The sequence below is a fragment of the Micromonospora sp. WMMD1082 genome (assembly GCF_029626175.1).
Taxonomy (GTDB): Bacteria; Actinomycetota; Actinomycetes; order Mycobacteriales; family Micromonosporaceae; genus Micromonospora.
The window spans coordinates 2060607-2116786 of record NZ_JARUBM010000002.1 but is presented as its reverse complement, the minus strand read 5'-3'; the positions used below and the strand labels follow the sequence as shown (position 1 = coordinate 2116786).

The 56180-nt window shown below is 72.0% G+C and carries 55 protein-coding genes and 1 pseudogene (2 of these 56 cut by a window edge); 27 read left to right on the top strand and 29 right to left on the bottom strand.

What is annotated here, in order from left to right; genetic code table 11:
- The 4 genes from O7615_RS10000 to O7615_RS09990 all read left to right on the top strand — a co-directional run.
- On the top strand, positions 1-728 hold the 3' portion of the coding sequence (locus O7615_RS10000) for a DUF2993 domain-containing protein (RefSeq protein WP_278177125.1). 64 nt of this gene lie to the left of the window's left edge; 728 of the gene's 792 nt are visible here — the last part of the coding sequence; the start codon falls outside the window, past its left edge; the stop codon is at positions 726-728.
- A 71-nt stretch (positions 729-799) separates the two neighbouring features.
- The gene (locus O7615_RS34325; RefSeq protein WP_311202345.1) at positions 800-877 is read left to right on the top strand and encodes an Ms5788A family Cys-rich leader peptide; all 78 of its coding nucleotides are present in this window, start codon (positions 800-802) and stop codon (positions 875-877) included.
- A 210-nt stretch (positions 878-1087) separates the two neighbouring features.
- The gene (locus O7615_RS09995; RefSeq protein ID WP_278177124.1) at positions 1088-1936 is read left to right on the top strand and encodes a sulfurtransferase; all 849 of its coding nucleotides are present in this window, start codon (positions 1088-1090) and stop codon (positions 1934-1936) included.
- A 1-nt stretch (position 1937) separates the two neighbouring features.
- Complete coding sequence (locus O7615_RS09990) at positions 1938-2261, top strand: DUF1416 domain-containing protein (protein WP_278177123.1); 324 nt, start codon at positions 1938-1940, stop codon at positions 2259-2261.
- A 140-nt stretch (positions 2262-2401) separates the two neighbouring features.
- Here the strand turns inward: O7615_RS09990 and O7615_RS09985 are convergent, their stop codons facing one another.
- Positions 2402-6736 (bottom strand): S8 family serine peptidase, encoded by a 4335-nt coding sequence (locus O7615_RS09985; protein WP_278177122.1) that lies wholly within the window; start codon positions 6734-6736, stop codon positions 2402-2404.
- A gap of 331 nt (positions 6737-7067) precedes the next feature.
- Here O7615_RS09985 and O7615_RS09980 point away from each other — a divergent pair, with 331 nt between their 5' ends.
- Positions 7068-7628 (top strand): winged helix-turn-helix domain-containing protein, encoded by a 561-nt coding sequence (locus O7615_RS09980; RefSeq protein ID WP_278177121.1) that lies wholly within the window; start codon positions 7068-7070, stop codon positions 7626-7628.
- Positions 7629-7632: 4 nt separating this feature from the next.
- Positions 7633-8496 (top strand): hypothetical protein, encoded by an 864-nt coding sequence (locus O7615_RS09975; protein WP_278177120.1) that lies wholly within the window; start codon positions 7633-7635, stop codon positions 8494-8496.
- 58 nt (positions 8497-8554) lie between these two features.
- Here O7615_RS09975 and O7615_RS09970 read toward each other — a convergent pair whose 3' ends face one another.
- The 3 genes from O7615_RS09970 to O7615_RS09960 form a co-directional block, all read right to left on the bottom strand.
- Positions 8555-10591, bottom strand: a complete 2037-nt coding sequence (locus tag O7615_RS09970; protein ID WP_278177119.1) for a glycogen debranching N-terminal domain-containing protein — start codon at positions 10589-10591, stop codon at positions 8555-8557.
- On the bottom strand, positions 10588-10968 hold the full coding sequence (locus tag O7615_RS09965; protein ID WP_278177117.1) for a hypothetical protein: 381 nt from the start codon (positions 10966-10968) through the stop codon (positions 10588-10590). Before O7615_RS09965 ends, O7615_RS09970 begins: the two co-directional genes overlap by 4 nt.
- Before the next feature lie 94 nt (positions 10969-11062).
- Positions 11063-11437 carry a DsrE family protein gene (locus O7615_RS09960; RefSeq protein WP_278177115.1) on the bottom strand — a complete coding sequence of 125 codons (375 nt, stop codon included), beginning with the start codon at positions 11435-11437 and terminating at the stop codon, positions 11063-11065.
- A gap of 12 nt (positions 11438-11449) precedes the next feature.
- On the opposite strand from O7615_RS09960, the gene mtfM reads away from it, so the two are divergent.
- Both mtfM and O7615_RS09950 read left to right on the top strand, forming a co-directional pair.
- The gene (gene mtfM / locus O7615_RS09955) at positions 11450-11554 is read left to right on the top strand and encodes a small membrane protein MtfM (RefSeq protein ID WP_278177113.1); all 105 of its coding nucleotides are present in this window, start codon (positions 11450-11452) and stop codon (positions 11552-11554) included.
- Positions 11555-11573: 19 nt separating this feature from the next.
- The gene (locus O7615_RS09950) at positions 11574-12167 is read left to right on the top strand and encodes an FABP family protein (RefSeq protein ID WP_278177111.1); all 594 of its coding nucleotides are present in this window, start codon (positions 11574-11576) and stop codon (positions 12165-12167) included.
- Between the two features lie 67 nt (positions 12168-12234).
- Here O7615_RS09950 and O7615_RS09945 read toward each other — a convergent pair whose 3' ends face one another.
- The gene (locus tag O7615_RS09945) at positions 12235-13083 is read right to left on the bottom strand and encodes an aminotransferase class IV (RefSeq protein WP_278177109.1); all 849 of its coding nucleotides are present in this window, start codon (positions 13081-13083) and stop codon (positions 12235-12237) included.
- 69 nt (positions 13084-13152) lie between these two features.
- On the opposite strand from O7615_RS09945, the gene O7615_RS09940 reads away from it, so the two are divergent.
- From O7615_RS09940 to O7615_RS09925, 4 genes are all read left to right on the top strand, one after another.
- On the top strand, positions 13153-13581 hold the full coding sequence (locus tag O7615_RS09940) for a Fur family transcriptional regulator (protein ID WP_278177107.1): 429 nt from the start codon (positions 13153-13155) through the stop codon (positions 13579-13581).
- Positions 13578-14690, top strand: a complete 1113-nt coding sequence (locus O7615_RS09935; protein ID WP_278177105.1) for a folate-binding protein — start codon at positions 13578-13580, stop codon at positions 14688-14690. The genes O7615_RS09940 and O7615_RS09935 overlap by 4 nt, the downstream gene beginning before the upstream one ends.
- Before the next feature lie 11 nt (positions 14691-14701).
- A complete protein-coding gene (locus tag O7615_RS09930) occupies positions 14702-15529 on the top strand; it encodes a 3-keto-5-aminohexanoate cleavage protein (RefSeq protein ID WP_278177104.1) in 828 nt (275 codons plus the stop codon).
- Positions 15530-15622: 93 nt separating this feature from the next.
- Positions 15623-16582 (top strand): asparaginase, encoded by a 960-nt coding sequence (locus O7615_RS09925; RefSeq protein WP_278177103.1) that lies wholly within the window; start codon positions 15623-15625, stop codon positions 16580-16582.
- A gap of 130 nt (positions 16583-16712) precedes the next feature.
- Here the strand turns inward: O7615_RS09925 and O7615_RS09920 are convergent, their stop codons facing one another.
- Positions 16713-17510, bottom strand: coding sequence for an alpha/beta hydrolase (locus O7615_RS09920; protein ID WP_278177101.1), 798 nt, complete (start codon positions 17508-17510; stop codon positions 16713-16715).
- Between the two features lie 112 nt (positions 17511-17622).
- Between O7615_RS09920 and O7615_RS09915 the strand changes: the two genes are divergently transcribed.
- The 6 genes and pseudogenes from O7615_RS09915 (at position 17623) to O7615_RS09890 (ending at position 22115) form a co-directional block, all read left to right on the top strand.
- Positions 17623-18255, top strand: a complete 633-nt coding sequence (locus O7615_RS09915) for a helix-turn-helix transcriptional regulator (protein WP_278177100.1) — start codon at positions 17623-17625, stop codon at positions 18253-18255.
- Positions 18252-19070, top strand: a complete 819-nt coding sequence (locus O7615_RS09910) for a hypothetical protein (RefSeq protein ID WP_278177098.1) — start codon at positions 18252-18254, stop codon at positions 19068-19070. Before O7615_RS09915 ends, O7615_RS09910 begins: the two co-directional genes overlap by 4 nt.
- A gap of 71 nt (positions 19071-19141) precedes the next feature.
- The gene (locus O7615_RS09905) at positions 19142-19456 is read left to right on the top strand and encodes a DUF2516 family protein (protein ID WP_278177097.1); all 315 of its coding nucleotides are present in this window, start codon (positions 19142-19144) and stop codon (positions 19454-19456) included.
- The gene (locus tag O7615_RS09900) at positions 19453-20340 is read left to right on the top strand and encodes an alpha/beta hydrolase (protein WP_278182039.1); all 888 of its coding nucleotides are present in this window, start codon (positions 19453-19455) and stop codon (positions 20338-20340) included. Before O7615_RS09905 ends, O7615_RS09900 begins: the two co-directional genes overlap by 4 nt.
- Before the next feature lie 11 nt (positions 20341-20351).
- Positions 20352-21087, top strand: a pseudogene (locus O7615_RS34320) (alanyl-tRNA editing protein).
- Positions 21088-21200: 113 nt separating this feature from the next.
- Positions 21201-22115 carry an SDR family oxidoreductase gene (locus tag O7615_RS09890; protein ID WP_278177094.1) on the top strand — a complete coding sequence of 305 codons (915 nt, stop codon included), beginning with the start codon at positions 21201-21203 and terminating at the stop codon, positions 22113-22115.
- A 99-nt stretch (positions 22116-22214) separates the two neighbouring features.
- Here the strand turns inward: O7615_RS09890 and O7615_RS09885 are convergent, their stop codons facing one another.
- From O7615_RS09885 to O7615_RS09860, 6 genes are all read right to left on the bottom strand, one after another.
- Positions 22215-24605 (bottom strand): glycosyl hydrolase family 8, encoded by a 2391-nt coding sequence (locus O7615_RS09885; RefSeq protein WP_278177092.1) that lies wholly within the window; start codon positions 24603-24605, stop codon positions 22215-22217.
- A 129-nt stretch (positions 24606-24734) separates the two neighbouring features.
- Positions 24735-25751: a YafY family protein gene (locus O7615_RS09880; RefSeq protein ID WP_278177091.1), complete on the bottom strand. Its 1017-nt coding sequence runs from the start codon at positions 25749-25751 to the stop codon at positions 24735-24737.
- 3 nt (positions 25752-25754) lie between these two features.
- Entirely contained in the window at positions 25755-26405 is a 651-nt protein-coding gene (locus O7615_RS09875; RefSeq protein ID WP_278177090.1) for a response regulator transcription factor, read from the bottom strand.
- Positions 26402-27802 carry a histidine kinase gene (locus O7615_RS09870; protein ID WP_278177088.1) on the bottom strand — a complete coding sequence of 467 codons (1401 nt, stop codon included), beginning with the start codon at positions 27800-27802 and terminating at the stop codon, positions 26402-26404. Before O7615_RS09870 ends, O7615_RS09875 begins: the two co-directional genes overlap by 4 nt.
- A 5-nt stretch (positions 27803-27807) precedes the next feature.
- The gene (locus O7615_RS09865) at positions 27808-28542 is read right to left on the bottom strand and encodes an ABC transporter permease (RefSeq protein WP_278177086.1); all 735 of its coding nucleotides are present in this window, start codon (positions 28540-28542) and stop codon (positions 27808-27810) included.
- Positions 28543-28554: 12 nt separating this feature from the next.
- Positions 28555-29463, bottom strand: coding sequence for an ABC transporter ATP-binding protein (locus tag O7615_RS09860; protein WP_278177085.1), 909 nt, complete (start codon positions 29461-29463; stop codon positions 28555-28557).
- A gap of 148 nt (positions 29464-29611) precedes the next feature.
- On the opposite strand from O7615_RS09860, the gene O7615_RS09855 reads away from it, so the two are divergent.
- Positions 29612-30403, top strand: a complete 792-nt coding sequence (locus tag O7615_RS09855; RefSeq protein ID WP_278177084.1) for an EI24 domain-containing protein — start codon at positions 29612-29614, stop codon at positions 30401-30403.
- On the opposite strand, the gene O7615_RS09850 is transcribed toward O7615_RS09855, so the two are convergent.
- The 8 genes from O7615_RS09850 to O7615_RS09815 all read right to left on the bottom strand — a co-directional run bounded on the left by O7615_RS09850 (position 30390) and on the right by O7615_RS09815 (position 39272).
- The gene (locus O7615_RS09850; RefSeq protein ID WP_278177083.1) at positions 30390-31328 is read right to left on the bottom strand and encodes a GNAT family N-acetyltransferase; all 939 of its coding nucleotides are present in this window, start codon (positions 31326-31328) and stop codon (positions 30390-30392) included. The genes O7615_RS09855 and O7615_RS09850 overlap by 14 nt on opposite strands.
- 155 nt (positions 31329-31483) lie before the next feature.
- Entirely contained in the window at positions 31484-32431 is a 948-nt protein-coding gene (locus O7615_RS09845; protein WP_278182038.1) for a hypothetical protein, read from the bottom strand.
- 94 nt (positions 32432-32525) lie between these two features.
- Complete coding sequence (locus tag O7615_RS09840; protein WP_278177082.1) at positions 32526-33533, bottom strand: LacI family DNA-binding transcriptional regulator; 1008 nt, start codon at positions 33531-33533, stop codon at positions 32526-32528.
- Positions 33534-33552: 19 nt separating this feature from the next.
- Entirely contained in the window at positions 33553-34923 is a 1371-nt protein-coding gene (locus O7615_RS09835) for a GH1 family beta-glucosidase (RefSeq protein WP_278177081.1), read from the bottom strand.
- The gene (locus O7615_RS09830) at positions 34920-35753 is read right to left on the bottom strand and encodes a carbohydrate ABC transporter permease (RefSeq protein ID WP_278177079.1); all 834 of its coding nucleotides are present in this window, start codon (positions 35751-35753) and stop codon (positions 34920-34922) included. Before O7615_RS09830 ends, O7615_RS09835 begins: the two co-directional genes overlap by 4 nt.
- Before the next feature lie 76 nt (positions 35754-35829).
- Positions 35830-36837: a sugar ABC transporter permease gene (locus O7615_RS09825; protein ID WP_278177078.1), complete on the bottom strand. Its 1008-nt coding sequence runs from the start codon at positions 36835-36837 to the stop codon at positions 35830-35832.
- Positions 36838-36957: 120 nt separating this feature from the next.
- Positions 36958-38262 (bottom strand): extracellular solute-binding protein, encoded by a 1305-nt coding sequence (locus tag O7615_RS09820; protein ID WP_278177077.1) that lies wholly within the window; start codon positions 38260-38262, stop codon positions 36958-36960.
- Between the two features lie 245 nt (positions 38263-38507).
- Positions 38508-39272: a maleylpyruvate isomerase family mycothiol-dependent enzyme gene (locus O7615_RS09815; RefSeq protein ID WP_278177076.1), complete on the bottom strand. Its 765-nt coding sequence runs from the start codon at positions 39270-39272 to the stop codon at positions 38508-38510.
- A 70-nt stretch (positions 39273-39342) separates the two neighbouring features.
- Between O7615_RS09815 and O7615_RS09810 the strand changes: the two genes are divergently transcribed.
- Positions 39343-40425, top strand: a complete 1083-nt coding sequence (locus tag O7615_RS09810) for a UDP-N-acetylmuramate dehydrogenase (protein WP_278177075.1) — start codon at positions 39343-39345, stop codon at positions 40423-40425.
- A 102-nt stretch (positions 40426-40527) separates the two neighbouring features.
- Here the strand turns inward: O7615_RS09810 and O7615_RS09805 are convergent, their stop codons facing one another.
- Positions 40528-41325, bottom strand: coding sequence for a class I SAM-dependent methyltransferase (locus O7615_RS09805; protein ID WP_278177074.1), 798 nt, complete (start codon positions 41323-41325; stop codon positions 40528-40530).
- The gene (locus tag O7615_RS09800; protein ID WP_278177073.1) at positions 41325-42089 is read right to left on the bottom strand and encodes an SDR family oxidoreductase; all 765 of its coding nucleotides are present in this window, start codon (positions 42087-42089) and stop codon (positions 41325-41327) included. Before O7615_RS09800 ends, O7615_RS09805 begins: the two co-directional genes overlap by 1 nt.
- Positions 42090-42271: 182 nt before the next feature.
- On the opposite strand from O7615_RS09800, the gene mshA reads away from it, so the two are divergent.
- The 3 genes from mshA to O7615_RS09785 all read left to right on the top strand — a co-directional run bounded on the left by mshA (position 42272) and on the right by O7615_RS09785 (position 45305).
- A complete protein-coding gene (gene mshA, locus O7615_RS09795; RefSeq protein ID WP_278177072.1) occupies positions 42272-43615 on the top strand; it encodes a D-inositol-3-phosphate glycosyltransferase in 1344 nt (447 codons plus the stop codon).
- A gap of 44 nt (positions 43616-43659) precedes the next feature.
- Entirely contained in the window at positions 43660-44193 is a 534-nt protein-coding gene (locus O7615_RS09790) for a YbjN domain-containing protein (RefSeq protein WP_278177071.1), read from the top strand.
- A 188-nt stretch (positions 44194-44381) separates the two neighbouring features.
- Positions 44382-45305: a hypothetical protein gene (locus O7615_RS09785; protein ID WP_278182037.1), complete on the top strand. Its 924-nt coding sequence runs from the start codon at positions 44382-44384 to the stop codon at positions 45303-45305.
- A 373-nt stretch (positions 45306-45678) separates the two neighbouring features.
- Here the strand turns inward: O7615_RS09785 and O7615_RS09780 are convergent, their stop codons facing one another.
- Together O7615_RS09780 and O7615_RS09775 are read right to left on the bottom strand one after the other, a co-directional pair.
- Positions 45679-47094 (bottom strand): MFS transporter, encoded by a 1416-nt coding sequence (locus O7615_RS09780; protein ID WP_278177070.1) that lies wholly within the window; start codon positions 47092-47094, stop codon positions 45679-45681.
- A gap of 51 nt (positions 47095-47145) precedes the next feature.
- On the bottom strand, positions 47146-48453 hold the full coding sequence (locus tag O7615_RS09775; protein WP_278177069.1) for an MFS transporter: 1308 nt from the start codon (positions 48451-48453) through the stop codon (positions 47146-47148).
- A gap of 151 nt (positions 48454-48604) precedes the next feature.
- Between O7615_RS09775 and O7615_RS09770 the strand changes: the two genes are divergently transcribed.
- The gene (locus O7615_RS09770) at positions 48605-49372 is read left to right on the top strand and encodes a phosphoglyceromutase (RefSeq protein ID WP_278177068.1); all 768 of its coding nucleotides are present in this window, start codon (positions 48605-48607) and stop codon (positions 49370-49372) included.
- Positions 49373-49440: 68 nt separating this feature from the next.
- On the opposite strand, the gene phoU is transcribed toward O7615_RS09770, so the two are convergent.
- Positions 49441-50091: a phosphate signaling complex protein PhoU gene (gene phoU, locus O7615_RS09765; RefSeq protein ID WP_278182036.1), complete on the bottom strand. Its 651-nt coding sequence runs from the start codon at positions 50089-50091 to the stop codon at positions 49441-49443.
- Between the two features lie 278 nt (positions 50092-50369).
- On the opposite strand from phoU, the gene O7615_RS09760 reads away from it, so the two are divergent.
- Both O7615_RS09760 and O7615_RS09755 read left to right on the top strand, forming a co-directional pair.
- Positions 50370-51581 (top strand): ATP-binding protein, encoded by a 1212-nt coding sequence (locus tag O7615_RS09760; protein WP_278182035.1) that lies wholly within the window; start codon positions 50370-50372, stop codon positions 51579-51581.
- Between the two features lie 59 nt (positions 51582-51640).
- Positions 51641-52324, top strand: a complete 684-nt coding sequence (locus tag O7615_RS09755) for a response regulator transcription factor (protein ID WP_093403456.1) — start codon at positions 51641-51643, stop codon at positions 52322-52324.
- Positions 52325-52343: 19 nt separating this feature from the next.
- On the opposite strand, the gene O7615_RS09750 is transcribed toward O7615_RS09755, so the two are convergent.
- The 4 genes from O7615_RS09750 to O7615_RS09735 all read right to left on the bottom strand — a co-directional run bounded on the left by O7615_RS09750 (position 52344) and on the right by O7615_RS09735 (position 55019).
- The gene (locus O7615_RS09750; RefSeq protein WP_278177067.1) at positions 52344-52727 is read right to left on the bottom strand and encodes a Fic family protein; all 384 of its coding nucleotides are present in this window, start codon (positions 52725-52727) and stop codon (positions 52344-52346) included.
- A complete protein-coding gene (locus O7615_RS09745) occupies positions 52727-52927 on the bottom strand; it encodes a hypothetical protein (protein ID WP_278177066.1) in 201 nt (66 codons plus the stop codon). The genes O7615_RS09750 and O7615_RS09745 overlap by 1 nt, the downstream gene beginning before the upstream one ends.
- A 41-nt stretch (positions 52928-52968) precedes the next feature.
- Positions 52969-53778: a hypothetical protein gene (locus O7615_RS09740; RefSeq protein ID WP_278177064.1), complete on the bottom strand. Its 810-nt coding sequence runs from the start codon at positions 53776-53778 to the stop codon at positions 52969-52971.
- Between the two features lie 95 nt (positions 53779-53873).
- Positions 53874-55019 carry a helix-turn-helix domain-containing protein gene (locus O7615_RS09735; RefSeq protein ID WP_278177063.1) on the bottom strand — a complete coding sequence of 382 codons (1146 nt, stop codon included), beginning with the start codon at positions 55017-55019 and terminating at the stop codon, positions 53874-53876.
- Between the two features lie 232 nt (positions 55020-55251).
- On the opposite strand from O7615_RS09735, the gene O7615_RS09730 reads away from it, so the two are divergent.
- On the top strand, positions 55252-56180 hold the 5' portion of the coding sequence (locus O7615_RS09730; RefSeq protein WP_278177061.1) for a Tat pathway signal protein. It continues 523 nt past the right edge of the window; the window shows 929 of its 1452 coding nt (coding positions 1-929); its start codon is at positions 55252-55254; its stop codon lies beyond the right edge, outside the window.

Here is a 56180-nt window from a genome sequence, read left to right as displayed (position 1 = left end):
TCGGGTTCGTCGTCCTGCTGCTCGTCCTCGTCGGACTCCTCGCCATCGCCGACCGGGTCGCGGCCAGCGTGGCCGAGCGCCGCATCGCCGACGAGGTGCGCCAGCAGGTGGCCGAGCAGGGCGCGCAGTCCTCGCCGCCGGAGGTCGAGATCGGCGGGTTCCCGTTCCTCACCCAGGTGGTCGACGGCCGGTACGAGCGCATCTCGATCCGGCTGCGGGAGGTGCAGGGCTCGGTGCAGGGTGAGGCGGTCACGCTGCCCAGCCTGGACGTGGACGCCCGCAACGTGCGGGCCTCGTTGGACACCCTGCGTACCGGCCAGGGCGAGGTCGTGGCCGACACGGTCAACGGCACCGGCACCATCAGCTACCAGAGCCTGGCCGCGCTGCTCGATCGGGAGGGGCTGACCCTCGGCGAGCGGGACGGGCAACTCGCCGTCACCGCCCCGGTGGACATCCTCGGCCAGCGGTTGACGGTCACCGGCACCGCCAACATCGTCGTGGGCGACCAGGGGCAGATCGCGCTGCAGTTCGAGGACCTGAACGCCGACGGGCTGCCCAACGTGCCGCTGGCCCGCACCCTGGTGAACAACTTCGCCCGCAGCATCTCGATCGACGTACCCCTGCCGGAACTGCCGTTCCAGCTCACCGTCCGCGAGGTCCGGCCGCAGCCGCAGGGGCTGACGGTGACCGCCGATGCACGGGACGTACCGATCAGCTCGGCCGGCTGACCGCCGAGCCGCGTCCCGGATGCTGGTCGGCCCGATGGAGATATCTGGGATCGCTGGTAGGCTCCCTGCTCATGGGGACGCTCCTCACCAAACGGCGCGCGGTCGACCTGTGCCGCGTGGCCACCTGCCTGTGTCGCCCCGTCATCTGACGGCGGGGCTGTCTCGGGCCGCCTAGCGGCCATCGGCACTCGGGGTATGCGTACCCAATCCCGGTGCACCCCACCGGACGCCCGGCAGCGGCGCCGTCGCACAAACCCGTGATCCGTTCCTAGCTATGGGTCCCGCGCGTGGTGCGACACAGCTACATCCATCGACATCGCGCGCTGGCTCACCATCCATCCTCACCAGGGAGTGATCTGATGAGTCGCGACACCGCACTCGTCTCGGCCGACTGGGCCGAGAAGAACCTCGACGCCCCGGGCGTCGTTTTCGTCGAGGTCGACGAGGACACCTCGGCGTACGACGCCGGCCACATCGCCGGCGCCATCAAGCTCGACTGGAAGAACGACCTGCAGGACCCGGTCCGGCGGGACTTCGTCAACAAGACCCAGTTCGAGGCGCTGCTCTCCGAGCGGGGCATCAGCAACGACGACACCGTCATCCTCTACGGCGGCAACAACAACTGGTTCGCCGCGTACGCGTACTGGTACTTCAAGCTCTACGGCCACGGCGACGTCAAGCTGCTCGACGGTGGTCGCAAGAAGTGGGAGCTGGACGCCCGCCCGCTGGTCACCGACAGCGTGACCCGCCCGGCCACCCAGTACGTCGCGAGCGAGCCGGACAACAGCATCCGTGCCTTCCGGGACGAGGTGGTCGCCGCGATCGGCAGCAAGAACCTGGTCGATGTGCGCAGCCCCGACGAGTACGCTGGCCGCCTGCTCGCCCCCGCCCACCTGCCGCAGGAGCAGGCGCAGCGCGGCGGGCACATCCCGACCGCGATCAGCGTGCCGTGGTCGAAGGCGGCCAACGAGGACGGCACCTTCAAGTCCGACGACGACCTGCGCGAGATCTACGGCGAGGCCGGGCTGGACGACGGCAAGGAGACCATCGCGTACTGCCGGATCGGCGAGCGCTCGTCGCACACCTGGTTCGTGCTCCAGGAGCTGCTCGGCCACACCAGCGTGAAGAACTACGACGGATCCTGGACCGAGTACGGCTCGCTGGTCGGCGTGCCCGTGACGCTCGGCGATGAGCCGGGGGAGGCCTGAGATGACCGCACCCACCGCCGCCGGTTGCGCGGCCCCGGACCAGGCCGCGCCGCTGCCCGCCAGCATCGACCTGGAGAAGGAGACCGTCATCACCGGTGTCGTCCGCGCCGCGGAGGGCGAGGCGGTGCCGGGCGCGTACGTCCGTCTGCTCGACTCGACCGGTGAGTTCACCGCCGAGGTGGTGACGTCACCGGCCGGGCAGTTCCGCTTCTTCGCCGCGCCGGGCACCTGGACCCTGCGGGCGCTCTCCCGGCACGGCAACGGCGACATCGCGGTGACCGTCGGCCGGGGCATCACCGAGGTGGCCGTGACGGTCACCGACTGACCCACGCTCTGATCGGCCTCGTGGCCCGGCTCTCACACCCGAGGGCCCGGGCCACGATCCGTCTCCGGGTCGGACGGTGCGGAAACGGGCGGTGGCCGCCGGTCCAGCTCGGACCGGCGGCCACCGTGGTGCGGGCGGGATCAGATGCCGGTTGCCCGGGTGCAGGTGGAGGCCGGGTCCAGGGCCACGTCGAGCGTGCCGACGATGCCCGCCTCGACCTGGTGGCGCTGCACCTGCGGCACCCAGCCGTCCTTGGCTACGATCACCTCGTAGCGGCCTCTCGGCAGCCACCAGGCGTAGCGACCGTTGGCGTCGGCCGTCAGCGTGGTGCCGGTGCCGGCCGATATCAGGTTCACCCGGACGGTCGCCGGTATGCCGACCGTCACGCCGCCGCAGGTGGTGCCGGTGACGGTGCCCTGGATCTTGCCCCAGTTGGCGGGCGGGGACACGTTCATCTCCACCGATACCGGAGCGATCGGATAGGGGGTGTCCGAGGCGAAGGCGAGTTCGCCCGCGTACCGGCCCGGTTGGGCGACCCCCGCGTCGGCCGTGGCGGTGAGCGTGACCGTCACCGTCCGCGACGCGCCCGGGGCGAGGGTGAAGGTGGTCGGGGAACCCTCCAGCCAGGGCAGGTCCGCCTCGGCCGCGCAGAGTTCCAGACCACCGAGCCGCTCGCTGTCCGCGCTGCCCACGAAGGAACTGGGCGAGCCACCGATCTTGTACGCGCCGCAGGCGGCGCCGCCCCGGTACCGGCCGAACCGGACGTTGGGCAGGTCACGCCACTCAAGGGCGACCGGGTCGAACCCGACGGTACGGTTGGTGACCGTCGTCGATCCGGCGGTCACGCCCCCGGCCAGCACGAGCAGCCCACCGGCCGCCGCGTACTGCGAGCCCCACAGGTCCAGCGGCAGCGCCGGCAGTGGACTCCAGCTGTCGGCCGCCGGGTCGTAGCGGTACGCATCGGTGTATTCGGTGCTGCCCACGCCGCCGGCGCAGTAGACCGCCGCACCGATCCCGCCGCAGGCCAGCCACGACACCGGGTGCGGGTAGGCGGCCCCGGTGCTGAATGCGCCCGTTGCCGGGTCGAACACCACGAGCCGGTCGGTGTCGGTGCAGGAGGTGTCGGCGCAGCCGCCCACCAGGTAGACCTTCCCGCCGAGCACGGCTGTGCCGGCCGCCGCGGCCGGTGCCGGGTTGGTCGCTCCGGGCAGGGTGCTCCAGGTGCCGACGGCCGGGTCGAAGACGTCGACCGTGTTGTTGGTGCCGCTGCTTCCCCAGCCGCCGATCACGTAGAGCTTGCCGCCGATCGCCGCCGCGGCCGGCTTGGCACGCACCGTCGGCAGGTCGGGCAGGGCCGTCCAGGCGTCGGTGTCCGGGTCGTACACCCATGCCCGACGCTCGGTGCCGGTGTTGCCGCCACCGCCGACCGAGTAGATCTTCCCGTCCAGCCAGGCGGCGGCGTTGTCGTAGATCGCGGCCGGCAGCCGGGCGATCTCGCTCCATGCCTCGTCGGCGGCGGGCGTGAACGGTGCCCCGCCTGCCGCCCCGCCGTACGCGGTGCCGGTGTGCTCCTTGCTGATCCCCTTCATCTTCTGCTCGTGCAGCGGTGCGCCGCCCTGCTTGAGGAGGTCGAACTGGCCGGAGCGCTCCAGCAGGTCCACGGTGGCCGGCGCGGTGCCGGTGTTGCGTACCGTCACGCGGGTGGTGCGGGTGCTGCCGTACGGCTGGTGCGACTCGATCGTCGTCGGGCTGACGGTCAGCCGGCCGGCGCCGAGGGCGAAGTTGGCCCGCTTGACCCGGTCGGCGGTCACCGCGACGTTCTTCGTGACCGGCTGGTAGGGCGCCCGGCTGGCGGTGAACGGGTGGGTGCCGATGAGCCCGGAGAAGAGCCAGTAGAAGCCGTCCGGCTCGGCCGGGTCCTCCGGGGTGGCCGCCGACACCGCCCGGTCCTCGGGCCGGTCGTCGCTGACCACCGTCACCCCGTTGAGCGGGGCGCCGGTGTTGCGGTCGGTGGTGGTGCCGACCACCAGTCCGCCGGGCAGCGGCGAGCACTCGCGGTTGACCACCTCCACGTCGTCCACCTGCCACCACCAGGCGAAGGTGCCCTTGAAGCGGAAGCGGACCAGCGCGGACGCGGCCTCCGCCGCCGGGGTCAGCGGCACCTCCTCGACCCGGGGGCCGCGCCGGCTGGACGTCTGGTGCCAGACGTTCGTCCAGGTGGCGCCGGCGTCGGTGGAGACGTCGATGTCGGCGGTGTCGGTGACCCCGACCGCCCGCCAGTCGCTGCGGAAGCGCAGCACCGGCGCGGTCACGCCGGTCAGGTCCACCGGCGGGGCGGTCAGGTCGGTGTCCTGCGTGTTGCCGGAGCCGAGGGCGTCGCTGTCGATGATGGCGAACCCGCCGGTGCCGCCGGTGAGGTTGCCCCGGGAGCGGGGGTCGTTGAAGACCCAGCCGCCGGAGTCGGTGCGGTTGGTCACCGTCCAGCCCGCCGGCGCGCTCGTTCCGTCGAAGCTCTCGGTCAGCAACGGCGTGCCGAGCCGGCCGCTGTAGCCGGGGGCACCGCAGGCCTGGTCGACGGGTACGGCCACGTTGACCGTGATGGCATCGCCGCCCACCGGCACGTCCCGGGTGACGGTGCGGTAGCCCGGATACCGGGCGGTGACGGTCAGCCGGTACGAGGTGCCGCCGGCCACGGTGAAGGAGTACCGGCCGGTGACCGGGTCGGTGAAGACCGGGTCACCGGGCCGGCCCGCCACCTCGATCTTGGCGTACAACGGCCAGCCGTGGCCGGAGCCGTCGGTGACCTTCCCGCTCACCGTGACCGTCGACGTGGCCACCAGGGCGAAGTCCCGGGTGACGGCACCACCTTCGGGCACCGTGACGGTCGCCGACTGGCCGGTGTAGCCGTAGGCGCTCGCCGTCAGGGTGGTCTCGCCGGCCGGTACGCTCAGCGAGTACCGCCCGTCGGCGCCGGTGGTGGTGCTGCGCGTCCCGTCGGTGACGGTCGCACCGGCCACCGGGTCGTCGTCACCGGAGTCGGTGACCACGCCGGTGACCCGGCCCACCGGGCCCCGGGGAGCGTCCCGCACCGCCGCGTACGCGTCGAGCCGGCCCTCGCCGAAGACGTTGTTGTCGGCCGGGGTGCCGCCGCAGGTGGTGGCGTCGACGTCGCGGGCCGTGCGGTCCAGCAACTCCTCGGTGGCGGCCACGTCCCCGCGCAGGCCCGGCGCCGCCGCCCACACCAGCGCCACGGTGCCGGCCACGTGCGGGGCGGCCATCGAGGTGCCGCTGAACGAGGCGTACCCACCGTTGCGGACACTGGAGCGGACGCTGCTGCCGGGCGCGGCGATGTTCGGCTTCAGCCGGTCGGTGCCGGAGCCGCGGCCGGAGAAGCTGGCGATGTTGTTGTTCACGTCGTACGCGCCGACCGCGTACGCGTTGGCGTAGTCGCCCGGCGAGCCGGCGCTGCCGCAGGCCGGGCCGTCGTTGCCGGCCGAGAAGACCGGGAACATGCCGGCGGCCCGCCACGCGGTGACGGTCTGCTGGTACCAGGGGTCGCCACCGTCGCCGCCCCAGGAGTTGTTGACGATGTCGGGTCGCAGCTCCGGCCGGGGGTTCTGACCGTTGGCGTCGGTGGGGGCGAGCACCCACTGGCCGGCGGCGAGCAGGGAGGCGTCGGAGCAGGTGTTCGACTCGCAGCCCTTGGCGGCGATCCACTTCGCCCCCGGTGCGACGCCGATCTGGTTGCCGGCGCCGTCGTCGCCGACCATCGTGCCCATGGTGTGGGTGCCGTGGTCGTTGTTGTCGCAGGGGGCGGTGCCGGTGCAGACACCGGCCGGGTCGAACCAGTTGTACGCGTGGTCGAAGCCCTCACCGAGGTTGCCCCGGTAGGAGGCGACCAGGGCCGGGTGGTCGTACCGCACGCCGCTGTCGATGTTGGCCACCACGACGCCCTCGCCGCGGTCGCCGAACTCGTCCCACACCTGGGGTGCGCCGATGTTGCTGAGTCCCCATTCGACGGCGGCGGTGCGGGCCCGCGCGGTGTCGGTCTCGGTGGGCCGGATCAGGGGGTAGCTGCGGCTCGGCGCGATCCGGGCCACCTCGGGCCGGCTGGCGATCTCGTCGAGCAGCGCCCGGTCGCCCTCGACCCGCACCGCGTTGGCGATCCAGTACGCGGTGTGTGGCACCTTCCGCTCGTCGAGCAGCGTGCGCAGGGCCTGCTGGGTGCGCTCGGCGGTGCCGGTGAGCAGGCGGTGCACCTCCTGGGTCCGGGCGCCGGGGTCGCGCAGCTTGCTGGCCTGCGCCAGCGGCGCGGTCTCGGTCAGGTAGACCAGGAACGGCGCGGTCGACGTGGTGCCGAGCCGGTCGAGCAGCACCGGGTCGACGGCGGCCCGGTGCGATGCCCGCTGTTGGGCCGGCGCGGCGAGCGCGGGTTGACCGGTGACGAGTAGGACGCCGGCGGTCAGCACCGCCACCGCCCGCCATCGTGCCGACCGGGTGGATGGTCGTGTGAACAATGTTCCTCCCCCACGTCGTCGGTCCCGATCCGTTCGGGGCCCGCAGTCCGCGCGCCGGCACGCGGCGTCGCGGAGCGGTCGGGGCGATGTGGGTGGCCGGTGGTGGTGCCTCCGCCCGCTGAGAGTCATGCTCTTGCCCCGGCAGTCGGTGATCAATGAGCGCCGTCGGTCAGTACTCGGTCAGTGACGAGGCGCGATCCTGACCGTTAGGCTGAGGCCGGGCGTCATCGGTGACTGTCACTGGCGATGGATGGAACGTCGCAGGTCAGTGTGCGCTCGGGGAGGCATCGTGTCCGGTGGAGAGATCCCGATCCTGGTCTGCGTCAGCTCCGATGCCCGGGTCCGGCAGCGGGTGGTGCAGCGGCTCGACGGTGTCGGGCCGGTGGTGATCTGCACCGACCTCGCCCAGCTGCGGGCGATGTTCCCGGCCCCGCCGGCAGAGGCCGGTGTCCCGGACGGTGGTGCCGACGAGGAGCGGTCGGAGCGCCCGGCCGGCCGACCGGCCGGTTGGCGGGATCTGGTGGTGGACCGGGCCGAGCACCTGGTCACCTGGCGGGGCACGCCGCTGGGGTTGACGCGTACCGAGCGGGAGCTGCTCGCCCGGTTGGCCAGTCCGCCGATCACGCTGTGGAGCTACGAGCGGCTGTTCGCCTCCGTCTGGGGCGGTGCCTACCTCGGCGACACGGCGATCCTGCACTCGGCGGTCAAGCGGCTACGCCGCAAGCTGCGGGCACTGGCCGACGGCCCGCAGGTGCAGACCGTACGCGGCGTCGGCTACCGCCTGACCGCGCCACCGGAGGCGGACGACGGGCGCCCCGGCGGGGGCGTCGCACCAGTCGTGACACCATGACCGGGTGAGCAGCGCGGTCCACACCGGGTACCCCCCGCCCACAGATCCCCGACCACCGGTCTCCGGCTCCCGGTGGCCGCGCTGGTTGATCGCGGCGACGGTGGTCTGGGCGGTGCTGCTCGCCGGCCTCACCTGGGTCTCGTCGCGGCAGGACCCGCCGACCGTCCGCGAGCAACGCACCCTGACGCAGGCCGGGCCGGTGGTGGACGGCGCGGTCGGCGAACTGGTCGCGGCGGCCGGTGGCGGCGTGCCGGCGCTGGCCCCGCCCGAGGTCGACCGGGGCTGCCGGATCAGCCCGCTCGCCCACGGGGCGACCCTGCGGCGCGCGGTCGAGCTGGCCGCGCCGGTGGGCGAGGAACGCGCCCTGCTGGAGCAGATCTCCGACCGGCTGCCCGCACGGTGGCGGGCCGGCGTGCGGCTCACCCCCGACGGTCCACGGCTGCGCGCCGACGCGGGCGAGTTCGTCATCGTGATCGGACGGCCGGTCGCGGACGGCCGGCTCCGGTTCACCGTCGACACCGGGTGCCGCCCGCTCGGCGACGGCTATGCCGGTGCCGGTGCCGGCGCCGTTGCCGCCGGTCCGGAGGCCGACCGGCTGGCCGAGGCGTTGCGCGCCCTGGGCAGCCCCGCCGGTGAGCCCGAGGCGCTGGTGACCGCACCCTGCCCCGGCGGTGGCGTGGCCCGGACCATCCGGTCCGCCACCGGCCAGGTGGGCACGTCGCCGCCGGCCGCGCTCGCGCCGCTGGCGGGCGCGCAGGTGGTGGAGACCCCCGAGGTGTACGCCTACTGGCGCGACGGCGTGGCGGTGCTGGCCGATCTCCAACCGGACCGGATCGTGCTCTCCGTGACCACCGGCTGCCCCGGCTGAGCTGCCCGCGTCGCTCCTGCCCGCGCTCGTTCCTGCCCGCGCGTCGCGCCTGCCGGTGCTAGCCCTCGTCGCGGCTGCGACCCAGCGCGTCCACCCGGCCCCACCTGCCGGGGATGTCCACCAGTTCCACCCGACCCATCCCGGACGGCACGTACGGGTCGATGATCAGGTGCTCGCCCTTCGGTTCGAGGCCGAGCATCACCCGGAGCAGCAACATCGGCGTCCCCGCCGACCAGGCCTGCGGGCTGCACGCGGTCGGGTACTGCACCGGGTACTCGGTGAGGTCGCGCTCGTAGCCGGCGAAGGCCTCCGGCAGCCGGCCGTCGAAGTAGCGGGAGGCCCCCAGGATCGAGTTGCAGATCTGCCCCGCCTCGTCCCGGAAGCCGTACTTCCACAGCCCCCAGGCGATGATCGAGTTGTCGAACGGCCAGACCGTGCCGACGTGGTAGCCGATCGGGTTGTAACGCCCCTGGTCGTCGGCGAGCGTACGGACGCCCCAGCCGGAGAAGAGCCGGGGGCCGAGCAGGTGGTCGGCGACCCGCCGGGCCCGGGACTCGTCGACGATGCCGCTCCAGAGCAGGTGCCCGATGTTGGAGGTGAGGGCGTCCACCGGGCTGCCGTCGGAGTCCAGGGCGAGCGCGTAGTACTCCTTGTCCGGCAGCCAGAAGTCCCGGTTGAACCGCTCCTTCAGCTCGGCGGCCTCCCGTTCCAGCCGGTCGGCGTACTGCGGGTCGTTCCAGCACAGCCGGGCCAGTCGGGCGCCGCGCAGCTTGGCGTCGTAGGCGTACCCCTGCAACTCGCAGGTGGCCCGGGGAAAGCTCGGCAGCCGGCCGTCGGAGTAGCAGATCGCGTCCCACGAGTCCTTCCAGCACTGGTTCTCCAGGCCGACCTTCGGGTTGCGGGTCTGGTACCAGACGTACCCGGTGCCGAGCAGGTCACCGTAGGTGTCGATCCAGGTCAACGCGGCCCGTGCGGGGGCCTCCAGCCGCTTGACCAGCTCGACGTCGCCGGTCCACCGCTCGTACTCGTCGAGCAGGATCACGAACAGGGCGGTCGAGTCGGCCGCGCCGTAGTAGGGCGAGTGGGGCTGCTCCTCGAAGCCGGCGGTCTCGCCGTAGCGCAGCTCGTGCAGGATCTTGCCCGGCTCCTCGTCGCGGAAGTCGTCCAACCGGTGACCCTGCAGCCCGGCCAGCATCGTCAACGTCGGCGGGATCAGTTCCGGCACGAACGGCAGCACCTGGAGCGAGGTGATGATGCTGTCCCGACCGAACAGCGTCATGAACCAGGGCAGCCCGGCGGCCATCAGGCGTACGCCGAGGGCGATCGACTCGTACCGCAGCGCGGCCAGGTCGGCGAGGCTGCGCCGGTACGCCCCGGCCAGCGGTTGGCAGTCGCAGGTCAGCTTCGGCGCCTGGGCGACGAACTCGGCGTGTTCCGCCTCGATGGCCGCCGGGCTCCGGCTGCCCGCGAACGGCAGCAGGGAGCGGATGTCCTGGCCACGGGCACCGTAGATCACGGTGGTGACCGTCAGCCGGGTGGTCCACTCGCCGTGCGGCCCGATCCGGACCGGAAAGGTCATCCCGCGCCGGTCGACCTGGGCGGCTGAGCTGCTGTGGATCGTCGTCTCGCGGTGGAAGGCGTCCCGACGGTAGGCCAGCCGCAGCGTGTCCTCGCCGGGCGCCGCGGTGTTGTGGCCCTGCTTCCCGCGGGTGTCCTTGATCTCGAAGATGTCCGCGAAGTCCGCGGCCATCTCCATCCGGACGGTGAACGCCATCTCCTGCCCGGAGTGGTTGAGCACGGTCAGCTCCTCCGACAGGTTGCCGCCGATGGTCCGACTCCTGATCACCGAGACCTTCACGTCCAGGAAGTGGTTGGGCTCGCCAGGAACCAGGAAGTAGCGCGTCCAGTGGGACTCGGCGTCGTCCATGGAGAGCGTGTGCAGCCGTTCGCCGTCGATCAGCAGCAGCCAGGTGGAGAGGAACCGGGTGTCGAAGCAGAAGAGGCCGGTGGGGAAGTCCAGCGACGGCTCGATATCCCCACGGCGGTCGCTGACCAGGAAGGTGTTGCCGTCCAGGATGCTGACCAGTTCTTTCACCGCGTCCACCTGGCGTGCTCGCGGGCGACCTCGCGCGGATCCCGGGTGCCGGGCGGGGGCGGGAAGAAGCGCCGGAAGACCAGGAACAGCATCACGTTTCCGAGGAAGGTGCTCTCGTTGCGGAAGACCGCGGCGACCGCCTGCGCCCGCCCGGTGACCAGCCGGTCGAACAGGTTCACGCCGCAGTACCAGATCCCGTCGCCCTGCTCCACGCCCTGGTCGACCTCGGCCACACCCGGCCGCATCCGGACCAGCCAGTGCTCGGTTCGCTGGCCGTCGGACAGGTCGATCCGCAGCGTTCCCGCAACCGGGACGCGCAGCACCTCTGGGGCGCGAGCCGGCAAGGTCGCGAAGAACTGCTGGGTCGCCTCGGTCACACCCGAATCGTAGGCATTGGCCCGACTTGCCGGGCCGGTTCCGCCGCTCTGCCGGGCCCCGGTTCCGCCGCTCTTCCGGGCATCACCGAAGGACTCAGTAGACGAGCGCCTGCGCGCCCTCGGCCATCGTCTCCTCGACGAAGACCGCCGCCCCGGCGATCCGTACGCCGGGGATCACGTCGCCGGAGTCGATGTCCCGCCGCGCGGCGCACTGGGTGCAGGCGGTCACCGTGCCGGTGCTGAGGATCACGTGCAGCAATTCGGCCAGCGGGGCCGAGTGCGGCAGCACGAAATCCTGTGCCCGGCCGGGCAGGGCGAACCAGGTCGACTCGCCGGTCAGCCAGAGCGAGACGTCCACCCCGGCGGCGGCCGCGGTGGCCGCCACGGTGAACGCCTGGGCGCATCGTTCCGGCGCGTCGGCACCGGCGGTGGCCTTGACGACGAGAGTGCGGGCCATGCCGCCCAGCATAGGATGGTCCGGATGGTCACCGAGATCGGGTTCGTCAGCCTGCTGGTCGCCGGTCTGGGCGCGCTCGCCGGTGGCCTGGTCTACCTGGCCGTCCGCATCCTGAGAGGCAAGTGGTGAGCAGAGCGAGGGTGGCATGGTGAGTGACGACAACCCGCTGGCACCGCCGCCGTGGCTGAACGCGCCGCCGGTCGAGGCGTACCCCTTCGAGGAGAGTCACGACCTGCGGGTCGGGCCGAAGCTGCACCCCGCGCTGGACGGTCTGCTGCCGTACGTCGGCGTGTGGCGGGGCCGGGGTCGGGGCGGGTTTCCCACCATCGACGACTTCGACTTCGCCCAGGAGATCCGGATCAGCCACGACGGGCGGCCGTTCCTGCACTACGAGTCGCGGGCGTGGCTCCTCGACGAGCAGAGCCGCCCGGTGCGTCCGGCGGGCCGGGAGGTCGGCTGGTGGCGGCCGGTGATGGACGGTGACCGGGTCACCGACGAGCTGGAGGCGCTGCTCACCGTCTTCACCGGGGTGATGGAGCTGCACATCGGCCGGCGCAAGGGCACCCAGATCGAGTTCGTGACCGACGCGGTGGTGCGTACCGCCACCGCCAAGGAGGTCACCGCCGGCCACCGCCTCTTCGGCATCGTCGAGGGCGCCCTGCTCTACGCGCAGGACATGGCCGCCGTCGGCCAGCCACTCTCCCCGCACCTCTCCGCCCGCCTCGTGCGGGTCGCCGGCTGAGCGTCTGTCCCGTCCCCCGACCGGCTCGGCGCCGGCCCGGTAGCCGGTTGCCGGCCCGGCGGTCGGTTCAGGGCAGCGGAAAGCCGAGCAGTTCCTGCAGCGCGCGGGTCCGCGGGCTGCGGGGCAGCGGCTCGCCGTCGAGGGTGTGCACCGCCACCAGACCGCGTACGGACGAGGTGAGCCAGACGCCGTCGGCGGCGCGTAGCCCGGCCGGGGTGACCATGTGTTCGGCGGCGTCGCAGCCGATCTCGCTGGCGTGGGCGAGCAGCCACCCGACGGTGGTGCCGGGCAGGATGCCGGTGCGCCGGGCCGGCACCGTGCACAGCGTCTCCCCGGCCAGCCAGACGACGTTGGCGGTCGGTCCCTCCAGCGCGTACCCGTCGGAGGAGATCCAGAGCACGTCGTCGACGCCGGCCCGGGCCGCCCAGCGCCGGGCCGCGCTGCTCGCCCCGTAGGACGTGGACTTGATCCCCACGGGGAGCCAGTCCAGCTCCGGCCGGGCCTCGGCGGGCACGCCCAGGGATAGGGTGGCCACGCTCACGCCGCCCTCCCGCGCCTGCCGGGCCGCCGCGGCGACCTCCGACAGGGTGGCGTAGACGGTGGGTGCGCCGCCGCTCTCCGGCCCCCGGGTGCAGACCAGTCGCAGCGCGCCCTCCACCTCGGCCGGCCAGCCGGCGGCGACCTCGTCCAGCAGCTCGACCAGCGCCGCGTCCGCCGGCAGCGTCAGGTCCACCGCCGCCGCGCCGGCCCGCAGCCGGGCCAGGTGCTCCTGGCGCAGCCAGGGCCGTCCGTCGCGCAGGTGCATGGTCTCGAACAGGCCGTCGCCGCGCAGCACGCCGAGGTCGTCGCCGCGCAGCACCGGCTCACCGGCCGGCAGCCGTCCCCGGCCCAGCACGCCGATCCGCGACGCCACCATGGGGGCCGAGCATAGTGGGGTGCCGATCGCGCCGGGAGACACGGCGGAAGTCCGAACTATGATCGGGGGGTGTCCGAATCCTCCCTGGCGGAGCTGCTCCGCGCCCGTGGCCTGCGGTTGACGGCGCAGCGACAGCTGATCCTTCAGGCGGTGCTGGATCTGGGGCACGCCACCCCGGAGCAGGTGCACACCGCGGTACGCGAGGTCGCGGCCGGGGTCAACATCACCACCATCTACCGCACGCTGGAGCTGCTGGAGCGGCTCGGCCTGGTCACCCACACCCACCTCTCGCACGGGTCGCCGACCTATCACGCCGCCGGTGAGGACCAGCACGTACACCTGGTCTGCCGGGAGTGCGGCGCGATCGACGAGATGGATCCGGAGCTCCTGCGCCCGCTGTCCGACCAGTTGGCGGCCGAGCGGGGCTTCCGGGTGGACATCGGCCACGTCTCCTTCTTCGGCGTGTGTGAACGTTGCGGGAACGGGGTGCAGGAATGATCGACATCGCGGGTGCGGTGGCCGTGGAGCGCATCGACGAGGCCAGCCGGGACCAGCCGACCACCGTCCACGCCGCGGCGGGGGTGCGCGGTGTGGCCGCACACTACGGCGACCCGATGCGCGAGCAGCGCCAGTTGGACACCGAGGTCGGTCTGGTGGACCGCTCGCACCGGGGTGTCGTCGCGGTGCCGGGTGCGGAGCGGATCTCCTGGCTGCACACCCTCACCACCCAGCACCTGGCCGACCTGGGCCCGTGGCAGGGCACCGAGCTGCTGGTGCTCTCGCCGCACGGCCACGTCGAACAGCACGCCATGGTCGCCGAGGACGGCGACACCACCTGGCTGGACACCGACCCGGACGCGACCGAGGGCCTGCTGACCTACCTGGAGAAGATGCGGTTCTTCAGCCAGGTCGACCCCCGCGACGTCACCGCCGAGCACGCGCTGCTGTCGCTGGTCGGGCCGGGGGCGGTCGAGGCGGTGGCCGTGCTCGACGTGCCGGCCCTCGCCCCGCCGGACGTGGTGGAGCTGCCCGGCCCGAAGTTCCGCTCGGGCGAGCTGCCGTCCCGTCCGACCGCGCGCTACGACGTGCGGCCGCTGCCGGTGGGCGGCTGGGCCCGGCGCGGGCCGCTGGGGGTGGACCTGCTGGTGCCCCGGGCCGCGATGGACCAGGTGGTCACGCAGCTGCGCGGCAACGGGGTGCCCGCGGTCGGGCTCTGGGCGTACGAGGCGATCCGGGTGGCCGCCCGGCGGGCCCGGGTCGGTGTCGACACCGACCACCGGACGATCCCCGCCGAGGTGAACCTGATCGCCCCGGCGGTGCACCTGGACAAGGGCTGCTACCGGGGGCAGGAGACAGTCGCCCGGGTGCACAACATGGGTCGCCCGCCCCGCCGGCTGGTCCTGTTGCATCTCGACGGGGTGACCACCGACCAGCTGCCGGCGGCCGGCATCCCGGTCAGCCTGGACGGCCGGACGGTCGGCTTCGTCGGTACCGCCGTGCAGCACTACGAACTGGGTCAGATCGCGCTCGCGGTCGTCAAGCGTTCGCTGCCCGACGACGCCCCGCTCCGCGTCGGCGACAGCGCCGCCGCCATCGACCCCTCCTGAGGAAGGCCGGCATGACGACAGGGACGTTGATCACGGTTGCCCCCACCGGCGCGGAGTCGGCCAAGGTGGAGGTGCCGGCGCTGCCGGTGACCCTCGACGAGCTGGTGCTCACGGCCAAGGAGTGCGAGGCGCTGGGCGCTTCCGTGATCCACGTGCACATCCGGGACGACGAGGGGCGACCGACCCTCGACCCCGGGCGGCTCCGCGCCACCGTGGCGGCGCTGCGGGAGAGCACCGATCTGATCGTGCAGCTCTCCACCGGCGGCGCGGTCACCGACCCGGAGGCACACCGGCTCGCCGTGCTGGACGCGGGGCCGGACATGGCCTCCTGCACGATGGGTACGGTCAACTTCGGTGCCGACGTCTTCCTCAACCGCTGGGAGTTCGTCGTCGACCTGCACATCCGGATGCAGGCGCGGGGCATCGTGCCGGAGTACGAGATCTTCGACCTCGGTCACCTGAGCGCACTCCAGCGTCTGCTGGGACAGTACGGCCTGCCGCACGGCGGCCACGTCCACGTCGACTTCGTGATGGGCGTGCCCGGAGGCATGCCCGGCACCACGGCGACGCTCGTCGCGGCCCAACAGATGCTGCGGGATCTGCCGGAGGGCACCACCTTCGCGGCGACCGGCATCGGACGCACCACGATTCCGGTGCTGCTCGCCGCGCTCTCGGCCGGCGGTCACCTGCGCGTCGGCATGGAGGACACGGTGACGTACGCCAAGGGTCGCCCGGTGGAGTCGAACATGCAGCTGGTCGCGCGGGCGGTCGGCTTCGCCCAGCTCGCCCAGCGCCCGCCGCTGAGCACCGCCGAGGCCCGCGAGTTGCTCGGGCTGTAAGGCGCGAGTCGCCGCGCATTCTTTACACCCGCAGGTGGACTCCCTGCTCACCCCGGCGTGAGTGCGACCGGCTGCCTCGGTACCGTCCACGTCGTGGGAAAGACGTACGAGGGCGGCGTACCGCTCGCTGAGGTGGTCCGGTCCGGCTTCGTGGAGGGCGTGCACCGTGGTTCGGTGGTGGTGCTCGACACCACCGGTGCGGTGCTGGCCGCCACGGGTGACGTGACCTCTCCGATCTTCCCCCGCTCGTCGAACAAGCCGATGCAGGCGGTCGGGATGCTCCGCGCGGGGCTGCCGCTGACCGACCCCGCCGACCTGGCCCTCGTCGCGGCCAGCCACGCGGGGGAGGAGTTCCATCTGGCCCGGGTCGCCGCGCTGCTCGCCGGTGCCGGGCTCGACGAGGACGCCCTGCACTGCCCGCCGGAGCTGCCGGTCGGCGAGCAGGCACGGGCGGCGGTGCTGCGGGCCGGCGGTGGCCCGAACCGGATCCAGATGAACTGCTCCGGCAAGCACGCCGGCATGCTGCTGACCTGCCAGTCCGCCGGTTGGCCGCTGGACGGCTACTGGCGTGCCGACCACCCGCTCCAGCGGTCGCTGCGCGACACGGTGGAGGAGTTCACCGGCGAGGAAGCGGTGGCCGTCGGTGTGGACGGCTGCGGCGCCCCGGTGCTGTCCGCGTCGTTGACCGGACTTGCCGCGGCGTTCCTGCGGTTGGTCGCCGCCGAAGGTGACACCAGGGCGGGGATGGTGGCCGACGCGATGCGCGCCCACCCCGAGGTGGTCGGCGGTACGCAGGCGGACGACACCCGACTGATGCGTGGCGTACCCGGGCTGCTGGCGAAGATCGGTGCCGAGGGTGTCATCGCCGCGGCGCTGCCGGGCGTGGGCGCGGTGGCCCTGAAGATCGACGACGGCGCCGGCCGCGCTCGGATGCCGGTCCTGGTCTCGGCGCTGCGCCGGCTCGGCGTCGACGCACCGGTGCTTGCGGAATTCGCCGAGGTGCCGATCTTCGGCGGCGGCCTCCCCGTCGGCGCCACCCGCCCCCTCTGGTAACCACCCACCCCACCCCGGATCTCGTCGATCTTGCACTTTCCGCCCCCGCAAAGCGCGCCAAAAGGCGCATATGGGCGACCGAAAGTGCAAGATCGACGGGGTGGTCGGGGTGTTGGGGTGTTGGGGTGGTTTAGGGGAGGAAGGTTAGGAGGGGGGTGTTGATCTGGGTGGGGCGTTCGAGGGGGAGTAGGTGGGCGGCGTTCGGTACGTCGGGTAGGCGCACCGCCTGCGGAGCCTCGGCCGCGATGCGATCGGCCAGGTGGCGGATGTCGGGCACGTCCGCCGCCCCGGCCGCGACCAGTACGGGCATGGTCAGCTCGGCCAGTCGCCCGATGGCCGGCGGGTCGAGTTCGGCCACGTCCACGGCGCTGAGTGCCAACTCGGCGGCGAGCGCGCGTTCGTCCATCTCGGTGGCGAAGGCGACCAGCTCCGGGTCGACGTCGGTGGGCTCGCGTTCCGGGCCGACCACCCAGAACCGCACCTCACCCGCGGCCGTCGCGGCGAAGTCCTCCGGGTCGACGTCGCCGACCAGGTTCTCCCACAGCTCGTTGGTCTGCTCCGACCATTCGTGACCGGACACCGCGGTGCCGAGCAGGGCGAGCGCGCGCACCCGATCGGGGTGGGCGAGCGCGGTGTCGATCGCCACCGCTCCGCCGAAGGAGCAGCCGACCAGGGCGGCGTGGGCCAGGCCGAGCGCGTCGAGCAGGCCGGCCACGTCGTCGTGGTGGGCGAAGGCGGTGGGCGGCAGCTCGGAGTCGCCGTAGCCGCGCAGGTCGACGGCGATCACCCGGTGCCGGGCGGCGAGCGGGGCGATCTGTTCGCGCCACATGCGGCGGTCGGCGATGCCGGCGTGCAGCAGGACGACCGGGGATCCGCTGCCGGCCTCGTCGTACGCCAGCAGGGCGCCATTTACTTCGATCTTGGTCACCGCTGGACCGTACGGCCCGGGATGAGTGGCACGCAACCGGGCCGGTGAGACCTTGCTAACTCCGGCAAGCGATTTGCTTGCAGTTGCTAGCAGAGCGAACTAGCGTGGAGTCATGGCCAGTCCCAAGGACCTTCCCGACGTCGGCGGGTTCATTCGTGACCTGCGGCGGAACGCGAAGATTTCGCTCCGGCAGCTGGCCGAGCAGGCCGGGGTCAGCAATCCCTATCTCAGCCAGATCGAGCGCGGCCTGCGCCGGCCGAGCGCCGAGGTGCTCCAGCAGCTTGCCAGCGCGCTGCGGGTCTCCACTCCCGCGATGTATCTGCGGGCCGGGCTGCTCGACGACAAGGAGGGCCAGGGCGTGCTGGCCGCCATCGCGGTCGACGCAGACCTGACGATGGCCCAGAAACAGTCCCTTACCCAGATCTACGAGACGTTCCGCCGCGAGAACACCCGGTTGGCCGAGGCGACGGCAGCGGCGGGCGGCGCCGCGAGCGAGGACGCCGGCGGTGAGAACCTCGCCACCGGTACGCCCGACGTGAACGACGTCACCGCGCCCGACGTGGCCAATCTGGCCGCGACTGGACCCACCACCGCAGCGGGCACCCCGACCGAGGCCGTCCTCGAGTCGGTCGCCGTGACCGAGGCGGGTGCGGCCCCCGCGCCGACCCGCGCCCCTGCCCGGAAGGCCGCCCGCAAGGTGGTCCGCAAGACCGCGACCGCGGTCGAAGAGGAGAAGCAGTCATGACCCAGCCGAAGACCAATCGCATCCCCGCCCCGATCTACGCCGCTGCCGGCGCCGGGGAACTCGCCCTCCAGCAGCTGCGCAAGCTGCCCGCCGTGGTCGGTGAGCTGCGCGACCGGGTCGTCGCCGATGGCGGCAAGGTCGTCAACGATCTCGGCGGCAAGGCCGTCGTCACCGGGTTCGAGCTGCGCCAGAGGGCCAGCGACACGCTGCGCAACGCCAACCAGACCGCCGAGTCGCTGCGGCAGAAGGCCGCCCCGGCGGCCGACCTGAACCGGCTGCGCGAGCGCGCCGACCTGGCGAAGCTGCGCGAGGCCGCCGATCTCGACAAGCTGCGCGAGGCGGCGGATCTCCACAAGCTCCGCGAGGCCGCCGACCTCAACCGGCTCCGTGAGGCGGCGGACCTGGACCGGCTGCGCGAAGTGGCGACCCGTAACGCCGCGGTGGTCGTCGCCGGTGCCCACGCCGCGCAGGAGCGGGCGCTGGCCGCGTACGGCGCGCTGGTCGCGCGCGGTGAGCGGGTCGTCGGCACCGGCGTGCTGGAGGCCGCCGACACGGTGAACGCCGACATCGAGGCGACCGAGGCCACGGTGGAGCCCGCCGTCGAGCCGGCTGAGCCCGCCGTGACCCCCGAGCCGACCACCGCCGCCAAGGCGGTCACGGCGCCGAGCCCGGCCGAGGTGGCCGAGATCGCGGAGGCCAAGCCGGCCGCCGCGAAGAAGACCACCCGGGCGAAGTCGACCACCCGCCAGCCCGCCGCCAAGCGGACCGGCACCCCGTCGGCGAAGCTGCCCCGGGGCACCAAGCGGAGCCAGTGAGTCAACTGCCGGCGACCCCCGTGACCGTCCTGCCGCCACGGATCCGGGGTCGCCGGCATAAGCTTGCCGGCATGGCCAACGCCGCGCCGATCTTCGTCTTCGACGTCCGCTTCGTGATCGAGCTGATCCTGTTCGTCTTCGCGCTGATCGTGCAGGGGCTGGCCCTCGTGCACGCCATCACGCAGCGCTCCGACGCCTTCCCCGCCATCGGCACCCTGCCGAAGGGGGGCTGGATCGCGATCCTCGCGGTCACTCTCCTGCTGACCCTGCTCACCCGCACCACGATCAGCATCTTCGGGCTGATCGGTGTCGCCGCGGCGCTGATCTATCTGCTGGACGTCCGGGTCGGGCTGCGCGACCTGGGCGACAACAGAGGGTCGTGGTGAGGGCCTTCCGCTGGCCACCCCCGCCGGACGGCGGACCACGGACCTGGGGCCCGGGCCCGGGTGCGCCGCGCACCGGCCGGCCGCCATTGCCCGAGCCGGAGACCGAACTGATCGCCACCCCGCACGGCGTACGCCTGGAGCGGCTGATCACCGGCGTAGGCGATCCGGTCACCGTCTTCGCGCACGGGTTGGCCAACGGCATCGCCACCACCCGGCCCTTCGGCAGCGGTGTCACCGGGCGAAGGGTCTTCTTCCAGTTCCGTGGCCACGGCCGCTCCGACGCGCCCGAGGGACCGTGGAGCTACCTGGATCTCGCCCGTGACCTGCGCGCGATCGCCGATCTCAGTGGTGCGACGCGCGCCTTCGGGGCCAGCCTCGGCGCGGGTGCGCTGTGCCGCCTGCTCGTCGAGAGCCCGCAGCGTTTCGAGCGGCTCGTCTTCTTCCTGCCCGCCGCACTCGACCGGCCGCGGGGGCCGGTCGCCCAGGCACGGCTGACCGAGCTGCTGTCGGCGGTGGAGAGCGGGGACGCCTCGGCGGTGGCCGAGGCCGTCTCGGCCGAGCTGCCGCCCGCCGTACGCAACACCCCGGCCGGGTGGGCCTACCTGCGGCAGCGGCTGGACCATCTGCTGCGCGACGGGCTCGCCGCCGGACTGGCCGACCTGCCGGGGCAGGCGCCGCTGCCCGACGCCGGGGCGCTCGCGAGGGTGACCGCACCGGCGCTGGTCATCGCCGCCGAGGGCGACGACCTGCACCCGGTGGAGGTGGCCGAGCAACTCGCCGCCGCGCTGCCCGGGGCGACCCTGCACCGGTACGCGCGCCCCGGTGTGCTGTGGACGGAACGCGCCGACCTGCGCGGGCGGGTCTCCGACTTCCTCAACGGGTAGCCTGCGCTGTCATGGGCGTCACACACCACGGCCGTACGCACCGGCTCGACCTGGCCGACCCGACCCTGCGCGAGTGGGAGTGCACGGTCCTGCACGCCGACCCCGAGCAGGGCATCGTGCTGGACCGCTCGGCGTTCTACCCGGGCGGTGGCGGCCAGCCGCCGGATCACGGCGTACTGCTGTGGCAGGGGGTGCAGAGCCGGATCGTCGGCACCCGCAAGGGCGACGACCTGTGGCTGATTCCCGCCGAGGGTGACCCGCTGCCGCCGGCCGGCACCACGGTCAGCGGCGCGGTCGAGGACGAGCGGCGCAGCCGTCTGATGCGTACCCACTCGGGGTTGCACGTGCTCTGTGGTGGTGTTCCGCGACTTCGGTGCGTTGGTCACCGGCGGCAACATGGAGCCCGGCGAGGCCAGGATGGACTTCAACCTGCCCGAGGTGCCGGCCGACTTCAAGACCCGCATCGAGGAGCTGGTCAACGCCGAGGTCTCCGCCGACCGGGCGGTCGCCACCCGGGTGCTGCCCCGCGAGGAGGCCCTGGCCCTGCCGGACATCATCCGCACCCAGTCGAACCTGATCCCGCCCGAGGAGGCGGAGGTCCGCATCGTCGACATCGTCGGGCTGGACGTGCAGGCCGACGGTGGGACGCACGTCGCCTCGACGGCACAGATCGGCAAGGTGCGGGTGGTCAAGGTGGAGAGCAAGGGCCGGGCCAACCGCCGGGTCCGCATCCGCCTCGCCGACTGAACGTGCCCTGCGCGCCCGCCGTCGAGTCCAAACCCTCCGCGCTGCCTGGGGAAACCTCACGCTGTCGGGAAACCTGACCTCGGCTGTCAGGTATTGCTGGCAGCGTGGGATCCATGACGACACCGTTGACTGGAAGGGTGGCGCTGGTCGCCGGGGCGACCCGGGGCGCCGGCCGGCAGATCGCCGTCCAACTCGGCGCCGCGGGCGCCACCGTCTACGCCACCGGCCGCAGCAGCCGCGCCGGCCGCTCCGAGCTGGACCGGCCGGAGACCATCGAGGAGACCGCCGAGCTGGTGACAGCGGCCGGCGGCACCGGGATCGCCGTCCGGGTCGACCACCTGGTGCCGGAGGAGGTACGCGCGCTCGTCGCCCGGATCGACGCCGAGCAGGGCCGGCTCGACGTGCTGGTCAACGACGTGTGGGGCGCCGATCCGCTGATCACCTGGGAGAAGCCGGTCTGGGAGCAGCCGCTGGAGGCCGGCTTCCGCACCCTGCGGCTGGCCGTCGACACCCACGTCATCACCAGCCACTTCGCGATGCCGCTGCTGATCCGCCGTCCCGGTGGCCTGGTCGTGGAGATCGGCGACGGCACGAAGGCGTACAACGACGAGAACTACCGGCTCTCGGTCTTCTACGACCTGGCCAAGACCTCGGTCAACCGGCTCGCCGTCAGTTGGGCGCACGAACTCGGGCCGCACGGCGGCACGGCCGTCGCGCTCACCCCGGGCTGGCTGCGTTCCGAGGCGATGCTGGAGCACTTCGGCGTCACCGAGGAGAACTGGCGCGACGGCGCGGCCACGGACCCGCACTTCCTGATCTCGGAAACCCCGGCGTTCGTCGGGCGGGCGGTCGCCGCGCTCGCCGCCGACGAGGATCGGCACCGCTGGACCGGCCGGTCCGTCTCCGCGGGCGAACTGGCCAGGGTATACGGCTTCACCGACGTCGACGGCAGCCAGCCGGATGCGTACCGCTACATCACCGAGGTCGTCAACGCCGGCAGGCCCGCCGACGTGACCGGCTACCGGTGACCCGCGCGGCCGTGGATGGGCCGGCCGGACCAGGCCGGCCGAGCCCAGCGACGCGTGGCCGGTGGCGGCCACACATCGCTGCGCGCGACGAGTCCAGAATCAGGCGGTGAAGGTCAGGTAGTTGATCCGGGCGGCTCCGGTGACGGTGATGTACACGTTGCGCGCCCCGGTCGGCTTCGGGTAGCAGGAGTTGGACTTCAGGTGCCAGGTCCCGTTGCCGTCGGGATACACGGTGCAGGCCGGCGAGGCGGTGGTGCTGCCGAGGCGGACCTGGATGTTGGCGCCGGGCACCGAGGTGGCCACCCGGAACTGCACCCTGGCCGCCCCGCCGGACCCGAACTCGACGTTGTTGAGCACGATGTAGCTGCCAGAACCGGAGAAGTCGACGGCCGTCCCGCCGTCGACCGACACGATGCTGACGCCGGAACCGGTGTCGTACGACTCGGCCTCGACCTGGCCGTAGGCGTCGCGGTTGCCGGTGCCGGATCCCGAGGCGGTGGCGGTGGCCTCGGCGGACCAGGCCGAGTCGCCGGCCCCGTTGCGGGCGCGTACCCGGTAGCTGTACTGGGTGCCGGCGGTCACCGAGGTGTCGGTGTAGCTGGTGCTGTTCGCTCCGGGCGTGGCGAGTTGGCTCCACGCGCCGGCTCCGGCGCGTCGTTCGATCACGAACCCGGTCTCGTTACCGGAGTTGTCCCGCCAGGTCAGCGCGATCTGCCCGCCGGACGCGGTGGCGGTCAGCCCACTGGGGGCGCTGGGCACCTGGGGGTCGGGCCCGCCACCGCTGGGCTGGTAGATGCGGAAGTTGCCGCTGGCGTGCAGCAGTGCCATGAAGTTCAGCAGACCGTCGTAGTAGCGGTACTGGCCGGTGGAGGGTTGCAGGTTCCACAGCGCCTCGACGAACTTCCACGCCCGCACGTTGGTCGCGGACAGCGACGCGGCGCCGTTCGATGCGATGAGCCCGGGTGAGCGGTCCGTGGACAGCGGACTGCCGGCCAACGAGTACTGGTTGACGTAGGCGTTGACGCCCTGCGACTCGAAGAAGCTCTGCATCCGGTCGGTGCGGGTCCTCGCGTTGGTATCGGCGGCCCACCAGGCGTAGTCGACAGCCCAGTTGACCGAGGTCCGCCAGGCGTCGAAGCGGAAGTCCCCGTGGTTGCCGGTGTTGTTCGGCGTACCGTTGAACTCGGCGTAGTCCGGGTTCAGGCCCGTGGTGGGGTGGGTGGACTGGGTGAAGAAGAGCCGGCTGCGGGCGGCGGCGTCGCGCCAGAACTGTCGGTCGGCGGCCTGGTTGCCGTTCCAGCCGGACGCCCAGCGGGCCCACAGTTCGTAGAAGGCCGGCAGGTGGTACGACGGGTCGGAGAACGTCGCGGCATTGGCGTACGGCACGAAGACGATCATCTTCTCGGTGCGGTTGAACATGTTCGTGACGCTGTCGACGACACCGCCGTTGATGTCCTCCTTGTGCAGCATGTCGTTGAGGATGGCGTTGGCCTCGGCGGTGTAGTGGTAGATGCCGGACCCGTTGCCCCACCGGTGGCCGGCGAAGAACAGTGCCGTGGCGAAGTACTCCTCACCGTCCGAGGCGGGGTTGTTGTCCCGGCACGACCCGCTGTAGTTGGCCTGCCAGCAGAAGTAGCCGGCGCGGGCCCCGGACTTGTGCTGCATGTAGGTCTTGGCCCAGTTCCACAGGGCGTCGAACTCGGCCCTCTTGTTCATCTGGACGGCGATCATCATGCCGTAGCTCATGCCCTCGGAGCGCACGTCGTCGTTGCCCGTGTCCTTGATGTACGCGAGCGCGCCGTTGCTGTTTGACCCGGCCGGGTAGTACAACCGCCTGGTGTCGTCGGTGCCGGTGAAGAAGTGGTTCCAGTAGGTGTTGAGCTTGGCGGAGACGGCGGAGGGGGTGAGCGACGAGTCCCACTCCGTGAAGAGGTTGCGGTACACCCCGCTGGCGAAGGCGCCGGTGGACGGGGGATTCGGCGCGGGCGGCGGTGCCGGGGTAGCTCCCACGTAGTACAGCTCGAAGTAATCGACGTACGTGTCGTTCTGGCCGTTGTCGGTCTCCAGCCTGAGTCGGATCTCCTGGGATCCGCCCGTGGCGAGGTCGAACACCGCCGACTGGGACGTGAACGACGTGCCGCTGAAGGCGAGGGCGGCAACCTTCGCGCCGCCCACCAGCACGCTGATCCCGGCCGTGTTGTTGGCGCTGGACGCGCCGCGAACCGTGATGCTGAACCGGCCCGCCTGGCCGAACACGTAGGACGTGTACGTGCTGTCGTTGTTGCAGTAGTAGACGGCCCGGGTGGCCTCCAGGCTGGTGCAGCCGCCGCCGTTCGTCATGGCCTCGGCCTGCACGGTGGTCAGGAGCGTGGCCGCCTGGGCGGGCCGGGCGTCCAACGGGATGGCCGCGGCAAGGGCCACGACGAGCACGGCGACAAGGCCGGAACGGACGAGTGACGAGCGTGCGGCTCGACCTGGGTGCGGGACCACCGGGACCTCCCTGGGGCAGGGGTGCTTCGGACGACGCGGGGCAGGCTGCGCGGAGGAGTGGTCCGCGGCGGCGTCCGACATCACTTGGGACCCTTGTGGAGGGATTATTGGGCGGCCCAACGAGTCACGTCAATAAATTCTCGGAAATGTTTCCGAAACATCGGGGCCGGCGTCGTCGGCGGAATACCGCGCGGCGGCCCGTGCCGTCGCCTCGGCCAGCCGCGCCCGCAGCTCGGGCGGGTCGAGCACCTCCACCTCCGGCCCCAGCCCGAGCAGCTGGGTGTACGCCACCTCGACGGACTCGACGGGCAGCCGGGTCGTCACCCAGCCCTGCCCGTCGGGTCCACCCGCGGCGGCGACCGCCTCCGCGTACCCGAACGGGATCTCGGCGAGGTGCCGGAGCCGGCGCAGGCCGGCGGGGCTCAGCCGCAGCGTCACCTCGGCCCGCAGCATGCCCCGCAGGAACGATTCGGCCTGTGCCCGCCAGTACCCGGCCAGGTCGAAGTCCGGCTCCCGGTCGAAGGTCTCCTCGTGTGCCTCGACCGCGTCGACCCGGTCCACCCGGTAGGTGCGCAGGTCGTCGCCGACCCGGCCGACGAGATACCAGGTCCCGCTCTTGAGGATCAGGCCGTAGGGCAGGACCCGCCGGGTGACCTCCCGATCCCCGCGCCGGTAGCGGATCGTCACCACCTGGTCCCGCCAGATCGCGCCGGCCAGCTCGGCCAGCCACGTCGGCGGGGCGGACCGGGCGTACCAGCCCGGCACGTCGAGGTGGAAGCGTTGCCCGGTCCGGGCCGGCGCGTCCCGCAGGCTCGGCGGCAGCGCCGCGAGGACCTTCAGCTCGGCCGCCGCGACCGCGTCGGCCAGCCCCATGTCACCGGCCGGGCCGGGCAGGCCGGCGAGGAAGAGCGCCTCCGCCTCGTCCCGCGTCATCCCGGTCAGCCGGGTCCGGTACCCGCCGAGCAACCGGTAGCCGCCGGCCCGCCCCCGGTCGGCGTAGACCGGCACACCGGCGGCGGAGAGCGCCAGCACGTCCCGGTAGATCGTCCGCTCGGAGACCTCCAGCTCCCGGGCCAGCTCCGCCGCCGTCAGCGCCTCCCGGGCCTGCAACAGCAGCAGCAACGAGATCAGCCGCGACGCGCGCACCGTTCACCGCCCGCCGGGGGTGAGCAGGCCCCGGTCGTACGCGGCGGCCACCGCGGCGGCCCGGTCGTTCACGCCCAGCTTGGCGTACACGTGCAGCAGGTGGGTCTTGACCGTGGCCTCGCTGATGAACAGCCGGGCGGCGGCCTCGCGGTTCGACGAGCCGCGCGCCACCAGGGTGAGCACCTCCAGCTCGCGCTGGCTGAGCGGCTCCTCCGCCGGCTGCCGGGGTGCCCGCAGGCGCCCCATCAGCCGGCCGGCCACGCTGGGCGAGAGCACCGACTCGCCCCGGGCGGCGGCCCGCACCGCCCGGACCAGCTCGTCGCGGGGCGCGTCCTTGAGCAGGTAACCGGTGGCGCCGGCCTCGATTGCCGGCAGCACGTCCGCATCCGTGTCGTACGTGGTCAGCACCAGCACCCGGCAGGTGCCGCCGGAGCGGGTCAGCCGGCCGGTCGCGGTCACCCCGTCCATCCCCGGCATCCGCAGGTCCATCAGCACCACGTCCGGGCGCAGCGCCTCGGCCAGGGCCAGCGCCTCGGCCCCGTCCGCCGCCTCGCCGACCACCTCGAAGCCGGGGTCGCCGGTGAACATGCCGCGCAGACCGTCCCGGACCACCGGGTGGTCGTCGACGATCAGCAGCCGTACCGAGTCGGTCAACCGGCACCTCCGGGCAGCGCCGGCACCGACGCCGAGATGGCGGTGCCCTCGCCCGGTTCGGACTCGACGGCGAGCTGACCGCCGACCCGGGCCACCCGCTGCCGCATGACGGTCAGACCGTAGCCGCCGTCCGGCTCCCGCACCACCGGCCCGTGGCGGTCGCCTGCGTCGGCGTGGCTGCCGTTGGCGTGGTTCCCGCCGGCGGGCTCTCCGAGAACGCGGTCCCCGTTGGTGGCGTCGAAACCGGAACCGTCGTCGCGGACGTCCAGGGTGACCACGTCCGACATGTACGACAGGGTCAGCCCGACCCGGGTCGCCGCGGCGTGCCGGGCCACGTTGGCCAGCGCCTCCTGGGCGGCGCGCAGCAGGGTCACCTCGATCTCCGGGTGCAGCGGGCGCGGCGTGCCGGTGGTGCTGACGCTGGCCGCCACCCCGTGCAGCGCCGACCAGCGCCCGCCCAGCTCGGCGAGGGCGTCGGGCAGCCGGGCGGTCTCCAGCGACTCGGGGCGGACGGCGCGCACCGACCGGCGGGCCTCGGTGAGGCTCTCCCGCGCCAGGCCCAGCGCGTTGTCCACGTGCCGGCGCCAGTCGGCCGAGCGGTCCCGGGACTGCTCGGCCGCCTCCAGTTGGGTGATGATCCCGGTCAACCCCTGGGCCAGGGTGTCGTGGATCTCGCGGGCCATCCGCTGCCGCTCGTCCAGCACGCCGGCCTCCCGGGCCTGGGTGATGAGCTGCGCGTGCAGCCCGTCGTTCTCCTGGATCGTCTCGGCGAGCTGGCGGTTGGTGGCGGCGAGTTCCGCCACCAACCGCTTGCGCTTGGCGTCCTCCCGTTCGCTGACGAGGTTGAACCAGCTCACCGCGCCGGCCAGGAACAGGTTGATCAGCACCAACACCAGCCAGAGCGACCAGTGTGACCACGAGGACGGCACACCGCCGCCCTGTGCGGTGGCGACCAGGACGGCGGTGGCGGCCATGCCGACGAACCGCCATCGCCCGTACAGCACGAGGAAGGCGTGGAGGAATCCAACCCAGGCGAAGAAGCCATACCACGGGCTCGCAGCCACCAGGACGGCGGCGAAGGTGAGCAGCCCCACGTAGTAGATCGCCATCGACCTGCGCCGCCCCTGCCACTGCGGGTGCATGACGACGAACCAGGCGATCCAGCAGGCGGTCACCGCGGCGATGACCAGGGTGGGCAGCATGGGCAGACCCCTGGGTGCCGGCGCGAAGGTGGCCAGCAGCGATCCCACGAGCAGCCCGCCGAAGGGCAGCACCCGGTGGAAACGCGCCTCCCGCGCCCGCCAGTTGGCCAGCCGGTCGTCGTCGGTGGGCAGCGTGTCCTCGCGGCTTGCCGTCGAGTCGCGTCCGCCGCTGGTCATCCCGTCCCCGCTCGCCATCCTCTTCACTCCCAGCGGAACAGTTTCGCCGCTCCGGCGCCGGCCGCCACGGCGGTCACCGCCATTATCCCCAGGTGCAGCGGGTGCGGTGCGGTGCCGGTCCAGGCGTCGAGCAGCGCCTGCACACCCGGCGGCGTGTAGGCGCCGACGTTGGCCAGGAAGTCGGGCAACAGGAACCTCGGGAGGTACACCCCGCCGAAGAACATGATCACCATGAACACCGGTACGGCCAGCGCCTGGGCCGCCTTGGCAGTCGGGGCGACCGCCGCGACCAGCAGGCCGAGCGCGAGCAGCGCCGCCGTACCGAGGACGAGGGCCGCCGCGAACCCGAGCGGATGCTGCGGCAGCGGGGAGCCGAACGCCAGCCGGGCGACCACGGCGAGGAGCACGGCGCCGGCCAGGATCCCGACCAGGGCGAGGACGAGCTGAGCGGTCAACAGCGCCAGGGGACTGGCCGGCGTGGTGGCCAGCCGACGGAGGATGCCGCGTTCCCGGTAGGTGGCCAGCACGGTGGGCAGGGCGTTGATCCCGACCATCGCCAGCGAGATCACCAGCAGCGAGGGGGTGAAGTAGGTGACGAAGGACTGCCCGCCGAAGGTCGGGTCGGGCTCGCGGAGCGCGGGAATGAGCCCGAGCACCACCAGGATCAGCGTGGGCAGGCCGATGGTGAGCAGCAGTGTCGGGATGTCCCGCAGGTAGAGCTTCGCCTCAGTCTTGAGGATCTGGCCGAAGGCGTGCATCGTGTTTCCCCCTCAGTCGGTGAGCCGGTGCCCGGTCAGCTCGACGAACGCGTCGTCCAGCGTGGCCTGCTCCAGCCGCAGGTCGGCGGCGATGATCTGGTTGCGGGCGAGCACCGAGGTGACCGCGTGCAGCACGTCGCCGGTGCCGGTCACCACCACCTGCGCGCCGCTGCGGGTCACCGCGCTCACCTGCGGCAGGTCGGCGAGGAGCCGGTCGTCCATCGGTGCGGACGGCCGGAACCGGATCCGCTGCTCCGGCGCCACGGCCGTGACCAGCCCGGCCGGGCTGTCCAGGGCCACCACCCGGCCCCGGTCGATCACGGCCAGCCGGTCGCAGAGCCGCTCGGCCTCCTCCATGAAGTGGGTGACCAGCACGATCGTCACCCCGCTGTCCCGTACCCGCTCGATCAACCCCCAGGTGTCCCGCCGGGCCTGCGGGTCCAGTCCGGTGGTCAGCTCGTCCAGGATGGCGATCTTCGGGCTGCCGATCAGGGCCAGCGCGATGGAGAGCCGCTGCTTCTGGCCGCCGGAGAGCTTGTCGTACGGGGTGTTCCGCTTCTCGCCGAGCCCCAGCTCGTCGATCAGCCGGGCCGGGTCGGCCGGGTCGCGGTAGAACGATGCGTAGAGATCCAGCGCCTCCGCGACCCGGAGCCGGTCGGGCAGCTGGCTCTCCTGGAGCTGCACTCCCACCAGCTGGCGCAGTCGGGCGGCGTCCCGGCGAGGGTCGAGCCCGAGGACCGACACCTCGCCCCCGTCGGGGACGCGGAGCCCCGCGATGCACTCCACCGTGGTGGTCTTGCCGGCGCCGTTCGGGCCGAGCACACCGAAGATCTCTCCGGTCTCGACGGCGAACGACACGTCGTCCACCGCCACCGTCTCGCCGTACCGCTTGTGCAGGTTGGTCACCTCGATGACCGGCATGGCGTCGCCTTTCGCCGTTGCGTCTCGTGTACCTGTCCAGGGTCGCGAGGGCACGCCTCCGGCGAATCGACCAGCCGTAGGTGATCTTCGCCGTCGCCGGTTGACCCGGCGGATCCGTCAACCGGTTGATGCGGCCTACGCTTTCGGCGTGAACGCTTCCGGGATCCCCGGCACCGCCACCAGCGCGGCCCGCCGGTTCGCCGCCGGCGCCGCCCTCCTGCTGCGCGGCATCGGTCTGTACGTCCGCAGTCCCGGTCTGATGCTGCTCGGCGTGGTACCAGCGCTGATCTCCGGGGCGATCTTCCTTACCGCGTACGCCATCCTGGTCTTCTTCGTCGGCGACCTGGCCGTCGCGGCGACGCCCTTCGCCGACGACTGGCCGGCGGCGGCGCGCAGCGCGGTCCGGGTGATCGCCGCGCTGGCGTTCCTCGGGCTCGGCGGCCTGCTCACGGTGCTCACCTTCACGGCGGTCACCCTGGTCATCGGCGACCCGTTCTACGAGAAGATCTCCGAGCGGGTGGAGCGGCGGTACGGCGGCACGCCGGACGCGGTCGAGGTCCCGTTCTGGCCGTCGCTGCGCCGCAGCGCCGCCGACTCGGTCCGCCTGGTGGCCCTGGCGGCGCTGGTCGGCATCCCGCTCTTCGCGGCCGGCTTCATTCCGCTGATCGGGCAGACCGTGGTGCCGGTGGTCGGCGCGGCGGTGGGCGGCTGGCTGCTTGCCGTGGAACTGGTCGGCGCACCCTTCTACCGGCGCGGCAAGCGGCTGCGGGAACGCCGGGCCGCGTTGACGGCGGACCGCCCCACCGCGCTCGGCTTCGGGGTGGCGGTCTTCGTCTGCTTCCTGATCCCGCTCGGCGCCGTCCTGCTGATGCCGGCGGCGGTGGCCGGCGCCACGTTGCTGGCCCGCCGCTCACTCGGCCAACCCATCACGGAGGACTGACGGTCGGCCTCAGCTCGCGTACGCAGGACCACTGGCTGGCCACCTGCCGGTACCCGAGCCGGGTGTTGATCGCCAGCATCGGTGCGTTCGCCTCGTCGTTCCCGGTGTACGCCACGGTGATGCCGCGCGCTGCCGCCCGGTGCAGCGCGGCGAGCTTCACCAACCGGGCCAGCCCTCGCCCTCGGTGCTCCGGCACGGTGCCGGTGTAGTCCGTCCACATCCGCTCGCCGTCCCGCTTCACCAGGCTGATCGCGGCCAGTACGCCGCCGACCTCGGCGCCCATGCTGGCCTCCCGGTCCAGGCCGACGTTGTCCCAGGTGCCGGCGCACCAGTGGTCGTAGCCGATCGCACCGGAGGCCACGACGCCCGGCTCGTCGGCGCTGGCCAGCACGTCCACCCGGTGCACCTGGCGCGGATCGGCCTCGGCCAGCGAAAGCAGCCGGACGCCGTCGGGAGTCTCCGGCAGCGGCGGCAGCGCGTGCAGGTCCAGGGCCGAGAAGCGCTCCTGACGACTCGGCGCGAAGCCGTGCCGGCGGGCGAAGGGCAGCGCCTCCGGCAGCGCGCGTCCGTGCAGCCGGTCCAGGTCGAGCGGGGCAAGGTGCTCCAGCGCCCTGGCCAGCAGCGCGGCCCCGATGCCGCGCCGCCGTTGGTCGGGATGGACGTGCAGCAGCGAGACCTCGCCGACCGCCTCGGTCGTGTGCTCGTTGCGGGACGCCGAGACCCAGCCGATTATCTTCCCGTCGACCTCGGCGACGAAGCCGGCCCAGTGCAGACCCGGCGTCGGCGTGGCGATCATCTGCCGGGTGGATGCGACCCCGCGTACCAGAAAGGGCAGCACGAGCGTACGCAGCGCCACCACCGCTTGCGCGTCGTCGGGCTCTGCGGGACGGATGGACGCGGATGGACGCCTGGCCGGATTCGACATGCGCCGCAGGCTAGTCCGCACGGGCCCGTTGCCGCGCCGCCTTTTCCCGCGCGACGCCGTACCGACCCTCGACCATGCTTTGGGTGCGTTTCTTGTCACTGGGGCAACAAGAAACGCACCCAAAGGCAACAGCCGGCCCGGTCGGGGAGAGGAGGTCAGGCTGACCAGCCGGCAGCCGTCAGCGCGGCGCGGAGTTGGGCGGCCACCTCGTCGGGGCGATGGCGGATGTCGAAGGCGGTGAACCGGAGGATGCGGTCGCCGTCGATCCAGACGCGGTTCTGCCGGCGCAGGTCGGCCGCCCAGTGCCGGACATCCATGTGGTGCCCGCCGTCGACCTCCACGTGCAGCGACCACTGCGGCCAGTACGCGTCCAGATAGCGCACCCGCCCGTCGGTGTCCCGCCGCCGCTGCTGCGCCTGCGGTGCCGGCAGCCCGTACCGCCGGCAGAGCCGGACCAGGTCGATCTCGGAGAGCGCCTCCGCGCCGCCGGCGATGTCCCGCAACGTCTCCCGAATCACCGCCCGCCGCCGCGCCCGAGACAGCCGCTCCAGCACCGCGCCGATCTCCGCCGGGGTCGTCCGCCGCTGCTGGCAGCCGGCCGCGAGGATCTGCTGCGCCTGCTCGTCGGTACGCGCCCACTGCGCCGCGTCCACCAGGGACCGTGCCATCGAGGTGCGGTCGGGTCGGCCCCGCTGCCGGTCCTCGGCCGGCAGATGCCGGACCCGGCGTACCCGAACCGCCGGCAGGCCGAGCGGCAACCGGCGCAGCAGGTCTGCCTGCCGGCGGCGGTGCGGGACCAGCACATCGACGGTCTCGTACCGCCAGTTGCCCCGCAGCCCTCCGGCGTTCGCCGCCGCCAGCCCGGCGAGCGCCGCGCCCGGCCCGGCGGCGAGCACCGCCACCCACCAGGCTTGCTCCGGCCGGTACGGCCCGCCGGGCGGCCCGGCCCGCAGGACACCCCGGCACACCCGCCCCCACCGCTCGGTCGCCAGCAGGTGACGCACCCTCGCCGGCGTCAGCTCAGCCGTCGCCTGCGCCCAGCTGAGCACCCCGGACTGCTCGAACAGCAGCCACTCCAACCGGTCCGCGTCGTCCCTCGGCATCCGCACCGATCGATTGCACCGCAGTTGTGGGTGCATCTGTTGTCGCCAGGGTGACAAGAAACGCACCCAAAGCAAGGGGCTCAACGAGGCGCCCTCAGGCGGAGTCGCGGATGATCAGCTCGGTGGGGAGGATGAGGGCCGGCTCGACCTGCTCGCCGGCGGCGAGACGGAGCAGCAGTCGGGTGCCCTGCCGGCCGAGTTCCACGATCGGTTGGCGGACGGTGGTCAGCGGCGGGTCGGTGTACGCGGCGGTCTCGATGTCGTCGAAACCGATTACTGCCACGTCTTCCGGCACCCGCCGTCCCGCCTCCCGCAGCGTACGCAGGGCGGCGTGTGCCATCAGGTCCGACGCGGCGAAGACGGCGTCCAGGTCGGGGTGGGCGGCGAGCAGCTGGCGCATCGCCGCCGCACCGGACTCGCGGGTGAAGTCGCCGACCGCCACCATCTCGGGCAGCCCGGCGGCGGCCACCGTGTCCCGGTAGCCGGCCAGCCGCTCGATGCCGGCGACCATGTCCTGCGGCCCGGCGATGGTGGCGATCCGGCGTCGCCCGCCGTCGATCAGGTGTCGCACCGCCAGGGTGACGCCGCCGACCTGGTCGACGTCGATGTACGGCACGTGCGCCCCGTCGAGGGGCCGGCCGCTGCACACCACCGGGATGCCGAGCGCGGCCAGCCGGGCGGGCAGCGGGTCGGCACCGTGCAGCGAGGCGAAGAGCACCCCGTCGACGTGCCGGCCGGTGGTGTACCGCTCGACCCGTTCGTGCCCGGCCGGCGAACCGGCCAGCATCAGCACCAGCTGCTTGTCGGCGGCCTCCAACTCCTGCGCCGCACCCCGGATGATCCCGGGAAAGACCTGGTCGTCGGAGAAGACCCGGGTGGCCTCCTCCGGCATCACCAGGGCGATCGAGTCGGTCCGCTGGGTGACGAGGGTGCGTGCGGCCAGGTTCGGCACGTACCCCAACTCGGCGACCGCCTGGCGGACCGCCTCCTGGATCGGCTCGGCGACCGTGGTCGAGCCGTTGACCACCCGGGAGACGGTGGCCCGGGACACACCGGCCCGTCGTGCCACCGCCTCCAGAGTGGGCCGTTGCGCCCCCGTCATAGGAGTTACCACCACCTCGTCACAGCCCGTTCCGGGAGATCACCTCCTGGTACCACCGGGCGCTGGATTTCGGTGTACGCCGTTGGGTGAGGTAGTCGACGTGCACGATGCCGAATCGCTTGCCGTACCCCTCGGCCCACTCGAAGTTGTCCAGCAATGACCATACGAGATAGCCGCGCAGGTCGACGCCCCGGGCGATCGCCTCGTGCGCGGCGCGCAGGTGGCCGTCGAGGTAGGCGATCCGGTCGGTGTCCTGCATCGGGCTGGTCACGTCCGCGGCGGCCTTGTCCGGGAAGGCGGCGCCGTTCTCGGTGATCAGCAGCGGCACCGCGGGATAGTCGGTGGCGATGCGCTCCAGCAGCCGGGTCAGCCCCGCCGGCTCGATCATCCAACCCATGTCGGTCAGCGGCCCGACCGGCGCCAGGAACTCCACCGCGCCCTCGGTGCCCGGGTACGCGCTGCCACCGGCGCCGTCCGGCCGCCCGGCCACGTACGTCGGCGCATAGAAGTTGATCCCGAGCAGGTCGATCGGCGCGGCGATGATCTTCTCGTCGCCGTCCTGTACGAACGCCGGATCGACGATCCGGGCCACGTGTTCGCGGACGTCCTCCGGGTAGCCGCCGACCAGCAGCGGGTCGAGGAAGATCCGGTTGTGTAGCCCGTCGACCAGGCGTACCGCGGCGGCGTCGGCCGCGCTGTTCGGGTCGGCGGGGCGTACGTCGGCTGGGTTCACCGTGACACCGACGCGGCCGGCGCCGCCCGCGCGCAGCGCCTGCACGGCCAGGCCGTGCGCGAGCAGCAGATGGTGTACGGCGGTGAAGGCCGCGCCCGGGTCCTGCACCCCGGGTGCGTGCACCCCGTTGCCGTAACCGAGGTAGGCCGAGCACCACGGTTCGTTGAGCGTCGTCCAGGTGCCGATCCGGTCGCCGAGGCGGGCGTACACGGCGGAGGCGTAGGTGGCGAAGTGCTCCGCGGTCTCCCGGCTGGTCCAGCCACCGCGATCCTGCAACGTCTGCGGCAGGTCCCAGTGGTAAAGGGTGATGATCGGGTCGATGCCCCGACCCAGCAGCGCGTCGGTCAGCCGGTCGTAGAAGTCCAGGCCGCGCGGGTTCACCGGCCCGCTGCCGTCCGGCTGGATCCGGGGCCAGGACACCGAGAAGCGGTACGCCTGCAACCCCAGCTCGGCCATCAGCGCGACGTCGTCGGCGTACCGGTGGTAGTGGTCGCAGGCGACGTCGCCGGTGTGCCCGGCGTGCACCCTGCCGGGGGTACGGCTGAAGGTGTCCCAGATCGATTCGCCGCGCCCGTCGTCGCGGGCCGCCCCCTCGATCTGGTACGCCGCGGTGGCCGCACCCCAGAGAAAGTTGTCGGGAAATCGGAGCTCAGTCACGCCTTGACCGCACCTTCCATGATCCCGCCGATGATCTGGCGGCCGAACAGGACGAAAACCAGCAGCAGTGGCAGCGTGGCGATGGCCGTTCCGGTGAAGACCTGGGACATGTCCTGGTAGTAGCCGTCGGACAGGGCCCGCAGCGACAGCTGCACGGTGGGATTCGCCGGATCGTTGAGCACAGCGTACGGCCAGAGGAAGTCGTTCCAGGTGGTCATGAAGGTGAGCAGCCCCAGCACGGCGGCGGCCGGCCGCAGCGCGGGCACCACCACGTTCCAGTAGATCCGGGCGGTGCCGCAGCCGTCCACCCGGGCCGCCTCGATCAGCTCGTTGCTGACCGCCTGGCCGGCGTACTGCCGCATCATGAACACCCCGAACCCGGTGACCAGCGCGGGCAGGATGACCGCGGGCAGCCGGTCGCTGAGGTTCAGCTTGGTCATCAGGATGTACAACGGGATGATGCCGAGCTGGGTGGGCACCATCATCGTCGCGATGATGACCATCAGGAGTACGTTGCGGCCCCGGAAGCGCAGCTTCGCGAACGCGAATCCGGCCAGGGTGGAGAAGAACACCACCGAGACGGTGACCACGGTCGACACGATCGCCGAGTTGATCAGGCCGGTCAGGAAGTACGCGTCGGTGTTGGCGAACAGCCGGGAGATGTTGGCGCCGAGGTTGCCGCCGGGGGTCACCGGCGGCGGCAACTGCCCCATCGCGTCGCTGGAGCGGCTGGCCACCACGAACATCCAGTAGATCGGGAAGAGCGACATGACCACGGCGGCGATCAGCGCGCCGTACGTCAGGGGGCTGGCCCGCCACAGCTTGCTCATCGCGCCACCTCGCTTCGCTCGGCGCCGCGACGAGGAACCAGGGCGCCGAGCCGGATGACTCGCTCGCTGCGCTCGCTCATCGGGAGCCTCCCTTCCGCCGGCCGACGTCCGGCTTGGCACCGGCGCCGAGCCGGCGGATGATCAGTACGTTGATCGCCGCCACGATGGCGATCAGGGCGAAGAGCAGCCAGGCGACCGCCGAGCCGTAGCCGAAGTTGTAGTAGGGCGCGAAGGCGTTCTCGAACATGTACATGGTCATCGTCTGTGACTCGCGCAGCGGTCCGCCCCGGATCGGGTTGGTGCCGGAGTGGAACAGCCGGGGCTCGGTGAAGAGTTGAAGCCCGCCGATGGTGGAGATGATGGTGCAGAAGATGATCGTCGGCTTGAGCAGCGGCACGGTGATGGTCCAGAACTGCCGGGCCCGGTTCGCGCCGTCGATCGCGGCGGCCTCGTAGAGGTCGCGGGGGATGGCCTGCATGGCGGCCAGGAAGATCAGCGCGTTGTAGCCGGTCCACCGCCAGTCGACCATGGCCGAGATGGCCACCCAGGAGGCGAACCGGTCGGTCTTCCACCCGATCGGGTCGACGCCGACCAGGTCGAGCATCCAGTTGACCATGCCGAACTCGCGGCCGAACAGCACCCCGAACACGATCGCCACGGCGGCGGTCGAGGTGACGTTGGGGACCAGCACGGCCATCCGCCAGCCGGTCCGGAACCGCAGGTGCCGGTTGAGCATGTTGGCCAGCCAGAGCGCCAGGAGCAGCTGCGGCACGGTGCTGATGACGAAGATGCCGAGGGTGTTGACCACCGAGTGCCAGAAGTCGCCGTCGACCAGGAGCCGGGTGTAGTTCTCGGCGCCGACGAAGGTCGGGTTGCTGCCGAGCAGGTCCCAGTCGTGCAGCGAAACCCAGAAGGTGTACGCCAGCGGCCACGCCCCGAAGATCGCGAAGATCACGAAGAACGGGGCGATGTAGAGGTAGGGCGAGTACTTCGCGTCGATCCGGCTCAGCCGGCCGGCCCGGGACGGGCGGGTGCCACGCGGTGCCGGTGTGGCCGGCGGTCGCGCGTCGAGCTGCAACGCCATGAGCCGTTGACTCCTTTCCACGCCCCCGATCCCGCGCCGATCCAGGGTGGGTCGCCGCGACGCGCCGTGCGTACGCGGTGGACCCTGGACCGGCGGCGGGTGGGGACCGTCGGGCCGCGGTTACTTGGCGGCGGCCTTCTTGGCGTTGGTGATCGCGTCCTGCCAGCCCTGATCGGGGTTGCGCTGGCCCAGCTCGACGGTGCGGACGGCGTTCTCCACCTCGGTGCGCACGGCCTGGTTCTTCGGGCCCATGTAGACCGGCTTCAGGGTCTTCGCGCCCTCACCGAAGATCTTGCCGACCGGCGCGTCCGAGAAGTACGCGTTGGTGGCCTCGGTGATGGCGGGGTCGTCCAGTGCCTGCGGCGAGGAGGGCAGCGGGCCCTTGGCCTTGAAGGCGCCGATGTGGCCCTCGGCGCTGGTCAGGAACTTGGCCAGCTTGACGGCCTCCTCCTGGTTCTTGCTCTGCTGCGGCACGGCGAGGTGCGAGCCGCCCCAGTTTCCACCGTTGCCCGGCACCCGGGCGATGTCCCACTTGCCCGCGGCCTCCGGCCCGGCGTTGCCCTCGATCACACCGGTCATCCAGGCCGGGCAGGCGATGGTGGCGAACTTGGCCTGCTTGAAGGCGGAGACCCACTCCTCGGACCAGGAGCCGTACTTGCCGGAGAGGCCGGCGTTGATGATGTTCATCGTGATGTCCCAGGCCTGCTTCACCGCCGGGTTGCTGTCGACCACCAGGTTCTCGCTGGTGTCGTAGTAGTGGTAGCCCTGCGCGTTGCCGGCGGTCTGGAGCACGATGGTGTTGAAGGTGTTGGTCGCCGCGTCCAGGAACGAGGCACCGGTGTTGGCCGCCTTGAACTTGTTGCCGGTGGCGATGTAGCCCTCCCAGGTCGGCCAGAGCTTGGAGACCTCCTCCCGGTCGGTCGGCAGGCCCGCCTTCTCGAAGAGGTCGGTGCGGTAGCAGATGGCCATGCCGCCTACGTCGGTGCCGAGCCCGATCAGCTTCTGGCCGTCGGCGGTGAGCCCCTGCTCCCACTTCCACTCCAGGAAGTTGCCCTTGAGCACGGCGGCGCCGTGGTCGAGCAGGTTGACGAAGTTGTCCGGGTTAGCCTTGTACTCGACCATCAGGCCCTCTTCGATGGCCACGACGTCGCCCGCGCCCCGGCCGGCGGCGAGCCACTGGGTGAGCCTCGGCGAGTACTCGTCGAGGTTGCCGCCGGTGCCCCGTTCGACGATCTTCACGTTGGGGTTGGCGTCCATGTACTCCTGGTAGAGCTGCTCGTAGCCGAACTGTCCGAAGACGTCGACGGTGAGCGTTATCTTGCCGTCCCCGGCGGCCTCGTCGCCGCCGCAGCCGCTGGTGAGGAGCAGCGCGCCGGTGGCGGCCAGGGCGACCGCCGCGAGGCGGTGGCGCGGGAAAGTGCCCATTGTCTGGTGACCCCTCTCAGGTCGGGGTGGTGGTGGGATGGAGTCTGAGAGCGCTCTCACGTAGCCTGCGTCCCGCCCCGGACCGCTGTCAAGAGAGCGCTCTCACGAGACAGTCACAGAACAGCCACAACCCCGCCCACCCCGGCGCCCCCACGCCCGGCACCCAATCCGTCGATCATGAAGTTAGCGGGGACTTTGATCTCTAAAACACCCGCTAACCTCATGATCAACGAGGTTGCAGGGGGTTAGCCGGTGCGGGCTCCGTCGAGGAGGGCGCGGTCGCCGGCGACGGTCAGGGTGTCGAAGCTGACCCGGCCCCAGAGGGCCAGCAGCAGGTCGCTGGCGGTGCCGCTGACGTGCACCCGGGGGTGGTGGTCGTCGTGATCGAGGATGGTGCCGGTGTCGAGCAGGGCAACCCCCTCGCCGCGCAGTCGCAGGAACCACTCCTGGGCCGCGTCGGTGGCGCTGAGCCGGACCACCCCGCGCCACGGGCCGGCCGACTTCCGCCGGCCCGCCGGCAGCCAGGTGTCCAGCACCTCGCTCACCCCGTCGGCCGCGAGCTTCGCCTCGATCGGCTCACCGGCGGCGATGGCGAGCTGGGCGTCCCAGCGGTGCACCGCCGTCTCGTGGGCCATCCGGCGCGGCCAGAAGGCCGCCTTCTTCGGCTGTGGCGCCCAGTTCCACGCCGGCGCCTCCGGATCCAGGGTGTCGAAGAGCGCCATCAGCTCGTCGTACGCCTGCTGCCACTGCTGCACGGCCGTGACCCCCGGCACGGGCTCGGCCGGCCGTGAGCGGCTCTGCTGCGGTGCCGCGATCCCGCCCGAGCCGGCGACGTCACCCACCCACTGGTAGATGCCGGCGAGGTGCCGGGTCAGGTCGGTCACCGTCCAGCCGGGGCAGGAGAGTACGGGCGTCTCGGGTGGCGCCTCGGCCACCGCAGCGGCGAACGCCGGACCCTCCGCGCGGAGTGCACCGATCCAGAAGTCCTTGGTGCCGTGCAATCTGCTCATCGCCATCCTCCCGGGGGTGACCGGGCCACCAGTGAGTGCCGCGGCTATCCCTCAGCCTAGGGTGAAAGGCGTGTCTGACGTCTACGCCCAGCCGACAGCCGCCGCTCAACCCGCCAACCCGGGCGATCTGGCGCAATACACCACATTGCGAATGGGCGGGCCGGCCGGCCGGGTCGTCACCGCCACCAGCGCCGACGAGATCGTCGCCCGGGTACGCGAGGCGGGATCCGAGATCCTTCTGCTCGCCGGCGGCAGCAACGTGGTCATCGGAGACGTCGGCTTCCCGGGCACCGCGCTCCTCATCCGCTCCCACGGCCTGCGGGTGCTCACCGAGGACGAGCAGACGGTGACGGTGCGGGTCGAGGCCGGCGAGGCGTGGGACGACCTCGTCGCCGCCACGGTGGAGAATCGCTGGTCCGGGCTGGAGTGCCTCTCCGGCATCCCCGGCTCGACCGGGGCCACCCCGATCCAGAACGTCGGAGCGTACGGACAGGAGGTTGCCGAGACCATCGTCGCGGTGCAGGTCTACGACCGGGTCGCCGGAACGGTGGGGCGGGTGGCCGCCGGGGACTGCGGGTTCGCCTACCGGTCCAGCATCTTCAAGTACAGCGAGCGTTGGGTGGTGCTCTCGGTGGACTTCCGGCTGACCCGCTCGCCGCTGTCCGGCCCGGTGCGGTACGCGGAACTGGCCCGGGCGCTCGATGTCGCCGTCGGTGACCGGGTGCCGCTGGCCCAGGCCCGGGCCACCGTGCTGGGGCTGCGCGCGGGCAAGGGCATGGTGCTCGACGCGGCGGACCCGGACACCCGCTCGGTCGGCTCCTTCTTCACCAACCCGGTGCTCGACAGCGCGGCGTACGAGCTGCTGCGGCAGCGGGCCGCCGACATCGGTGAGCCACCGGCGTGGCCGGGTGCCGGGAACGTGGTCAAGGTCAGCGCTGCCTGGCTGATCGATAAGGCCGGCTTCGGCAGGGGATATCCCGGTCCCGAGGGCACGGCCATCTCCACCAAGCACACCCTCGCCCTCACCAACCCCACCGGCACCGCCACCACGCAAGCTTTGCTCACACTCGCCCGCGACATCCGCGACGGCGTCCAGTCCCGCTTCGCCGTGACCCTCCACCCCGAACCCGTCCTCATCAACTGCACCCTCTAACCCCCACTCCCACTCCCACTCCCTCTCCCACCCCAAGGTCTCTCCGGGTGATCATGAAGTTGTTGCCATGACACGCCGATGCGAGTGGCAACAACTTCATGATCACCGGGGAGGTTCGGGGGTGGGCCAGGGGAGGGTTAGTTCGCCTTGGCGCCAGCGGCGGGGGCGGTCCAGGAGGGGCCAGCCCTGGGCGTGGACGGTCTGCACGGTGTGCAGCCAGCGTTGGCGGGGGCCGAAGGGTGCGTAGCCGGCGGCGGACCGCCAGGCGTCGTCCAGGGCCTGGATCAGGTCGTGGATCCACTCTCCGGGGACGTTGCGGTGGATCAGCGCCTTGGGCAGCCGCTCGGCCAGCTCGGCCGGGCTCCGCAGGGTCGCCAGCCGGGCGGCCAGGGTCAACGATCGCGGGCCGTTCGCGTCGAGCAGCACCCACCCGGCGAGGCGGCCCAACTCGTCGCAGGTGCCCTCCACCAGCAGCCCGCCCGGGGCCAGCCCGGCGCAGAGTGTGGCCCAGGCATCGGCCACCTCGCTCTCGTCGTACTGACGCAGCACATTGAACGCGCGGACCAGGGCGGGACGCAGGCCGGCCAGCTCGAAGCCGCCTCGGGCGAAGGTGAGCCCGGGCGGCTCGGCGGCGGGCTGGGCATCGGTGACGCGTACCGGATCGATCTCCAGCCCGACCACCCGGACGTCGGCGCGGACCCCGGCGGCGAGCCGGGCGCGCAGCTCCACCGCGGTCACCGGAGTCGCGCCGTAGCCGAGGTCGACCACCAGCGGATCCGGGGCCGCCCGCAGCGCGTCACCGCAGGTCTTCACGATCCAGTTGTCCACCCGGCGTAGCCGGTTGGGGCCGGTGGTGCCCCTGGTGACCACGCCGAGCGGCCGGGACGCCCGCGCCGCCATCAGCCCGCCCGATGCACCTTGTGCTGGGCGGCCTGAGCCAGCGGGCGGACCACGAGGCGGTCCACGTTGACGTGCTGCGGCCGGGTGGCGCACCAGGCGATGCAGTCGGCGACGTCCTCGGCCAGCAGCGGCTCGGCGACTCCGGCGTAGACGGCCTCCGCCCGATCGGCGTTCCCGCCGAAGCGGACCAGCGAGAACTCGTCGGTCTTCACCATGCCCGGATCGATCTCGATCACCCGGACCGGGCGTCCGCACAGCTCCAGCCGCAACGTGCCGGCGATCGCGGTCTGCGCGTGCTTCGCCGCGGCGTAGCCGCCCCCGCCCTCGTACACCGTGAAGCCGGCGGTCGACGAGACGATGACGACGGTGCCGGCTCCGGAGGTCTCCAGCGCCGGCAGCAGCGTCTGGGTGACCCGCAGCGTGCCGAGGACGTTGACGTCGTACATCCACTGCCAGTCGCCGACCGCGCCGGACTCCACCGGATCCAGCCCACGTGCCCCGCCCGCGTTGTTGACCAGCAGGGTCACCGGCCCGCCGGCCTGTTGCGCGGCCCGCGCCAGGCCGGCCACCGACTCGTCGGAGGTGACGTCGCAGGCCACGGCGGTGGCGGCGCCACCGGCGGCGGTGATCTCGGCGACCAGCCCGGCCAGCCGGTCGGTACGCCGCGCGGCGGCCAGCACGTGGAATCCCTCGTCGGCGAGCCGCCGCGCGGTGGCGGCGCCTATCCCGCTGGATGCTCCGGTGACGATGGCGACACGACTCATCCGGCCATTCTCGCCCCCCGCCGGTGGCCGTCGGGGACTGCCGCCGCCATGAGGTGGGTCACGCCCAGGGGTCTGGCCGAGGTATTTCCCGCTGCCGATCGGGAAGATGACATCTGGCGTGAATTGTTGACGCAGGAGCGCCGGTCGTGCGGACGGCATCAACCGTGTCAAAGGGAGCGGAAGTGGCGGAGAAGCACACCGGTGTCGGTCGTCAGCGGGGTTCCCTGCCGTGGCCGCGGCCCCGGCGGATCGCGACCCTCTCGGTGCACACGTCACCACTGCACCAGCCGGGCACCGGCGACGCGGGTGGCATGAACGTCTACATCCTGGAGGTCTCCCGGCGGCTGGCCGAGGCGAACGTCGAGGTCGAGATCTTCACCCGGGCGACCTCGGGCGACCTGCCACCGGTGGTGGAGGTCGCGCCCGGAGTGCACGTCCGGCACGTGATGGCGGGCCCGCTGGAGGGCCTGACCAAGGAGGAACTACCCGGACAGCTCTGCGCGTTCACCGCCGGCGTGCTGCGCGCCGAGGCGGCCCGCCCGCCGGGGCACTACGACCTCATCAGCTCCCACTACTGGCTCTCCGGCCAGGTCGGCTGGCTGGCCAAGGACCGCTGGGGGGTGCCGCTGGTGCACACCGCGCACACCCTGGCCAAGGTCAAGAACGCGCAGCTCGCCGCCGGGGACCGGCCAGAGCCCAAGGCCCGGGTGATCGGCGAGGAGCAGGTGGTCGCGGAGGCGGACCGGCTGGTCGCGAACACCCGGGTCGAGGCGCGGGATCTGATCGGCCGGTACGATGCCGACCCGGCCCGGGTCGCCGTGGTGGAGCCCGGCGTCGACCTGGACCGGTTCCGCCCGGCACCCGGCGGTGGGGTCGCCGCCGCCCGCGCACGGCTGGGTCTGCCGACCCGCGGTCACCTGGTGGCCTTCGTCGGGCGGATCCAGCCGCTGAAGGCTCCGGACGTGCTGGTCCGTGCGATCGCCGCCCTGGGTGAGCGGGATCCCGAGCTGGCCCGCGAGGTCGCGGTGGTGATCTGCGGCGGCCCGAGCGGCAGCGGGCTCGACCGGCCCACCGCCCTGATCGAGCTGGCCGCCTCGCTCGGCGTCACCGACCGGGTGCACTTCCTGTCGCCCCGGACCGGCGCGGACCTGCCCCTGCTGTACCAGGCCGCCGACCTGGTCGCGGTGCCGTCGTACAACGAGTCCTTCGGCCTGGTCGCACTGGAGGCCCAGGCCTGCGGTACGCCCGTGGTGGCCGCCGCCGTGGGCGGCCTGGTCACCGCGGTACGGGACCAGGTCAGCGGTGTGCTGGTACGCGGTCACGACCCCGTCGACTGGGCGCGTACGCTCGCCCGCCTGCTCCCCGACCGGGCCCGCCGGGCGGAGTTGTCCGTCGGTGCCGCCCGGCACGCCCGCAACTTCTCCTGGCACCGCACGGCCACCGGCCTGCTCACCGTCTACGGCGAGGCGATCGCGGCCCATCGGGCCCGCCTCGCCGCCGAGCTGGCCGGCTCCGGTAGCTGGTGACGGGGATCGCTGGTGACGGGTAGCGCGGCCGTAGAGTTGAGCCGATGAGTGAGCTTGGGGCCCTGATCGAGTCGTACTGCGCGGAGCGGGAACTCGTCTGCGAGCCCACCGGCCCCGGGTCGTACGCGGTGACCCTGCCCGGGACGCACAAGCTCAAGACGATCTGCAACCTGATCGTCGGTGAGCACGCCCTGCGGATCGAGGCGTTCGTGATGCGCCAGCCGGACGAGCGCCGCGAGGAGCTCTGGGCCTGGCTGCTGCAGCGCAACGCGAAGATGTACGCGGTGTCCTTCTCCGTCGACGCGGTCGGCGACGTCTACCTCACCGGTCGGGTCAACCCCGCCGGTGTCGACGCCGACGAACTGGATCGGCTGCTGGGCGCGGTGCTGACCTACGCCGACGAGTCCTTCGACACGATGTTGGAGATCGGCTTCGGCGGCTCGATCCGGCGTGAGTGGGAGTGGCGGATCAAGCGGGGCGAGTCGACGGCCAACCTGGCAGCCTTCGCGCACCTCTTCGAGCCCTCGGACGATGCGGGGGCGGCTCCGCCGGCCGCCGGAGGTTCGGACCGCTCCTGACGGGTAAGCCGCACCGCGCGGTGCGGCGTTGGGACCCGCCGCGCCGAGACGTCGAGTGTCGAGGAGCGTGAGCGTCCATGGCTCAGCGAAACAGCTCGGGTCGCGGCGGGACCGCGACCAGGACCAAGCGGCAGAGCGGTAACCAGACCCCGAACACTCCGGGCACCTCCGAGTCGGAGATCTCCCGAATGCGGGTGGACGAACTACGGGGGCAGTTGCGGCGGTACGGGGTCTCCGGCATCTCCGCGCTGCGGAAGCCGGAACTGGTGAAGACGCTGGTGAAGACGATCCGGTCCGGCGGCGCCGGGCGCCGGAGCAGCGGACCGGCCGGCCGCGCCGGCGCCACCAAGGCGTCGGGGGCGAGGCAGGCGGCGTCCGGCCGGACCGCCTCCCGTACCGCTCCGGGCCGGGCGAAGGCGGCACCGGCCAGCCGTACCGCAGCGGCGCGTACGTCGGCCGGTGCGGCAAGCAAGTCGACCGCCGCGCGCAAGGCGCCGGCGAGCAGCACCCGCAAGGCGACCAGCGCGGTGCGCAAGTCCACGGCGGGCACAGCGCGGAAGTCGACCACCAGCGTGGCCCGCAAGTCGACGGCCGGCCCAGCGCGCAAGTCCACGACCAGCGCGGCGCGCAAGTCGACGGCCGCCACGGCCCGCAAGGCCACCGCGCGTAAGTCGACGGCCGGGGCGGCGCGTAAGAGCACCGCCGGGGCGAGGAAGGCGACGGCACCGGCCCGAGGCGGCGGGCCGCGGACCGGGCGGTCGACCTCGCGGTCGGTCCGATCGTCGCAGGTGATCTCCTCACTCCAGGACCGACCGGAGCGTCCCGGCCGCAGCCTGGTCACCACCAACCACGATGTCATCCGGCGGTGGGCCCGGGAGCGGGGTGCCAAGCCGGCGACGATCGGCGGCACCGAGCGGGAGGGCCGGGCCGGTGTGCTGACGTTCAACATTCCGGGTTACCGGGAGAGCAGCCGGATACGGGAGATCACCTGGGAAGCGTGGTTCCACACCTTCGATCTGCGCCGGTTGAACCTGATCTACCAGGAGCAGATGCGCGACGGCCGGCAGAGCAACTTCTTCCGGACGGAATCCCCCGATCGGGAGGACGGGTGAGAGGTTTGTGGGAATACCCCGTGGGTACCCGCAGTTGGCCATGAGCGAGGGCCCGAAGCGCCGTCCGCGGACCGGCCACGGTCACTGTGACGGGCGAGACAGCCGACCAGGTTGAATCGGAACGTCGGGCCGAACTAGCTTTACTGCACCGCGCCACGCTCGGAACCGTTCGGGGGAGCGGCGGATCGATCAGATCCGTGCAACTGGGCGAGGCGTCGGAGGACGGGTGGACCGACACCGTTGGGGGACGGTGGCCCACCTGTTTGACCGGCGGCGCGAGCGGGCGTCGCTTACGGGGGTGAGTGCCGCCCGCCGCCGCCGGTCGTACGACGCAAATGCCCGGTACGAAGCCCGTACCGGGCATTTCGCGTGCTCATGAGCGGATGGCCGCCCCCTCGACCGGCGACGTCTCGACCGGTGGCGCCGCGACCGGTGGCGCCTGGCGGCGCAGGGCGGCCACGCGCCGTTCCCTCGGCGGCCCGGCGAGCAGGTGACCGCCGGCGGCCAGCAGTCCCAGCCCGCCGACGAGTAGCCAGTGCCCGTCGCCCCACTGCTGCAGGCTGAACCCGCCGAGCGTCGGCGCCACGAACGACGCCGCCGGGAAGGCCAGGTAGAACACCGACTGGTAACGGGCTCGCAGGGCGGGTGGCGCCAGGTCCGCGTTGATCTGCGCGTTCGGCGGCGCGGCCAGCATCGAGCCGACCGTCCAGACCACGCAGGCGCCCAGGTAGAACGCGAGGTTGTCGGCGGCGGCGAGCACACCGAAGCCGGCGGCGAGCAGCGCCGTCGAGACGGCCAGCACGTGTGCCTTGCGGTGCCGGTCGATGAGCCGGGGTACGAACAGCTGCCCCAGCACGATCAGCACGCCGCCCAGCGCCACCACCATGCCGTACGCCGAGGGCCCCAGGCCGTCCGCGCGCATCGCCAGCGGCATGATCGTCGAAGCCTGCATGGTCAGTACGGCCAGGATGAAGGTCAGCCCGACGAAGGCCAGGAAGTGCCGGTCGGTCAGCGCGGTGTGCAGGCCCGGTCGGCGCGATCGGCGGTTGCCGGCGGCCGGCGCGGCCGGACCACCGGGTGCCGGACCATGCGCCGGAGTGGGCGCGGGGCCACGTGCCGGACGGCGTGTCGCCCGGCCGAGGGGCAGGGTCTCGGGGACCTTCCAGGCGATCAGTACGGCGGTGGCGAGCGTGGCGGCGGCGTCCACCAGGAACAGCGCGACGTAGCTCGCCTCGGCCAGCAGGCCGGCCAGCAGCGAGGCCACCGCCATGCCGAGGTTGAACGCCCAGAACTGGAGGTTGAACGCGCGCGACCGGCGCTGCTCCGGCACCACGTCGACGATCGCCGCGACGAAGGCGGGGCTCGGCATCGAGTGGGTGACGCCGACCAGCAGGGCGAGCGCGGCGATCACGCCGAGGTGCTGGCTGAACGCCAGCGCGACCATCAGGGCGGCGGTGACCAGGTGCGCCGCCACCAGTGTCGACCGTCGCCCCCACCGGTCGGCCAGGACGCCACCGAACAGCACCCCGGCCGCCCCACCCGCGCCGTAGGCGCCGACCACCACGCCGGCCAGCGATTCGCTGGCGCCGCGGGCGGCGGTCAGATAGAGCGACAGGAAGAGCATCGCGAACGCCCCGGCCCGATTGATCAACAGGCCGGCCCAGAGGTACCAGAAGGTCGCCGGCAACCCGCCGGCGGTGTCGGCGAACCAGCGGCGCAGCGCGCCGGCCGCTGGGCGGTCGTGCCGGTCGGTGACCCGCACCCCGACCTCCTCAATCTGTTCGGACACCTAACAGATCTTGCCCCGAGGGTGGAAGCGGGCGACGCCGGGGGGCCGGGGTCACCGGCGGGTGGTCGCCACCGGCTCGGCCGCCTGGGGTGCGGCCGGCTGCGGCGCGGTCGACTGGACCGTCAGCACCGGCGCGGCACCGGCGGTACGCAGCGCGAGAGCGCGTCGCTCCCGGGCCGGTCCGGAGAGCAGGTGGCCCACGGCCATCACCGCGCCGATGACCGCGCAGCCGAGCCAGAGCGTGGCGTTGCCGGCCTGCTCGCGCACCAGGCCGCCGAGGATCGGCGCGGCGGCACCGGCCAACTGCCAGGAGAGCGAGAAGACGCCCTGGTAGCGACCGCGCAACTCGGCGGGGGAGAGCTCGGCGATGAGGGTGGCGTTGGACGGCGAGTTGAGCATCTCGCCGATCGTCCAGATCAGCACCGTGAGCCCGTAGAACCAGGCGACGTTGGCGAACGCGGTCAACCCGAAGCCGGCCCCCATCACCACCGCGGACAGGGCGAGCACGTGCGACCGGTTGCGGCCCCGGATCAGCCGAGGGATGAAGAGCTGGCCGGCGACGATCAGCACGCCGTTGAGCGCGATCACCGATCCGTACGTGGCGGGGCTCAGCCCCGAGTCGGCCATCGCGATCGGCAGCATCGAGATGTGCTGGAGGAAGACCAGCGCGCCGAGGAGGTTCAGCGTGACGAACCCGAGGTACACCCGGTCGGTCAGGATGGTGCGCAGCGCCCCGGCCGGTGCGGCACCACGGGGCATGCCGACGGTGACGGTCCGGGTTTCCTTCACCTTTACGAAGATGATCAGTGCGGTGACCAACGTGGTGGATGCGTTGACCACGAAGAGCAGCAGGTAGCCGGCCTGCGCGGCGAAGCCGGCGAGCACGGCGGCCAAGGCGAAGCCGAGGTTGATCGCCCAGTAGTTGAGCGAGAAGGCGCGCAGCCGGTCCCGCTCCGGCACTACGTCGATCATCATGGCGCCGAAGGCCGGGCGGGCCGCCTCGGCGAAGAGCCCGAGCAGCAGCGCGCCCGCCGCGACCGTCCACAGGTCTCGGGCGAAGCCCAGGGCGAGCATGATGGTCGCCGCGCCGAGGTGGGCGGTGAGCAGGGTCGGTCGCCGCCCCCAGCGATCGGCCAGCGTACCGCCGGCGGTGGTGCCGACCGCGCCGCCCACTCCCCACAGACCGATCACCAGGCCGGCCTGGGTGGCGGAGAAGCCGCGTTCCTGGGTCAGGTAGATGGCGAGGAAGACGAGGACGAACGAGCCGAGCCGGTTGATCAGCGTGCCGGTCCAGAGGTACCAGAAGGTCCGCGGTAAACCACCTGTGGTGTCCCGGAACCAGCCCCGCATCGCGCGCACGTCGGCGCCCCCCGTTTCAGTAATGACTGCTGATCAAGCTGATCCTTACAACCTAGTGGGGTGCCGGAATCAAGGTCACCCCGATTTCCACGTGGTGGTCGTCACGACCCTTCCCGCGCGTCCCCTCGCGGCTTGCGGCAGGATGATCCGCATGACAGCTAGCGAGGGGCCCACCGTCGGGACGCTGGTCCTGCTGCGGCACGGCGAGAGCGACTGGAACGCCAAGAACCTCTTCACCGGCTGGGTCGACGTCGACCTGACCGCGAAGGGGGAGAGCGAGGCGCGCCGCGGCGGCGAGCTGCTGCGCGAGCACGACCTGCTGCCGGACGTGGTGCACACCAGCGTGATGCGCCGCGCCATCCGCACCGCCGAGCTGGCGCTCAACGCCGCCGACCGGCACTGGATCGCGGTACGCCGGTCGTGGCGGCTCAACGAGCGTCACTACGGTGCCCTGCAGGGCAAGAACAAGAAGCAGACCCTGGACGAGTACGGCGAGGAGCAGTTCATGCTCTGGCGCCGCTCGTACGACACCCCACCCCCGCCGATCGCGGACGACGACGAGTGGTCGCAGGTCGGCGACCCGAGGTACGCGCTGCTGCCGACCGAGCTGATGCCGCGTACGGAGTGCCTCAAGGACGTCGTCGAGCGGATGCTGCCGTACTGGTACGACTCGATCGTGCCGGACATCCTGGCCGGCCGGACGGTGCTGGTGGCCGCGCACGGCAACTCGCTGCGGGCGCTGGTCAAGCACCTGGACCAGATCAGTGACGAGGCGATCGCGAAGCTCAACATCCCCACCGGGATCCCGCTGCGCTACGACCTGGACCCGCTGCTGCGTCCGCAGACGCTGGGCGGCACCTACCTCGACCCGGCGGCGGCCAAGGAGGCCGCAGCCGCGGTGGCCAATCAGGGCCGCTGACCGGCCCAGCGCGGAAGGGTCCCCCGCCAGCAGGGGACCCTTCCTTCACCTCAGGCGGCGGTGACTGGTCAGGCGGAGGCGACCGGTTCGCCGGTGATCAGGTAGACGACGTGCTCGGCGCTGTTGACGGCGTGGTCGGCGAAGCGCTCGTAGAAGCGGCCGAGCAGGGTCGCGTCGATGGCGGTCTCCACGCCGTACGGCCAGTCGGCGCCGAGCAGCACCCCGAACAGGCCCTTGTGCAGCTCGTCCATCGCGTCGTCGTCGCGGTCCAGTTCGGCAGCGAGATCGGCGTCGGGGTTGGCCAGCACCGAGGCGATCTTCTCGGCCATCCGGTCGGCGATGCTCGCCATGTCCGTGAAGACCGGCCGCAGCTCCGCCGGCACGGCCGGGGAAGGGTGCCGGCGCAGCGCCGTCTTGGCGACGTGGTCGGCCAGATCGCCCATCCGTTCCAGGTCGGCGGCGACGTGCAGTGCGGTGATCATGGCGCGCAGGTCGGAGGCGACGGGTGCCTGGCGGGCCAGCAGGTCGCAGACCCGCTCCTCCACCTGCCGGTAGAGTCCGTCGATCTCGGCGTCCCGCTCGATCACGGACTCGGCGGCGCTGCGGTCGGCGGTGAGCAGTGCCCGGGTCGCCTGCCGCAGCGCCGCCCGCACTCCCTCGGCCATCTCGACCAGCAGCTGGCTGACGGCCTCAAGTTCGGCCCGGAACTCGTCGCGCATTCTCACGTCCTGTCCGTCGGCGCCGGCGACCGCCGGCGGGGCTTTGCGCTGGTTACGCCGCTCAAGCTAGGGCTCACGGGAGGACCGGAGGTGAACGCCGGTGAACTGCGCCGGACACCAGGGTGAACTTTCCCAGAAGCGAGAGTGCTTCGTCCCGTTCTGGGCGGTAGCCCGGTTAACAATGACCCTACGATCGCCGGGTGACGTGGGCGGTGACGGTGGGTGTGGCTGCGGCCCTGGTGGCCGGGGTGGTCGCTGGACTCTGGCTGTCCCGTGTCATGCCGGCGGCGCGCCGGCCGGCCGGCTCCACGGAAAGCGGGTGGGCCGGCTTCCGGTTCGGTAAGGGGAGGCACGCGATCGTCGACGAAGTGCAGGTCGGGCTCGGCCGCCGCGCGATCGACTCGTTGCGTGCGGGGGTCGTGGTGCTCGACTCCGAGGATGTGCCCGTGCTGGTCAACCCGGCGGCCCGGGCGATGGGGCTGCTGCGCACCGGTGGCCGGCCGGGTTCGATCATCGCGCACCCGCTGATCCGTACCCTGGCGGGCCAGGTGCGGCGCACCGGAGTGCGGCGCGAGATCGAGCTTGACCTGCCCCGGGGCCGCGACAACGCGGGGGAGAACCCGCTCGGCGTGCACCTGCGGGCGATGGGGCTGGGTGGCGGCTACATCGCGGTGGAAGCGGCCGACGTGACCGAGTCGCACCGGCTGGCCCGGGTCCGCCGTGACTTCGTGGCCAACGTCAGCCACGAGCTGAAGACCCCGATCGGCGCGCTGCAACTGCTCGCCGAGGCGCTGCTCGACGCCACCGAGCCTGCCGACGAGGGGGGACCGGATCTCTCCGAGGACCTGGTCGCCGCCCGCCGGTTCGCCGAGCGGATCCAGCACGAGTCGACCCGGTTGGGGCGGTTGGTGCAGGAACTGCTGGAGCTGACCCGACTCCAGGGCGCCGAACCGCAGCCGGCCCCCGAGCCGGTCGCCGTGGACTGGGTGATCTCCGAGGTGGTGGACCGCACCCGGACCGCCGCCACCGCCCGCCGGATCGACGTCACGGTCGAGGCCGAGCGAGGGCTGACCGTGTACGGCAGCGACACCCAGCTGGCCACCGCCGTGGCCAACCTGGTGGAGAACGCCATCAACTACTCCGGCGAGGAGACGACGGTACGCATCACCGCCCGGGCCGGCGGCGAGCAGGTGGAGATCGCGGTCACCGATCAGGGCATCGGCATCGCTCCCACCGACGTCGACCGCATCTTCGAGCGCTTCTACCGGGCCGACCAGGCCCGTTCGCGGGCGACCGGCGGCACCGGCCTCGGGCTGGCGATCGTCAAGCACATCGCGAGCAACCATGGCGGCCGGGTGGATGTGGCGAGCACTCTTGGTGGTGGGTCGACGTTCACCCTCCGGCTGCCCGCCCGCCCGCCGGACGACCTTCTGGCGACACTGCCGCCTGCTGGGATCGAGGCCGGTCCGGCCGAGCTCCGGCAGGTCTGACCGCATATGGATCAGACCGGGCTCCGCCCGGTCCGACCCGGATGGAAAGGAAAACGCCGTTGAGCCGTGTTCTGGTGGTCGAGGACGAGGAGTCGTTCTCCGACGCCCTGTCGTACATGCTCCGCAAGGAGGGGTTCGAGGTGTCCGTGGCCGCCACGGGTACGTCGGCCCTCACCGAGTTCGACCGGACCGGCGCCGACATCGTCCTGCTCGACCTGATGCTGCCCGAGATGTCCGGTACCGAGGTGTGCCGGCAGCTGCGCCAGCGCTCGCACGTGCCGATCATCATGGTCACCGCCCGGGACAGCGAGATCGACAAGGTGGTCGGCCTGGAGATCGGCGCCGACGACTACGTGACCAAGCCGTACTCCCCGCGGGAACTGGTCGCCCGGATCCGGGCGGTGCTGCGCCGGCAGAGCCCGGAGGCGCCCGAGTCGGGCGCGCCGACGCTGGCCGCCGGCCCGGTCCGGATGGACATCGAGCGGCACGTGGTGACCGTCGACGGTGGCGCGGTGCAGCTGCCGCTCAAGGAGTTCGAGCTGCTCGAACTGCTGCTGCGCAACGCCGGCCGGGTGCTCACCCGGGGCCAGTTGATCGACCGGGTCTGGGGTGCCGACTACGTGGGCGACACCAAGACCCTGGACGTGCACGTCAAGCGACTGCGCTCGAAGATCGAGCCGGAGCCGTCCACCCCGCGCCACATCGTCACGGTGCGCGGTCTCGGCTACAAGTTCGAGCCCTGATCCCGGCACGGCCGGTGTCTCAGAAGAGCTTTCGCAGCGCCGCCGAAATCTGGTCGACCTCGGTCAGCCCGCTTTCCGCTACCGCGATGACCAGGTCATACGCGGCGTCCTGGTCGATACCGTCGAGCTGGGCGACGGTGACGGCGCGGTTCTGGAGCAGGAATGCGACGGTCGCGATCCAGCCGATGCGTTTGTTGCCGTCCAGGAACGGATGGTTGTTGACCAGCGAGTGCAGCAACGCGGCCGCCTTGGCCCATAGATCCGGGTAGGCATCCTCGCCGAACAGGCTGGTCCGGGGCCGGGCGACGGCCGATTCGATTAGCCCTGCGTCACGGACCCCGACACCGATCTTGCGGGCGATCTGAACGATGTCGGTGAGCGTTGGGTAGTAGCTGTCCGCCATCACTCGGCCAGACGGGCGAGCAGCGTGGCGTGGCGCTGGATGACCTCGTCGGCAAGTTCGCCGAACTGTCGCGCGTTACGTCGCGCCAGGTAGTCGTCGATCGCGGTCACCACCACGGCGTGCATAGACCGTTCCTCCTCGTCCGCCACGAGGCGGAGTCGGCGTTCACGTTCGTCGTCGAGTCGGAGCGTCATGGCCATGAGTCGATGGTAGCAACACTGATATCAAGATCAGGATTTGATCAGCGCGGGTCGGCGGGGTGGGGGGCGACCATGCCGCGCCGGAGCCGCTCCGCGCACAGCTCGGCAAGCCTGGCGTACGCGGGCTCGCCGATGAGCGCGGTCAGCTCCGGGCCGTACGACAGGTACATCGGTTCGGTGCCGACGTGCGCGTCGGTCGAGGAGGTGCACCACCAGTCGAGGTCGTGCCCGCCGGCGCCCCAGCCGCGCCGGTCGAACTCGGCCAGCGTGGAGACCAGCACCTTCGTGTTGTCCGGCCGCTTGACCCACTCCTGGTCGCGGCGGATCGGCAGCTGCCAGCACACGTCGGGCTTGTACTCCAGCGGATGTGCCCCGTCGCGCAGCGCCTGGGCGTGCAGCGCGCAGCCGCCCCCGCCCGCGAAGTCCGCGTCGTTGAGGAAGACGCAGGGCCCGTCCTGACCCTGGGTGGCGGTGCGCCGCGCCGGGTTCTTTCCGTCGACGGTGTCGTTCTCCGTCCAGTTCTTGAAGCCGCGCCGGAAGTGCTGCCAGGTCGCCGGGGTCAGCCGCTTAACCGCGTTGCGGACCCGCTTCTCGTCGTCGGAGTCGGTGAAGAACGCGCCGTGCGAGCAGCAGCCGTCGGCGGCCCGGCCGGCGATGATGCCGTGGCAGCCCTGGCCGAAGATGCAGGTCCACCGGGACAGCAGCCAGGTGAGGTCGGCCCGGACCAGGTGCCGCTCGTCCGCCGGGTCGACGAACTCGATCCACTCCCGGGGGAAGTCCAGCGGCACCTCACGGCTGCGCGGGTCGGCCGGGTCGTCCACCAGCACGCGGAGTTCGATCTGCCCTGTCACCCGGCCCAGCGTACGCGCGGTATGGCGGCCAGGTCGGCGAGTGCCGCGAACCGGGTTGCCGGACATGAGTGCGCAACGTGAGGGGAGACCTGCGGTCACCGGGTGAGCCCGACGATGGTTGCCAGCCGGGCCACGCTGGCGGTTGCCGGGCCGCTGCGGGCGAGGTCGGCGACGAGGGTACGGACGGTGGGCCGACAGCGTATCTCGGCGGGCGCGATGACGTCGGCGTCGACGAGTGCCCGTGCGGCTGCGGTGTAGTCGCCGGCGTGCAGGTACGTGCGGGCGGCGTCGACGAGGTGGGCGGCCCGGTGTTCGGGGGGTAACCGGCGCCAGCCGTCGCGGCGAATGGCATCCTCGTGGCGGTACACCGCTTCGGCGATGTCGCCGAGATGCAGGGCGGCGAGGAAGCGGGCCAACTGCACGGTGGTGGGCCCGAACGAGGTGTGGTGCGGGTCGCTGTCGTCGGTACGCCGATCGGCCAGCTCGGCGGCGTGGTCGATCAGGTCCCCGGCGTTGCGGCGGTCGTCGCAGCCGGCGGCGGCAAGTCCGGCCTGGAGCAGCAGGGTTCCCCGTACCGTGTGGTGCGCCGGGGTGGTGGTGGCGACGACGGCGGCGGTGAGCGCGAGGTCGTCGCGGCCGAGAGCACGCAGGGCCTGGGCGACGGCGATGGTGGCGGTGCCGGTTCCGGTGGGATTTCCGTCGGCGGTGGTCACGGCCCGGTCGGCGGCGAGCCAGGCGAGGTCGGCTTCGCCGAGCTTGGTCAGTATCGAAGCGGTGATCCGGTAGGCGGGCAGCAGCAGGGCCGGTGTGCCACGGGCGGTGCCGAGCAGGGCGGGCAGGGCACGCAGGAGTTGGGTGTAGTGGGCACGCTGGTAGGCCAGCCAGGCATGGGCGATGTGCTGGCGTGCCTGATCCGGCGGCATGGCCTGGCAGGGCTGGTGGTGGTAGCGGGCGAGGGCGGCGCGGACCGCGTCGATTCCGTCCGCACGGGGTGTCCCCGGCAGCGGCTGGCGGGGGCCGAGTAGGGCCGCCGGGTCGAGGCGGAGGACGGTGGCGATGTCCTGGATCACGGAGTAGCGATCGAGGGTGCGTACGCCGCGTTCGATCTTGTCGACCCAGCTCTTCGACTTGCCGAGCCGGTCGGCGAAGACCTGCTGACTCATGCCTCGGTGGGCCCGCAGCTCCGCCACCCGCCGCCCGATCGGCACCGCGTTGTGGTCGCGCCGCTCCCGGCCGGTCATGGCTGCTGCCCCGCAGCTGGCCGCATAGCCTCGGTGGACTCTCCGCAGCGCGGACACCACCGCGACTTGACCCGGAACGCGAACAGCCCGACCAGAAAGCCCGGCACCAGACCACCGAACAACGCGACCGGCACGAGATCGAGAACCACGGGCGCTCACCTCCTGTGTCGTAGGGTCTACGTACAGTGAATGGGCTCGCTGTGTGGTCCGATAGCTCGACGGGCCATCGGGCATGTTGAACGTGTTGAACGCCGGATCCCGCACGGAAGGCCAGCAGATGGCGCGTGCACCGAGGCAACGCAACGAGAAGTTGCTGACGGTCATCAAGGAATGTCAGTGGTCCTACGATGCCTGCGCCGTAGCCGTCCGGGCGGTCGCTCAGGAGAACGGCGAAACCTCCGCTTCCTTCGACCGATCCCATGTGGGGCACTGGATCGCCGGAGTGACGCCCAGCAGCAGAAACTCCCGATTCCTGGCCGAAGCGATCTCCCGCAGGCTCGGCCGCGTGGTGAATCCCATTGATCTCGGACTTCGCGGAACCGATAGTCTGGAGCCTGACCTCATCGGCCTGGATTGGTGGGAGCAAGCCCCGGCTACCGATCTCATCACAGTCGGGAGGGCCGACTTGGAGCGACGAGAGTTCGGGCTCGCCGCGCTGTACTCGTTGGCGGCGCTCGCGGTCCCGCTCGATTCGTGGCAGGAGATCGCGGAGCGAGGCCGGCGTGCCCAGGGCGGAGTTGTGCCGGTGGGCCGAAGCGAGATCGACGCCGTGCGCGACATGCTGACTGTGTTCAGCAGAGCCGATGAGCGGCTCGGCGGCGGTTACGCCCGCCTCGCGGTTGTCCAATATCTCACCTCCGACGTGGCGGGCTACCTCCAGGGACGCTTTTCCTCAGCGGAAGACCGCAAGGCCATGTTCAGCGTTGCAGCCGAGACGACGTATCTCGCCGGCTGGAAAGCCTTCGACTCATCTCTGCATGGACTGGCCCAGCGCTATTACGTGCAGGCGCTGCGTCTGGCGAACGAGGCAGACGACCGGCCGCTCGCCGGATTCACCCTGCGAGCGATGGCGCACCAGGCGGTTGATCTCGGCCACGGACAGGAAGCCCTACAACTCGCTGATGCCGCCCTGGCATGGTCGAGAGGAAGAGCTACCCCGGC

What these genes read in the sequence shown, in the direction of transcription:
- O7615_RS09805 (WP_278177074.1), bottom strand. Translation starts at nt 41,325, where the DNA reads ATGGCGGCGCGGGCGTCCCGGCCGCTCGGCGTGGTCACCAGGGGCACC.
- phoU (WP_278182036.1), bottom strand. Translation starts at nt 50,091, where the DNA reads ATGCGCGACGAGTTCCGGGCCGAACTTGAGGCCGTCAGCCAGCTGCTG.
- O7615_RS09735 (WP_278177063.1), bottom strand. Translation starts at nt 55,019, where the DNA reads ATGACCGGCCGGGAGCGGCGCGACCACAACGCGGTGCCGATCGGGCGG.
- O7615_RS09850 (WP_278177083.1), bottom strand. Translation starts at nt 31,328, where the DNA reads ATGTCGAATCCGGCCAGGCGTCCATCCGCGTCCATCCGTCCCGCAGAG.
- O7615_RS09995 (WP_278177124.1), top strand. Translation starts at nt 1,088, where the DNA reads ATGAGTCGCGACACCGCACTCGTCTCGGCCGACTGGGCCGAGAAGAAC.
- O7615_RS09745 (WP_278177066.1), bottom strand. Translation starts at nt 52,927, where the DNA reads ATGGCCATGACGCTCCGACTCGACGACGAACGTGAACGCCGACTCCGC.
- O7615_RS09800 (WP_278177073.1), bottom strand. Translation starts at nt 42,089, where the DNA reads ATGAGTCGTGTCGCCATCGTCACCGGAGCATCCAGCGGGATAGGCGCC.
- O7615_RS09905 (WP_278177097.1), top strand. Translation starts at nt 19,142, where the DNA reads ATGGCCAACGCCGCGCCGATCTTCGTCTTCGACGTCCGCTTCGTGATC.
- O7615_RS09945 (WP_278177109.1), bottom strand. Translation starts at nt 13,083, where the DNA reads ATGGTGGCGTCGCGGATCGGCGTGCTGGGCCGGGGACGGCTGCCGGCC.
- O7615_RS09830 (WP_278177079.1), bottom strand. Translation starts at nt 35,753, where the DNA reads ATGAGCAAGCTGTGGCGGGCCAGCCCCCTGACGTACGGCGCGCTGATC.
- mtfM (WP_278177113.1), top strand. Translation starts at nt 11,450, where the DNA reads ATGGTCACCGAGATCGGGTTCGTCAGCCTGCTGGTCGCCGGTCTGGGC.
- O7615_RS09790 (WP_278177071.1), top strand. Translation starts at nt 43,660, where the DNA reads ATGAGTGAGCTTGGGGCCCTGATCGAGTCGTACTGCGCGGAGCGGGAA.
- O7615_RS09815 (WP_278177076.1), bottom strand. Translation starts at nt 39,272, where the DNA reads ATGAGCAGATTGCACGGCACCAAGGACTTCTGGATCGGTGCACTCCGC.
- O7615_RS09860 (WP_278177085.1), bottom strand. Translation starts at nt 29,463, where the DNA reads ATGCCGGTCATCGAGGTGACCAACCTGCACAAGCGGTACGGCGAGACG.
- O7615_RS09910 (WP_278177098.1), top strand. Translation starts at nt 18,252, where the DNA reads ATGACCCAGCCGAAGACCAATCGCATCCCCGCCCCGATCTACGCCGCT.
- O7615_RS09930 (WP_278177104.1), top strand. Translation starts at nt 14,702, where the DNA reads ATGACGACAGGGACGTTGATCACGGTTGCCCCCACCGGCGCGGAGTCG.
- O7615_RS09990 (WP_278177123.1), top strand. Translation starts at nt 1,938, where the DNA reads ATGACCGCACCCACCGCCGCCGGTTGCGCGGCCCCGGACCAGGCCGCG.
- O7615_RS09960 (WP_278177115.1), bottom strand. Translation starts at nt 11,437, where the DNA reads ATGCTGGGCGGCATGGCCCGCACTCTCGTCGTCAAGGCCACCGCCGGT.
- O7615_RS34325 (WP_311202345.1), top strand. Translation starts at nt 800, where the DNA reads ATGGGGACGCTCCTCACCAAACGGCGCGCGGTCGACCTGTGCCGCGTG.
- O7615_RS09935 (WP_278177105.1), top strand. Translation starts at nt 13,578, where the DNA reads ATGATCGACATCGCGGGTGCGGTGGCCGTGGAGCGCATCGACGAGGCC.
- O7615_RS09770 (WP_278177068.1), top strand. Translation starts at nt 48,605, where the DNA reads ATGACAGCTAGCGAGGGGCCCACCGTCGGGACGCTGGTCCTGCTGCGG.
- O7615_RS09890 (WP_278177094.1), top strand. Translation starts at nt 21,201, where the DNA reads ATGACGACACCGTTGACTGGAAGGGTGGCGCTGGTCGCCGGGGCGACC.
- O7615_RS09785 (WP_278182037.1), top strand. Translation starts at nt 44,382, where the DNA reads ATGCGGGTGGACGAACTACGGGGGCAGTTGCGGCGGTACGGGGTCTCC.
- O7615_RS09750 (WP_278177067.1), bottom strand. Translation starts at nt 52,727, where the DNA reads ATGGCGGACAGCTACTACCCAACGCTCACCGACATCGTTCAGATCGCC.
- O7615_RS09845 (WP_278182038.1), bottom strand. Translation starts at nt 32,431, where the DNA reads ATGCCGAGGGACGACGCGGACCGGTTGGAGTGGCTGCTGTTCGAGCAG.
- O7615_RS09870 (WP_278177088.1), bottom strand. Translation starts at nt 27,802, where the DNA reads ATGGCGAGCGGGGACGGGATGACCAGCGGCGGACGCGACTCGACGGCA.
- O7615_RS09840 (WP_278177082.1), bottom strand. Translation starts at nt 33,533, where the DNA reads ATGACGGGGGCGCAACGGCCCACTCTGGAGGCGGTGGCACGACGGGCC.
- O7615_RS09820 (WP_278177077.1), bottom strand. Translation starts at nt 38,262, where the DNA reads ATGGGCACTTTCCCGCGCCACCGCCTCGCGGCGGTCGCCCTGGCCGCC.
- O7615_RS09865 (WP_278177086.1), bottom strand. Translation starts at nt 28,542, where the DNA reads ATGCACGCCTTCGGCCAGATCCTCAAGACTGAGGCGAAGCTCTACCTG.
- O7615_RS09915 (WP_278177100.1), top strand. Translation starts at nt 17,623, where the DNA reads ATGGCCAGTCCCAAGGACCTTCCCGACGTCGGCGGGTTCATTCGTGAC.
- O7615_RS09825 (WP_278177078.1), bottom strand. Translation starts at nt 36,837, where the DNA reads ATGGCGTTGCAGCTCGACGCGCGACCGCCGGCCACACCGGCACCGCGT.
- O7615_RS09760 (WP_278182035.1), top strand. Translation starts at nt 50,370, where the DNA reads ATGCCGGCGGCGCGCCGGCCGGCCGGCTCCACGGAAAGCGGGTGGGCC.